The following is a 57,671-nucleotide window of genomic DNA, read 5'->3' as shown; positions in this document are numbered from 1 at the left end:
CGGACCTTGGGCCAAACGTCGTGTGTAATCAGTAGATAAGTCAGATTAAATTTTAAAACAACCATGATAAAAATCGCTGACAATACACTTATAATATATACGACGTATTTTTTGCGGTAAATAAAGTGAGGCATTAAAACCAAAATATTAAGATAACACAATGCCATGTGAATTGGAAATCCGAGTAAAGTGGTTTTTAATGAATAAACATAATCATTAAAATAGCTTCCCCAGCGGAATGTATTGAATACAAAATACGTTAGCCAAAAGTAAACATGATAACGTATGGGTAAACTATAAGGTTTTTTTGAGTTGAAAATCATAATCGTAGAATAGAATGTCGTTTGTTACTATTTTTTGATGTTTAGAGCTGTTTAAATGTCGTCCGTCTAAAAATATTTTGGTAAAAGTTGAATTTATCTAAATTTAAAGTTAAATTAATATTGTTTTGATATGAGGAAAATTACTCTGCTTTCTCTGACGGTAATTTTAACTGCAAGTTGCAAAATAAATGTAGATAAAAATCAACATAAACAAAGTTTTGCAACAAATTATGTAGATCCTTTCATAGGTACTGGCGGGCACGGACATACATATCCGGGTGCAACAGTTCCGTTTGGGATGCTGCAAGTGAGTCCAGATAATGGGGTTTCTAGCTGGGACTGGTGCTCGGGCTATCATTATTCTGACTCGATAGTTTCTGGATTTAGTCATTTACATTTAAGCGGGACAGGAATCGGTGATTTGGCAGACATTTTATTTATGCCGACAAACAAAAAGTTAGACTTAACCGCCAAAGCCGCTTCACGCGATTTCTTACCGTATAAATCAAAATATAATCATGTTAACGAAAAAGCAATACCGGGTTATTACCAAGTTTTTCTTGAAGATCCTAAAATCAATGTAGAATTAACTTCTACGCAAAGAACCGCATACCATAAGTATACCTATAATAATAACGATACGCAATCTGTTGTTGTTGATTTAGGTTTTGCCATTAACTGGGACAAAGCGGTAAAAACTGCCATTACAGTTGAAGACCAAAATACCATTAGCGGTTACCGTTACAGTACGGGTTGGGCAAAAAATCAGAAAGTGTTTTTTGTAGCCAAGTTTTCTAAACCCATTACAGAATCTATTATTACTGTTGATAAGAAAGTAGTTTCAGGTTCAAATGCTGAAGGTGAAAACACTGCTCTGCAATTATTCTTCGATGGCAAAAACTCTAAAGAATTAGGCGTTAAAGTGGCGCTTTCTTCTGTAAGTATCGCTAATGCGAAAGACAATTTAGACGCTGAAAGTCAGAATTTTGAGAAAGCAAAATCTGATGCGACTCTAGATTGGAATAAAGCTTTAAGTAAAATTACAGTTGAAACTCCAGTTGATTCTTTAAAAACCATTTTCTATACCGCTTTATATCATGCTCAAGTTGCGCCGGTAACATATAGCGATAAAAACGGGCAATTTAGAAGAGAAGATGATAAAATTATTACTGCTAAAGATTATACCGCTTACTCTACATTATCTCTTTGGGATACATTTAGAGCAGAAAACCCATTGCTGACGTTGTTAGAACCTACAAAAGTTTCCGATTTAGTTAATTCGATGTTAGCGTATTATGAAACCAAAAAGATACTTCCAGTTTGGACATTATACGCTAATGAAACTAATACGATGACAGGATATCATTCGATTCCAGTTGTTGTAGATGCTTATATGAAAGGCATTAAAGGTTTTGATGCTGAAAAAGCTTTTGAAGCCATGAAAGCAACGATGATGCAGGACGAACGCGGCTTGAATTTCTACAAAAAATACGGTTACATTCCTTATAATTTATTAGACGAATCGGTTACCATTACTTTAGAATATGCTTACGACGATTGGTGTGTGGCTCAAATGGCGAAAGCTTTAGGAAAACAAGCTGATTATGAGCTTTTCTCGAAACGTGCAAAAGCTTACGAATATTTATTTGATGCCAAATCTGGTTTCATGAGAGGAAAATCGGAAGATGGAAAATCTTGGAACGAACCTTTCGATCCAAAACATTCCAATCACAGAGAACATACCGATTATACCGAAGGAAATGCTTGGCAACACAGCTGGTTTGTACCTCATAATGTAGATGATTTTATTAAGCTTCATGGAGGAAACGATATTTTTACAAAACGTTTAGAACAATTATTTACAGAGAGTTCTGAGATTACAGGAAATAATGTTTCTGCAGATATTTCTGGTTTGATCGGACAATATGCACATGGTAATGAGCCAAGTCACCATATTGCTTACATGTTTAATCATGCAGGTCAGCCTTGGAGAACGCAATATTGGGTTCGTCATATTTTAGATACTCAATACAATACGACAGCAAATGGTCTAAGCGGAAATGAAGACTGCGGACAAATGTCGGCTTGGTATGTATTCAGCTCAATGGGATTATATCCAATGAATCCAGCTTCTGGTGAATACGAAATTGGAAGTCCGATTTTCGAAAAATCAACTTTAAATCTTCCAAATGGAAAAACTTTTGTAATTGAAGCAGAAAATGTTTCAAACAAAAACTTCTATATCCAATCGGTTACTTTAAACGGAAAAGCATTTAATAAAACTGCAATTTCTCACCAAGAAATGCTAAAAGGCGGTGTACTTCATTTTGTAATGGGAGCGCAGCCAAACAAAAACTGGGGTCTGAACTAACTAATTCAAAATAAATAATTTAATGAATATAATAGACGTATCAATCATTTTAATCTATATCGTACTGTCGGTCGGTATCGGAATCTGGATTTCAAGAAAAGCATCAAAAGGTCTTGACGATTATTTCCTTGGCGGAAAATCAATCAAATGGTATTTTTTAGGATTGAGCAATGGCTCAGGAATGTTTGATGTTTCGGGAACTTCCTGGATGATTGGAGTTTTATTTCTATATGGTGTAAAAAGCTTCATGTTTATGTGGCTTTGGCCAATTTGGAATCAGATTTTTGTGATGATGTTCCTCGCGGTCTGGATTAGAAGATCGAAAGTAATGACAGGTTCTGAATGGATTTTAACTCGTTTTGGAAGCGATAAAGCAGGAAAAGCATCACATATTATTGTGGCTATTTTTGCCATCATTTCTACAATTGGTTTTATCGCTTATTTCTTCGTTGGAATCGGAAAATTTGTAACCATCATTCTTCCTTGGGATTTGACAGTTCACATGAATGGTGGAGTTTTCTTAACTTCAGAACAAGCTTATGCGTTGTTAATCATTTTCTTAACTACCATTTATACGGTTAAAGGAGGGATGTTTTCTGTTGTAGCGACAGAGGTTGTACAATATATTATTATGATTGTTGCGGGAGTTTTAATCGCCGGTTATGCATTCATTAATTATACTGATATTCAGATCAATTCGGTAATTACGCCAGAATGGAAAAATGTTTTCTTCGGATGGGAATTTGAAACGCAATGGAGTGATAAATTCGAAACGTTCAACCGATTAATTGATACGGAAGGTTATAAAATGTTTGGTGCTTTTATCGGGATGACACTTTTCAAAGGTTTCTTTGCGAGTGTTGCAGGGCCAACTCCAAGTTACGATTTACAAAGAGTTCTTTCTACAAAATCGGTAAAAGAAGCAGCTTACATGAGTGGTTTTACCAACTTGATTTTATTCATTCCTAGATATTTATTGATTACAGGAATTGTAGTTATTGCTTTAGTGAATTTAGCTCCAGAATTAAACGCAAACGTAAATTTAACGGGCGCAGATTTAGAATTATTGATGCCTAAAGTGGTCAATCTTTATATCCCCGTTGGTATTAAAGGAATTCTTCTTGCAGGTTTATTAGCGGCTTTCATGTCTGGATTCTCCGCTTTTGTAAATGCAGGGCCAGCATATATTGTAAATGATATTTATAAAAAATATTTTAAACCAGTTGCTTCAAATCAGCACTATATTAAAGTAAGTCAGATTTCTTCTTTCTTGGTTGTTGGTCTTGGAGTTTTCATGGGGTTCTTCGCAGATTCGATCAACTCTTTAACGCTTTGGATTACAAGTGCTTTATACGGTGGTTACGTAGCAGCCAACTTCTTAAAATGGATTTGGTGGCGTTTTAACGGATGGGGTTATTTCTGGGGAATGGTCGGCGGATTAATTGCCGCTTCTCTTCAATTCGTTTTGGATCAAAACAAAGGAAATCTAGCAGCAGGAACATTCTTGCATGATCTTTCGCAAGTGCCATCGATTTATTTATTCCCATTAATTTTTGGAATGTCAATTTTAGGTTGTCTTTTGGGAACTTATTTAAGTAAACCAACTGATATCGAAGTTTTAAAATCTTTCTATTCAAACGTAAGACCTTGGGGATTCTGGGGCCAGTTTACAAACAATTAAAAGCGGAAGATCAATCTTTCCAAAAAAATAATGATTTCTATTTAGATATGATGAATTGTGTAATTGGTATTATCTGGCAGTCAAGTATGATTCTGCTTCCAATTTACTTCATCATCAGGGATTATCCAAAAGCAGCAGTGGCATTGGTGGTTTTCTTAGTGACGACTACAGTGTTGAAGTTTACTTGGTTGGATTGAGTTAGGAAGATTGAAGAATAAAGAGTATAGAATAAAGAGTATAGAATCAAGATTTTAGAGGAAAATATTTTGATTCGATAAAAATTTAAACACATAGAAACATAGATTTTTTTGACTTTTAAAAAGAGTGTAGAAAGAAACTAGTTTCTCACACATAGCTGAATGATAACGTTGAAGTCAACTTTGTCAAAGTTTCAAGCTTTGACAAAGTTTTTTAACCACGCAGTTTGTCATTTCGAGGAACGAGAAATCACACTCGAAATCGACAAAGATTGGTAATATAGATTGCGGAGTTTCTAGTGTGATTTCTCGTTCCTCGAAATGACAAAACGAAGCTTTAGAATAAAAGAATAAAAAACTAATAAATAAAAAAAACAAAAAATGAGTACTATTCCTTGGCAAGACAGACCCGAAAACAGTAAAGATGTAATGTGGAGATATTCTGAGAATCCAATTATCGACAGATATTCGATTCCTTCATCAAACAGTATATTCAATAGTGCAGTTGTACCTTTTGGAGACGGATATGCTGGGGTTTTCAGATGTGATAATAAAGCAGTTCAGATGAATATTTTTGCTGGTTTCAGTAAAGATGGTATCAATTGGGACATCAACCACGAACCAATTGAGATGAAATCTGGAAATACAGAAATGATCGAATCTGCTTATAAATACGATCCTCGAGTGGTTTGGATCGAAGATCGTTACTGGATTACTTGGTGTAACGGTTACAACGGACCAACAATTGGTATTGGTTATACTTTCGATTTTAAAGAATTTTTCCAATGCGAAAATGCCTTTTTACCATTCAACAGAAACGGAGTTTTATTCCCACAAAAAATCAACGGAAAATACGCGATGTTAAGCCGTCCAAGTGATAACGGACACACGCCATTCGGAGATATCTGGATCAGCTACAGCCCAGATATGAAATATTGGGGAGAACACAGATTGGTTATGAAACCGAGTCAGTTTGAAAAAAGCGCTTGGCAATGTACAAAAGTAGGTGCAGGGCCAATTCCAATCTTTACAGAAGAAGGATGGTTAATGATTTACCACGGAGTTATCAATACTTGCAACGGTTTCCGTTATGCAATGGGTTCAGCACTTTTAGATGTTGATTCGCCAGACCAAGTAAAATACAGAACACAACCTTATTTATTAGGGCCAGCAGAGACTTATGAAATGGTTGGAGACGTTCCGAATGTAGTATTCCCTTGCGCTGCTTTACACGATGTAGAAGAAGATAAATTAGCAGTTTATTACGGTGCGGCAGATACACATGTTGCAATCGCTTTCGGAAAATTAAGTGAAGTAATTCAGTTTACAAAAGATAATAGTTTATAATATAAAGATGCATAGTAGAAGTAAATTATTGTCCCTTGCCGTTTTTTTTGTTGGATTGATGGGTTATTCGCAGTCTGAAAAAGAGGTTACACCCAAAAGTTATATTGCGTATAAGACTTCAAAAGAAATTGTTATTGACGGAGACGGGGCAGATAAAGACTGGGAAAAAGCAGCTTGGACAGCACCTTTTGTCGACATAGAAGGCGTTGAAAAACCAAAATACAATACTCAGGTCAAAATGCTTTGGGACGATAATTACTACTATATCCTGGCAAAAATGGAAGAGCCTCACGTTTGGGCAAATCTAAGACAACGCGATACGATTATTTTTTATAATAATGATTTTGAGGTTTTTATTGATCCAGATAATGATACTCACAATTATTATGAATTAGAAATAAATGCGTTAAACACGGCTTGGGATTTATTTATTAATAAACCTTACAGAGAAAAAAATACAGTTTTAAACGATTGGAATATTACAGGTTTAAAATCGGCTGTAAAGATTGACGGAACTTTAAATAATGCTTCAGATATTGATAAAGGCTGGACATTAGAAATTGCCATTCCGTGGTCGGTTTATAAAACATCTTATTTCGACGATATTGTTCCGAAAGATAAATTTTGGAAAGTCAATTTTTCTAGGGTGAATTGGCAGCATTCAGTTATCGACGGAAAATACGAACGCAAAAAAGATTCAGAAGGAAAGTTTCTCCCAGAATACAATTGGGTTTGGTCGCCTATGGGAGTGATAAATATGCATGAGCCCGAAAAATGGGCTTATGTATACTTCTCTTCAAAAGAAATAGGAGGACAGGATACTTTTACGATTCCACAGGAAGAAAAAGTAAAATGGGAACTATATACGTTGTATCGCGCTCAAAAAAGATATTTCGAAAAGAATAAATCTTGGGCAAAATCACTGCAAAGTATCAGTAAAAAAAATATAGTGGTTGACGGAAAGACTTTAAAGCCAATTTTAGAAAATCATTCATCAGGATTTAATATCTTGGTAAAAAGTCCTTTTTCAAACAAAACCTTAATAATTAAAGAAGATGGTAAAATTATTACGAACGAGTAAGTTGCAGAAACTATCAAAAGTTTTAGTATTAGCGCTTTCGCTGAGTTTATTCTCTTGCGGACAAAAAGAAACCAAAGATCAGGAAAACGGTAAATTCACTTTTGGTGTTTGGACCACTGCTGACGCTAAAAAATCGGATGCAGATTATTCGAAAGAATTTAAAAAATACAAAGACGGCGGAATCGATGAAGTTTTAATCAACACGCAAACCGATCCAAAACTATTAGCAAGATTAGTTCCGCTTGCAAAAAAAGAAGGACTAAAAGTGCACGCTTGGATTATGGCAATGAACCGTCCAAACGATTCAATTGCTTTACAGCACCCAGATTGGTATCAAGTAAGCAAAGAGGGAAAATCTTGCTTTGATAATCGTCCGTATGTAGACTATTACCAATGGCTTTGCCCAACTAAAGAAGAGTCTAGAAATCACGTTTTAGGTTTGGTTGAAGGTTTAGCTAAAGTTGAAGGAATCGAAAGTGTACATTTAGACTACATTCGTTTCCCGGATATTTTCTTGCCAATCAGTTTATTGCCAAAATATAACTTGGTGCAAGATGTAGAATTACCACAATTTGATTTCTGTTATTGTGATGCTTGCGTAAGCAAATTCGAAAAAGAACATCATAAAAACCCAAAAAAGAGCCACAATACGTCAATTGATATGGAGTGGAAAAACTTTAGATTAAATGCAGTAAAAGCAGTGGTTGACGATGCGTATAAAATTGCTCATAAACACAATAAAAAATTAACGGCAGCAGTATTTCCTTATCCAGAAATGGCAGATCATATGGTACGCCAGCGTTGGGATAAATGGAATATTGATGAAGTATATCCAATGATTTATCATAGTTTTTATGATGAAGAAATTGACTGGGTAGGTTATGCAACCAAACAAGGTGTAGCCGATTTAGAAGGAAAGCCAACGAAAGTAAATACAGGAATTTATATTCCAGGTTTAAAATCGGATGCAGAATTGAAAGAAGCAATTTTAGAAGCTAAGAAAAATGGCGCAACAGGAGTTTCATTTTTTGACGGAAATGCTTTATCAGAAAGTAATTTAAAAACAATTAAGTCAGTAAAAGCGTCGTTGTAGTCGATTTTTCTGGGATTAAAAATTATTACTGATTAATTTAGCAACATCAAGAACAATTAGTTTCTGAAAGTTGAATTAAAACCAAAAAGACATGTCAAATAGAAGAGATTTTATTAAGAAAACAACTTTAGGCACCTTAGCCATTAGTTCTGTTTTGGGCGTAAGCGGATTTGCTGCAAATCACGAAAATGAACCAGAAGCTGAATCAAAAGAAAAAAAACAGACCAAACCGATCATCATCTCGACATGGAATCATGGTTTGCCTGCAAATAAAGAATCTTGGAAAAATTTAAAAGAAGGAAAATCAGCTTTAGATGCTATCGAAGCTGGAATGAAAATACCTGAAGCAGATCCGAATGTCCGCAGTGTGGGTTACGGAGGATATCCGGATCGCGAGGGGAAAGTGACTCTTGATGCGTGTATTATGGATCATAATAGCAATTGCGGATCTGTTTGTTTTCTTCAAGGAATTAAACACCCCATTTCTGTTGCGAAAAGGGTATTACAAAACACGCCACACGTAATGTTAGCAGGGCAAGGAGCATTGCAATTTGCCTTGTCTGAAGGTTTTAAAGAAGAAAATTTATTGACTCCAGAATCTGAAAAAGATTGGAAAAAATGGCTGGAAGATTCAAAATACAAGCCAGTTATTAATATAGAAAATCACGATACCATAAGTATGCTAATGTTAGACCAAGATGGCAATCTTTCTGGCGGATGTACCACAAGTGGTGCTGCTTGGAAGATGCACGGACGCGTCGGTGACTCCCCAATAATCGGCGCGGGTCTTTTCTTGGATAACGAAGTGGGAGCTGCAGCGGCTACTGGTTTGGGTGAAGCGGTTATTAGAACTGCCGGAAGCGCCATGGTTGTCGAATTAATGCGTCAGGGTAAATCGCCTTACGATGCTTGTAAAGAAATCACAGAACGTATTTACAACAAACATAAAAACCACAAAGACATGGAATACCTGCAAGTTGGTTTTATTGCTTTGAATAAAAACGGAGAATACGCAGGTTACAGCTTAAGATCAGGATTTAATTACGCTGTTTCTGATGACGCAAAAGGCCACAGAATGGAAGATGCGAAATTTAAAATGTCTTGGGATAAGTAATTATCACGTTTTAAACTTTGTCAAAGTTTCAAACTTTGACAAAGTTTAATGACACAGTTTTGTCATCCTGAGGAACGAAGGATCACACAAGTAATTCGCCAAAGATGTACACGCAATATTGTCATTCCGAGGAACGAGGAATCTCCGCAACAAGCTCGACAAAGATTGGTGAGTTTCTGTGAGGAGTCTCTAGTGTGATTTGCTTCGCCGATTCGCTATCGCTCGGGTCTCCTTTCAGTCGAAATGACAAACAAAAACTAAAAAACTATATCTCTAAAAGTAGCTTTATAAGTAACTTTTAAAGAAACCAAAAAACAAAGAATGAAAAAATTACTATTCCTATTAACCCTAATCACTTCAATTTTCTCGGCTCATGCGCAGAAAGTTTATACGGAAAATGATATTCATATCATTCCAAAACCGACTCAGACTTTTATTAAAACAGGAGTTTTTGAATTTACAAAAGATACAAAGTTTGTAATAAACGGTGATTTCCAAAAAGACGCTGCAAATGCTTTGGCATCAAAATTTGAGACCGCTGCAGGATGGAAACCAGAAGTTACGACAAAAGCTCCTGCGAGTAATTATGTTTTATTAAAAACAGATCCGAACTTAAAAAACGAAGCTTACGTTTTGGATGTAAATCCGACTAACATTGTTATTACTGCAAAAGGGAATAATGGATTCTTATATGCTTTAGAAAGTGTTAGACAATTGCTTCCTGAAGCCATCGAAAGCAAATTTGCGATTACTTCTGCAAAATGGCAGATTCCAAGCTTGACCATTAATGATGAGCCTCGTTTTAAATGGAGAGGTTTAATGCTGGATTTATCACGTCATTTCTTCGATAAAAATTATGTTTTAGCCACAATCGATCGTTTGGCAGCCCATAAAATGAATGTTCTGCACATGCACTTGGTTGATGATCAGGGTTGGAGAATTGAAATTAAAAAATATCCAAAACTAACAGAGGTTGGTGCTTGGAGAGTCGATCAGGAAAATGTTTCTTGGAATGCCAGATTAACGACAAATCCTGATGAAAAAGGAACTTACGGCGGATTTTTTACGCAAGAGGAATTAAAAGAAATCGTAAAATATGCTGCGACAAAAGGAGTTGAAGTAATTCCAGAAATCGAAATGCCGGCTCACGTAAGCAGCGCCATTGCAGCTTATCCAGAATTGGCTTGTTTCAATCAGAGAATTGGCGTTCCGTCAGGCGGAGTTTGGCCTTTGACGGATATTTATTGTGCTGGAAAAGAAACTACGTTCGAATTTTTGCAAAATGTAATCGATGAAGTAATTACTATTTTCCCTTCAAAATACATTCATATTGGTGGAGACGAAGCAACTAAAACCAATTGGGCAAAATGTCCGCACTGCCAAAAAAGAATCAAAGACGAGCGTTTGAAAAGTGTTGACGAATTACAAAGCTACTTTGTAAAACGTATGGAAAAATACATCAATTCTAAAGGTAAAAAAGTAATTGGCTGGGATGAAATTTTAGAAGGCGGTTTAGCTCCAGATGCGACAGTAATGAGCTGGAGAGGAATGAAAGGCGGAATTGAAGCAGCAGATCAAGGTCATGACGTAATTATGACACCAGAAACGCCTTGTTATTTCAACTTTTACCAAGTTCATCAAAACGAAGAACCATTAGCTTTTGATGCTTATAATCCGTTAAGCGAAGTATACAAATTTGATCCTGTAGTTGCAACAATGACACCACAGGAAGCTGCACACGTTTTAGGAGGACAAGCCAATTTATGGGCAGAGCATATTGCGGGACCAAAAGATTCTGAATATATGATTTTTCCAAGATTAGCAGCTTTGTCTGAAACCTTATGGAGTCCGAAAGAGAAACGCAATTGGAATGATTTTACATCAAGATTGTTTTCAATGTTCAAACGTTACGATTATCAAGGATTGAATTATGCGAAAAGCGCGTATTTGGTAACCGCTTCTTCAACAGCAGATTTGGCCAATAAACAAATCAAAGTGGAATTGAAAAATGAGTTCCCAAATCCAGATATCCGCTATGTTTTAGGAAACCAAAGCATCGATCATCATGCTATAAAATACACAACTCCAATTGAAATTGCAGCAACTACTGTTTTAAAAGCTTCTTTATTTCAAGATGAAAAACCAGTTGGAAAAACATTTACGGATACGATTGTTTTCCATAAAGGATTTGCGAAAAAAGTGAAATACTTAACGCCTTTCAACCAGAGTTATAAAGGAGATGCTAATACAATGGTAAATGCCATTCGCGGAAGTAAAAATTTCCATGACGGACAATGGCAGGCTTGGCTGGTTAATGATATGGAATTGGTAATAGATCTTGAAAAAGTAGAAAGTATTGAGCAAGTATCAGTTGGAGCTTTAGAAAGTCAAGGCGCTGGAGTTAATTTTCCAATTCAAGTAAAAGTGTTGATTTCTACAGACGGAATTAAATATACGCAAGTGGGGAAAACAATGCGTCCGTATGCGGTAAATCCAGTTCCGGAATTGAAAGATTTTAAAATTAATTTCCAGAAACAAAATGCACGTTTTGTAAAAGTAATTGGAGGCAACTTAAAGAAAAGTCCAAAAGGAGAAAGCTCTTGGTTGTTTGTGGATGAAATTTTGGTGAATTAAAAATTTTTAAACACATAGAAACATAGTTTTTATTGAAACTTGGTAAAAGAGTTTAGAAAGAAATTAGTTTCTAACACATAGCTTAACGTGAAATGCTTGTTAAGTTTATAAATGTATAATCTGAAAAAGAATGAATAAGATATTATTTAAGCTCGGAGTATTATTGATTTGCTTGATGCCGTTTTTTACTATGGCACAAAGCAAAGGATTTTCTATATCTAATGGAGAATTTAAACAAGATGGGAAAATTATAAAAATACATTCGGGAGAAATGCACTACGAGCGTATTCCTAAAGAGTATTGGAGACATAGGCTGCAAATGATTAAAGCTATGGGATTGAATACCGTGGCAACCTATGTGTTTTGGAATTATCACGAAATTGAGCCAGGTGTATGGGATTTTAAAACAGGAAATAAAAATTTAGCAGAATTTGTACGTCTTGCTAAAAGTGAAGGATTGTATGTGATTCTTAGACCAGGTCCGTATGCCTGCGGTGAATGGGAATTTGGAGGATATCCTTGGTGGTTACAAAACAATCCAGATTTAGTAATTCGTACCAATAACAAAGCATTTTTAGAAGCTTGCAAAACGTATCTAGAACATTTGTATGCAGAGGTAAAAGGACTTTTTGCTAACCAAGGAGCAACTATTATTATGGTTCAGGCTGAAAATGAATTTGGCTCTTATGTTTCTCAAAGAACCGATATTAGTGTTGAGGATCATAAAGCATACAAAACTGCAATTTACAATATGCTTAAAGAAACGGGGTTTCCAGAGCCTTTTTTTACTTCTGACGGTACTTGGCTGTTTGAAGGCGGTGCTGTTGAAGGCGTGCTTCCAACTGCAAATGGAGAATCTAATATAGAAAATTTAAAGAAACAGGTTGATAAATACCATAAAGGACAAGGTCCTTACATGGTAGCAGAGTTTTATTCTGGATGGCTGGATCATTGGGCAGAACCATTTATTAAAATTGGATCTGAAGAGATTGCAAGTCAAACTAAAAAGTACCTTGATGCAGGTGTTTCTTTTAATTATTATATGGTGCACGGTGGTACTAATTTTGGATTTACCTCTGGAGCAAATTATAATGAAGAAAGTGATATTCAGCCGGATATTACAAGCTATGATTATGATGCTCCTATTAGCGAAGCGGGTTGGGCAACACCAAAATTTATGGCTATTCGTGAAGTAATGCAAAAGTATTCTAAAACGAAATTAGCACCGATTCCAGAGAAAATACCAGTTACAAAATATCCTAATCAGCCTGTGAAATCGAGTATGGATGTTTTAAGCTGGATCAAAAAAGAAAAAGCAGTCGTAAATGATCAACCTTTAACATTTGAAAAGTTAGGTCAGGGAAATGGATATGTTTTGTATCGAAAAAGATTTACGCAACCAATTTCTTCTGGCAAATTAAAGATTGAGGGATTGAGAGACTTTGCTACAGTTTATGTAAACGGAGTTAAGGTGGGTGAATTGAATAGAGTTTTCAAAAATTACGAGTTGACAATTTCTATTCCTTTTAACGGTATTTTAGAAATTCTAGTTGAAAATATGGGACGTATTAATTACGGAGCAGAAATAGTGCATAATACGAAAGGAATTATTTCTCCAGTATTCATTAATGAATATGAAATTAGTGGTGGATGGGAAATGTATAAAATGCCAATGAATGAAGTGCCAGCTATTAAAAATGAAACGATAAAGCCAGGACGTCCAGTTTTATATGAATCTGTTGTGAACATCAATAAACCAGCTGATACTTTTCTTGATATGTCTGCTTGGGGAAAAGGAATTGTATTTGTTAACGGCCACAATCTTGGTCGCTACTGGAAAGTACGACCACAGCAAACGCTTTATGTACCAGGATGCTGGTTGAAAGCAGGCGAGAATAAGTTTGTTGTATTGGAACAACTTAATGAAAACACCCAAAAAGAATTAACTTTTACAGATCAACCGATACTGGATAAATTAAATTAAGATTACCTATTAAACCAGAAAAACAAAGAATAATAAATTATAAATTAGATTAAAGATGAAAAAAGGAATATTCATAATCGCCCTTTTATTTTCAGCTCAGATATTCGCTCAGGCGATTTATGAAGATGAAAGATACGTACCAGAAACTGATCCGTTGGTTTTGAAAAACTTAGACGAATGGCAAGGCAAAAAATTTGGTTTGCTAATGCACTGGGGAACTTACAGCCAATGGGGAATTGTAGAATCTTGGTCTATCTGCCCTGAAGATTACGGATGGTGTGAACGTAAAAAAGGAAGTAATCCGTCTAATTATAATGATTATATTAAAGATTACGAAGGTTTAAGAAAAACGTTTAATCCTGTAAAATTTGATCCTGCAAAATGGGCTAAAGCGGCTAAATATGCTGGAATGAAATACATGGTTTTCACTACAAAACACCATGACGGATTCAATATGTATGATACTAAATATTCTGATTACAAGATTACTAGTAAAGATGTTCCTTTTCATACTAACCCTAAAGCTGATGTTTTAAAAGAGATTTTCAACTCTTTTAGAGGCGAAGGTATTTCAACTGGAGCGTATTTCTCTAAACCAGACTGGCATAACGAAAACTACTGGGATCCTTATTTTCCTCCATTCGACAGAAACGTAAATTACGATCCGTCTTTATACCCTGAAAAATGGCAAAAATATGTTGATTTCACGCACAACCAAATCTTAGAAATCTTAACCAACTACGGTAAAGTTGATATCTTATGGTTAGATGGAGGATGGGTTAGAAAAAGAGACCAAGTAAACATAAAAGAAAACTACGACGAGAAATTTACTGAAAACGAATCTAAAAACGGTTTCATCAAACACAGAGTGGTAGATCAAGATCCAAAAATGGATGAATTGGTTGTAAAAGCGCGTCAAAAACAACCAGGTTTAATTGTAGTAGACAGAGCAGTTCACGGTAAAAACCAAAACTACTTAACTCCAGAAGGACGTGTTCCTGCTAAAACGTTGCCTTATCCTTGGGAATCTTGTATTCCTGCAGGCGGTGGATGGTCTTATTCTCCAGGTGCTGAATACATGACTGGAAGACAAGGAATTCATATGTTAATTGATATTGTAGCTAAAGGTGGAAACTTATTATTGAACATTGCTCCAAGTCCAGAAGGAGAATGGGATAAAGGGGCTTACGATTTATTGCAAGCGTACGGAGATTGGATGAAAGTAAACAGCACAGCGATTTACAATACAAAACCGATCGAGCCTTATAAAGAAGAAAACATTTGTTTTACACAAAATAAAGTGGGTAATGTGTTCGCATTTTATTTAGCTAAAGACGGAGAGGATAAAATTCCTGCTGCAGTTACTGTAAAATCGATCAGTCCTAAAAAGGGAACTAAGATTACAATGTTAGGTTCTAAAACTTCTTTAAAATCGAACCAAAGAAGGAAACGGATTTAAAGTAATTATTCCGGAAAGTTTAAGAAACAATCTTCCTGCAAAAGAAGCTTGGACTTTAAAAATTGAAGCGATCAACAGATAAGAGCGAAGCCTATGGTTTTAAATATTAAAAATAAATTTGAAACAGCATGTATTTTATACATGCTGTTTTTTAGCATTACGATTTTTGCGCAGGAACCTGCCGATTTCGTGAATCCGTTTATTGGGACTTCCAATTATGGTGCTGCTTTTCCGGGCCAATTGCACCGCGCGGAATGGCAAGTATTAGCCCGTTTAATGTGGCTGGAGTTAAAAATACACCGATGGAAAAAGATAGTCAATGGCTTTCGAATCCGTATGTGAATGAGAATACTTTTTTGACAGGATTTAGTCAAGTGAATTTAAGCGGAGTTGGCTGTCCAGATTTGGGTGTTATTTTATTGATGCCAACAACTGGAAATGTAGAAATCGATCATTTAAAATACGGTTCAACGTATTCTAATGAAGTTGCCAAAGCAGCGTATTATAGTGTAAACATCGACAAATATAAAGTTAAAGGAGAATTTACCACTTCAAAACGAGTGGGCGTGAGCAGATTCACTTTCCCGAAAGGGCAATCTAATATTTTATTAAATCTTGGTTTAGGATTAACAAACGAAGAAGGAGCAATGATAAAAGTGGTTTCTTCGACAGAAATTGAAGGAATGCGTTATGTTGGTTCGTTTTGTTACAATAGTCCAGAAGATGCTTATCCGGTTTATTTTGTGGCTCAATTTTCTAAACCTGCCCATAAATTTGGAGTTTGGAAAAAACCTGCAAAATACGACGGCGTTGAAGCGCAATGGATGGGGTACAACGGAAAAGCAAGAATAATGGAAAATACCATTAAAACCGTAGTAGGTGATAGTATTGGAAGTTATTTTACGTATAAATTCGACAAACAAGAAACGGTTGAAGTGAAGATTGGAATTTCGTATGTAAGTATCGAAAATGCCCGTGAAAACTTAGCAAAAGAAGTTGGTAACAGATCTTTTGATGCAATTTACAAAGAAACCTACAACGAATGGAACGAAGAATTGTCTAAAATTTTGGTTGAAGGCGGTACCAAAGATGACAATACGATTTTCTACACAGCTTTGTATCACACTTTAATTCATCCGAATATTTTAAATGATATTAACGGACAATATCCCGTAATCAAAAGAAGTAAAATTGCTAAAACCGATGACACCCGTTATACCGTATTTTCTTTATGGGATACGTACCGAAATGTACATCCATTGATGTCTTTGGTTTATCCAAAACAGCAATCTGATATGGTAAAAAGTATGTTGACTATGTTTGATGAAAACGGCTGGTTACCCAAATGGGAACTGAATTCGACTGAAACTTTTACCATGGTTGGAGACCCTGCAAGTATTGTAATTACAGATACTTATATGAGAGGAGTTCGTGATTATGACGTTAATAAAGCCTATTATGCGATGTTGAAAGGGGCAGATAATATTGAAAATAATCCGCTTCGTCCTGGATTGAAAGATTATATCAAAAAAGGATATTTAACAACTGATAATAAAGGCCCAGTTTCTACAACTCAGGAATACAATATTTCAGATTATTCTATTTCGCTTATGGCCAACGAGTTCGGGGACAAAGACAATGTAAAACGCTTTAAAGAACGTTCATTATCCTACAGAAAATTATTCGATAAAAACTTAAATCTGCTTCGTCCAAGAACGGCTGACGGAAAATGGTACGAACCTTTTGATCCTGCTTCTGGAGCTAATTTTGAAGAAAATGTTGGTTTTATCGAAGGAAATGCTTGGCAGTATGCTTTTATGGTTCCGCATGACATTATCGGATTAAAGAAATTAATGGGTGGTGATCAAGCTTTTTCGGCGCAATTGCAGAAAATCTTTGATATCAAGCAATTTGATATGGCAAACGAACCAGATATTGCTAATCCTTATTTATTCAATTATGTGAAAGGTGAAGAATATAAAACTCAGGAAATGGTAAAGAAATTGGTTCGCGAATATTTCAAAAATGAACCAAAAGGATTACCAGGAAATGACGATACAGGCACAATGTCGGCTTGGTTGGTGTATTCGATGATGGGAATTTACCCAATATCTCCAGGAGACCCAATTTACACCATTACAACACCAATGTTTCATAGAGTGACGATCAAATTAGATCCAAGCTATTATAAAAAAGAAAGCATCGTAATTGAAAGACAAGAAAATAATGGCGGGAAAATCAATTCGATTGAGATAAACGGAAAAACACGTAACAGCTTCTTTATTTCACATGATGATTTTGTGAATGGAACAAAGCTTAAAGTGATTCAAAACTAAACACACACACACAACAACTATGTTACAATTAAGAATGAGGAAAACGGCCATTATTTTTGTAATGGCTGTTGGTTTTTTTAACCAGACCAACGCCCAGAAAAAGTATCCGTATCAGGATGCCAAATTACCAGTAGAAGAGAGAGTACAAGATTTGCTAAGCCGTATGACACTTGAAGAAAAAGTGCGTCAGATGGATATGTATAGAGGAGATTTTTTTAAAGATAAAGAAGATTTTGCTAAAGCTAAATCGGCAGAAAAAATCGGGAAATTAGGAATTGGAGCGATTCATGATCTTTATCCGCGTTCAGCGAAAATGATTAATGATCTTCAAACCAATGTAATCAAAGGAAACCGTTGGGGAATTCCAGCGTTGATTATGTGTGAAATGCTTCACGGTTATTTAGACGAAGGAAGTACCGCTTTCCCAATGAACATAGGACTTGGAGCAACTTGGGATGTTGCTGTGATGGACAAAGTGGGTAAAGTAATTGGTATGGAAGCCAGAGCACATGGAGTTCATTTTGGTTTTGGACCAAACTTAGATTTAGGGCGCGAACCACGCTGGGGACGTGTTGCTGAAACTTTTGGTGAAGATGCTTTCTTGAACAGCGAAATTGGTTTGGCTTTCATTAAAGGATTGCAAGGAGACGATTTAAAGTCAGATCGTTCTATTATTGCAGAACCTAAACACTTTGCCGTTCATGGTATTCCGCAAGCGGGAGGAAATTCTTCGCCAATTTTGGTGGGAGAGCGTTCAGCAAGAGAAGATCATTTGCCATCTTTCCAAAAAGCATTTACAAAAGGCGGTGCTTTAGGAACAATGTGTGCATATTCTGAATTGGACGGAATTCCTTGTGCTGCCAATCACTGGTTATTGACAGATGTTTTAAGAAAAGAATGGGGTTTTAAAGGAATTGTAGTTTCAGATTTAGGAGCTATTAAATACATTCAAACTACGCATAAAGTGGCCGATTCTCCAAAAGACGCTATTAGAGAAGCGGTTTCTTCTGGCGTTGATATGCAGTTTTATGATTTTAGCAATGAATTTTGGCAAAACACCATTATCGAATTGGTAAATGAAAAGAAACTGACAACTGAAAATATCGACCGTGCGGCGGGAGGCGTTTTGCGTTTGAAATTCTTATTAGGATTATTTGAAAATCCATATACAGACAAAAACTTGATTAAAGAGCGTTTTCATACTAAAGAAAACCAAGCTGTTGCTTTAGAAGCGGCTCACAAGTCAATGGTTTTATTGAAAAACGAAAACAATATTTTACCGTTAAGTAAAAATCTTAAAAACATTGCAGTTATCGGACCAAATGCAAATGCTTCGAGACTTGGAGGTTATTCTCCTAAAAATAGTGTTGGAGTAACTGTTTTTGAAGGTGTTCAGCAAGTAATGGGAAAAACGGCTAATGTTGTTTATGAAGAAGGTGTTCCATTAATTGTAAAAGGACAAATTATTCCATCTAAATATTTATTTACTCCCGACGAATCTCAAAACGGATTAAAAGGAGAATATTTCAATAACAGAAATCTGGAAGGAACACCAGCTTTAACTCGTATTGATAGCCAATTAGAGTTTGACTGGCCTTGGGCACCTGGTGATGGTGTGAATGTAGATGATTTTTCTATCAGATGGACAGGATTTTTAAAATCGGATCAAGCATTGGACGGTTGGTTAGGTTTAAGTTCTGATGACGGAATTAGAATGTATATCGATGACCAATTGGTAATCGACAACTGGACAAAAGGAGCGACAAGCATGGTTACAGTTCCAAAAAATATCGAAAAAGGTAAAAAATACAAGGTCCGCATTGAAATGTGGGAAGGAGGCTGGGGAGCCAGAGCTCATTTCCGTTGGAATTTAGAAAAAGTAAACTTACAGCCGGCAATTGAAGCCGCTAAGAAAGCAGATGTTGCGATTGTAGTTTTAGGAGAATCTAACGAATTGGTTGAAGAAAACAGAGACGTTGCTTCTTTAGACTTATTCGGAATCCAGCAGCAATTGATTGAAGAGATCCAAAAAACAGGAACTCCAGTGGTTTGTGTGTTATTAAACGGCCGCCCGCTTTCTACAAACTGGATTGCTGAAAATATTCCAGCAGTTTTGGAAGGATGGTTTCCAGGTGAGTTTGGAGGAAGAGCTGTAGCCGATGTTTTATTTGGAGATTACAATCCAGGAGGAAGATTGCCAATCACGGTTCCGAAATCAGTAGGGCAGTTACCTATATATTATAATCAAAAACCATCTGCAATACATAAATATGTAGCAGAAAGCGAACATCCTTTATATTCGTTTGGTTACGGATTAAGTTACACGAAGTTTGAATATTCGAATTTGAAGATCAGTTCGAACGAAATTAAACCAAACGGAGAATTAAAAGTTTCAGTTGATGTGAAAAACGTTGGAAATTTGGATGGAGATGAAGTTGTTCAATTATATGTAAATGATGTTTATAGTTCTGTGACAACTCCAGAGAAAACTTTAAGAGGTTTTAAGAGATTAAATGTTAAAAAAGGAGAAACTAAAAATGTAGAATTTACACTTACTAAAGATGAGTTGGGTCTGTATAACAGGCAGTTACAGTTTGTTGTAGAGCCTGGAGACTTCGAAGTAATGGTTGGCGGAAACTCATCGGATCTTCTAAAAACCAAATTCAAGGTTTCGAACTAAAAAGTGTTAAATACCGAATAATTTTAAACGATTTTTAGTTAAAAAAATGAATACAACTAAAAAAGGTCAAAATCTATTAGATTAATAGATTTTGGCCTTTTTTATAAGGCAGAGTAGGATTACAAATGAAAACGTTTTCTTTCAATTTTGAACCAAACATTCACCAACACCTGCGAAAAAATGTCATTTGTCGAAATTATATATTGTTAACAGAATGTATTCTTAAATTTAACATGTTATTAACTCTAAAAAAACAACTAATATGATTAAAAGCGTACTAAAATTACTGTTTGTCATATGCCTTTTTGGGTTCCAAGGCCTACAAGCGCAGACAACAGTAAAAGGAACGATAACAGATGCTCAAAGCGGAATTCCAATTCCTGGAGCAAATATTATTGTTAAAGGAACTAAAACAAGTGCTTCAACAGATTTTGATGGTAAATACAGCATTAGCGTTCCAAATCAATCAGCAGTTTTAGTTTTTACTTATGTAGGATCTTCTACAAAAGAAGTTGCTGTTGGATCACAAACTACAATTAACGTATCATTAGGTCCAGATACGCAGCAATTAGGAGAGGTAGTCGTTACAGCTCTTGGTATTAAAAGAGAGAAAAAAGCAATTACTTATTCTGCACAAAACGTTTCTGTAGACGAACTTTCTGAAGCTAGATCATTAAACGTTGCCAACTCACTTTCTGGTAAAGTTGCAGGTCTTAACTTCTCTACAACTTCAAATGGTGTAGGTTCTTCTTCTAGAATTACTTTAAGAGGTAACAGATCTCTTAACGGAAACAATCAGCCTCTTTATGTAGTAGATGGTGTGCCAATTTCTAACGGAACAACTAATACAAACCCTGATATTGATACAGGAGGAACTACTCAGCCTGATGGTATCTCTAACATTAACCCAGAAGATATTGCTTCGATGACTGTTTTGAAAGGGCCATCTGCAGCAGCTCTTTACGGATTTAGAGCATCAAATGGTGTAATCGTAATTACAACTAAATCTGGAAAATCTGGAAAAACTTCAGTTTCGTTATCATCTAACTTTATGGCTTCTTCTGCTTATAACTTGATGAATTTACAAAACGAGTACGGACAAGGTACAAATGGAAATTATGTTTCTAACTCAAGCTCAAGCTGGGGTGCACCTTTAGACGGACGTCAGGTATCTGCTTGGCAGTTGGTTCGTAATCCAAATTATGCGGGACCAGCTACACAAAGCTATTCTCCACAGAAAAACAACGTTATTGATTTCTACAAAACAGGATATAACTTAGCAAACACTTTGACTGTTACAGCTGGTAACGAAAAAGCGCAAGGATATTTCTCTTATACTAACACACGTGCTGAAGGTATTGTTGGAGGAAACCAATTGGACAGACACAATCTTAACTTAAGATTGACTAGTAAAATTACAGACAAATTAACTTTAGATGCAAAAACAAACTACATCGTTCAAGATATCGATAACTTATTGAGAACTGGTGAAGAGTCTATTGGAACATCTGCTTATTTATTACCTCGTAGTATCGCTTACAACGACTATAAAGATTTCGAATATATCGATGCTGCAGGACAAAGACAAGTAAACTATTTCCTTGATGAAACTGGAGCTCCAGGTGGAAACCCATTCTGGTCCGCTTTGAGAGATGACGCTCGTACAGATAAAAGAAATAGATTTATTGGTTTAGCTTCTCTTAAATATGAGTTTACAAAAACTTTAAGTTTACAAGGTAGAGCTGGTTTAGACCAAATGACAAACAAAAACGTAAGAAACAGATATGCAACTGCAGCTTTCAACAGCAATATGGGTTCATACAGCGAATCTTATGAAACAGTAAGCGAATTAAACATTGATGCTTTACTTTCTTACAATGAAAAATTCGGAGATTTCTCTATCGGTCTTAATGCTGGTGCGAGTTCATTGCAACAAAATAGTTCAGCTTTAAATTCAGGTGGTGTATTAAGTAAAAGAAACTTCTTCGCATTATCAAACGTGCAAACAGTTCAATCTACTTCTACAGCTTCTGAGAAAAGAATTAACTCTGTTTACGGATTTGGTCAAATTGGTTTCAGAAACTACTTATTCTTAGATTTAACAGCTAGAAATGACTGGTCTTCTACTTTACCAGAAGATTATTTCTACCCATCTTTCGGACTTTCTGCTGTTCTTTCTGATATGTTTACATTGCCAGAAGTAATTAGTTTTGCAAAATTAAGAGCTTCTTATGCTCAAGTGGGTAACGATACAGATCCTTATCAAACACAACAAAGATTCTCTTACATTGGTGGTAATGGTGGTATGTTATACGGACAAAACACAAAAGCAAATCCAAACTTGAAACCGGAGATTTCTTCTTCTAATGAGTTTGGTGCTGATATTAGATTTTTCAACAACCGTTTAGGTTTAGATTTCACATACTTTAAAACGTTAACAAACAACCAAATTTTCTACATCAACACTCCTGAGCCTTCTGGATATTCTAGAGCAATCGTAAACGGTGGAGATATTGAAAATAAAGGTTTTGAGTTCACGCTTAGTGCAACGCCAATTCAAACACAAAACTTCTCTTGGGATATTACAGCAAACTACGCTTCTTATAAGTCAAAAGTAAAATCTATCTTTGAAGGACGTGATGAATTAGTAATCGGTGAAGGACGTTTAGTAAGAAGTAAAGTAGTTAAAGGTGGAGAATATGGTGATTTATACATCAAAGGTTTCCAAAGAAATGAAGCTGGAGAAATTTTAGTAAACAGCGCTGGTATTCCATTAGCAACAAATGGTTTTGATGTTCGCGCTGGTAACTTTAACCCAGATTGGACTGCAGGTTTCAAAAATAACTTCAAATACAAAGATTTCTCTTTAAGCTTCTTAGTTGACTTTAGAATCGGTGGTGAAGTTATTTCATACACTCAAGCTAGACAAGCTGGTTTAGGGGTAAGTGATATTACTTTGGCAGGAAGAAATGGCGGAATCATTGTTGATGGTGTTATAGATAACGGAAACGGAACTTATACTCCAAACACAACAAGCATCAATGCTGAACAATACTGGACAGCAATCGGTCAAAGAACTCCAATTGCAGAGCCATTCGTTTATGATGCTACAAACATCAGATTAAGAGAGCTTGTTTTTGGTTATTCAATGCCAAAACGTTTATTAGGTAACTCAGGATTTACAAGCATCGATTTCTCATTAGTAGGTAGAAACTTGTTCTTCTTCTTAAACAAAGCTAAGTACTTTGATCCAGAAGCAGGAGCGGGTACAGGTAACTTACAAGGTATAGAATCTTTCAACATTCCATCAACGAGAGATTATGGAGTGAATGTTAAATTTGGATTTTAATTAAAAAAGAGACATCATGAAATATAGTTTTAAAATAAAAACATTAGGAGTTGCATTAATGGCAGTTTCTATTTTATCAAGCTGCACTGGCGATTTTGATGAAATAAACAAAGATCCTAATTCATTAACTGAAGATCAGTTAGATGCTACATTAGCTGGTCCTGCATTTGCATCGGCATTATACGCAGGTATACACAATGGTTCTTACTCATCTCCAGGAGTAGATGATCAAGGTACTTGGGGTATTGCTACAGGTATTTTATCTTCAACTTTTATTCACTACTTAAACTGTGGATATGGAACGGAAAGAAATGCTTTCGTTAATGGATACGAAGGTAGAGGATGGACAAGATTTTACACCGTAGCGGCTCCAGCTTTATCAAATGCTATTAAAGCATCTGAAGGAAATGCAGAAGCTACTGCAATCTTAAAAATCTGGAAAGTTTTCATGTACAACCAAATGGTTGATGCTTACGGACCAATTCCTTATACTGAAGCTGGTAATGGAAAAGATAAAGTTCCTTACGACAGCGTAGAATTTATTTATGCAGATTTCTTTAAACTATTAGATGAAGCAAATGCAACATTAGCTTCAACTTCTGTAACTTCGGTTGCCTCTCTTGCCCCAAATGATAGAGTTTATTCAGGAAGTGTTGACAAATGGAGAATCTTCGGAAACAGTATGAGATTACGTTTGGCCTTAAGAATTTCGGATAAAGAACCTGCAAATGCAAAAACTCAAGCTGAAGCTGCAGTAGCTGCTGGAGTGATGCAAACCAATGATCAAAGCGCTTTCTTTAAAGCAAGTAACATTACTCCAAACAATTTAAATATGATTGTAAACAGCTGGGGTTATGTAATGACATCTTCTATGGAAAGTATCTTAGTAGGGTACAAAGATCCACGTTTAGCTAAATGGTTTGCGCCAATTGCTTCAGGAGTGTATAGAGGAAATCCAGTTGGAGGTTTAGAAGATCAATTCGGAACTACTGAATTCTCTAAATTCAACAATAATGTTTTAGGAAATGGTTCTAATAACACACTTAGCGAAACTAAAAACATTGAAATCTTCATGGCTTCTGAAAACTATTTAAGTAGAGCAGAAGGAGCTTTAAATGGATGGAACATGGGCGGAGATGCTAAAACTTTGTATGAAACAGGTATTAGATTATCGCTTGCGCAATGGGGAATTACAGAAGCAGCTGACGTTAACGCTTATATTGCAGGAACAACATTGCCAACATTGCCAAACATTTTGACAGTATATCCAACTTTAGATTTACAAGATATTCCAGTTAAATTGCCAGTGGCTTGGTCTGCATCTACTGCTGATCAAAGAACTCAAATTGCAGTTCAGAAATACTTAGCAATTTTCCCAGAATCTTGGGAAGCTTGGGCAGATTTACGTAGAAGCGATGCTAAAGTAATCTATCCAGTATTAAACACTGATAACCCAGATGCTGGAGTTGGTAAATCTTTAATGAAAAGAATTATTTACACTACAAATGAGTACTCATCAAACAAAGCGGCTGTAGATGACGGAGTTTCTAAATTAGGAAGTGCCAGATTCTGGTGGAACAAGACTTTGGTGGGACACAAAATAATTAATTTGGTAAAGTAAAAGATCAAAAGATTTGTTACTTGAGCAGAAGGAGAGGTAACTCTCCTTTTGTTTTATATATAAACCACTGAATTTTTGCCCCAGCTTTAATTCGTTACATACAATTATAATCTATATCAAAATAAAATGATTTTAAAGAAAAAATATGCTGTAGCAGTTCTATTGGCTTTATTTCTTTTTTCTAATGGAATAAAAGCACAACTGAAAGCAGTAAATATTGAAAGCAGTTATATTGCAGATCCGCCTGTTACCACAAACAGCCATGCCTCAACTTTGGTCGAATACAAACCCAATGAGATTTTAGCCGCTTGGTTTGGTGGAAAATATGAAGGAGCAAAAGATGTCGGAATTTATATTTCGGCTTATAAAGACAAAAAATGGTCTACACCAAAAGAACTGATTCAGCCCTTAATTAAAAACGGAGACACACTACCATGTTGGAATCCGGTTTTGTTTAAAAGCAAAAGCGAGAATTTGTATTTGTTTTATAAAATTGGAAAAAATCCGAGAGAATGGTTTGGCGCTATGATTGTTTCGAAAGATAACGGAACAACCTGGGGAGAACCAAAATATCTTCCAGACGGAATTTTAGGTCCAATTCGAAATAAACCAATAGAAACTACTCCAGGCGTAATTTTATGCGGAAGCAGTACAGAAAGTGTAGGCACTGACGAATGGCGCGTGCATGTTGAGGAATATACTGAAGCAACAGATTCTTGGAAAAAAATAGCCGTAGAAAACAATCAAAACTTTGATATCATTCAGCCAACATTTTTAATTCATAGTAAGAGTGATATTCAGATGCTGTCTCGTAGCAAACACAATAAAGTAGTTTCGAGCTGGTCAGGAGACAACGGAAAAAGTTGGATTAGAACCAATACTATAAATGTCATCAATTCCAATTCTGGTATTGATGCTTTAACAGTAGACAAAAACACGTTTTTATTGGTAAATAATCCGCTTCCAATTGGAAAAGACTGGTTTAACGGAAGAAATATTTTAGACGTAGAATATTCTAAAGACGGTTTAAGGTGGACTAAATTATTCGATCTCGAAAAACAAGAAAAAGGAGAATTCAGCTATCCAGCCATAATCCAAACCACAGACAAAAAAATACACGTTTTGTATACTTATGATCGAAAATATATTAAACATACTTCTTTTGATTTATAATCTTTGAGTTGATAGTACACGGATGAGACGGCGAATCTGTGTCATCCGCGTTCCATTCTATAGACAACTAATTATGAAAAAACTCTTTATTGCAATTCTTTTCTTTTGCTACACTTTTGTGAATGCACAAAAGGCGGAAACCTTTTACAAACATGATAAATATCTTTCATCTGATAAATTGGAAGGTCGTTTTGTGGGAACTAAAGGAAATAACGATGCAGCTGCATATATCAAAAAATATTTTAAGAAATATGGTTTACAGCAATTCAATGATAATTATTATCAGCCTTTCAAAGTATTTGTCAAAGAAGGAATCAATAAAATGAAATCGGATAGTGTGGCTACGCAAAATGTTGTGGGTTACATTGAAGGCTCAGATCCTAATTTGAAAAACGAATACATTGTAATCGGTGCCCATTACGATCACTGGGGTTGGGGCGGACAAGGTTCTGGAAGTAAAAAGAAAGAAGCTTTTGCCATTCATAACGGAGCAGATGATAATGCCTCTGGAGTATCAGCTTTGCTGTGCATTTTAGAAGAAATTTCAAAACAAAAAGTAAAACCTAAACGAAGCATTATTTTTATTTCGTTTAGCGGAGAAGAAGAAGGATTATTGGGTTCAAAATATTTTGTCAATCATCTTCCCGTTTTAAAAGAAGCTGTAAAAGTGATGCTCAATATGGATATGGTTGGAAGATTGAACGATAAAAAAGAGCTTTATATGGGAGGAGCAGGAACTTTTCCGAACGGAGTAGAATTAATGAAAAAACTGCAAGAAAATAGTGGCTTAAATCCAGTTATACATGCAGGCGACGTTGGTGGTTCAGATCATGTTTCTTTCTACAAAGAATCCATTTCGGCGGTTGGTTTTCATACAGGTGGACATCCGCAATATCACACGCCTGAAGACGATATTGAACTGATTAATTCAGATGGAGGCGCACTGGTTGCTCAATATATTTATAATGCCCTTGTACAAATTGCCAATTACGAAGAAGCTTTGGTTTTTATCAAACAGAATTAAATCGTTGAACGAAATTAATTATTTCGTCAACTGATTAGATTTGATCTGTTTATATCTGCTTTAATCTTTTAAATCTGCGTGAAAAAAATCTACGCGCAAGAAGTATTTCACTCAGATTTAAAAGATTTTCGCAGATTAAATTAGATTTTACTTATGGAATAAATTAATCCGACTAGTGAAATTAATGCCTGTTCAATTTCACAAAACAAGTTAAGTTAATTAGTTTTTGTTTTTTCGAAAAGACGGTGTCTATTACATATTATAGACGCCGTCTTTCATTTTAAAAGCCCATGAAGCCATGGCATCAATTACAGGGAGCAGGCCAGTTCCTGCACTGCTTAATTTATAAGTTACAAATGGCGGTACAACAGGTTTTGCTTCGCGAATAACCAATCCGTCAGCTTCTAATTGTTTTAAGTGCTGAATAAGCATTTTTTCTGTTACAGCTGGAATAGCTCTTTTCAATTCGCTGTAACGTTTATCTCCGGTTGATAAATGATATAAAATAATAGGTTTCCAGTAGCCTCCAATTTTCTCCATAACAAAAGTTACAGGACATTTTTCTAAGGCATACTGCTTGTTTTCCTGAATAGTAGACGATTCTTTAATTGCTGTCATGATACATACTTTAGGGTAAGTACTTGTATAAAAGTAAGTGCAAAGATACCTTTGTCCTGTTAAATAAAAAAACATTTTAAGATGAAAATTATAATTTCAGGTTCATTAGGAAACATAGGAAAGCCTTTAGCGGCGCAATTGGTAAAATCAGGGCATGATGTAACGGTTATTAGCAGTACTGCAGATCGTAAAGACGCCATCGAAAATTTAGGAGCAAAAGCCGCAATCGGATCGGTTAGCGATGCTGATTTTCTTTCTAAAACTTTTACTGGTGCAGATGCTCTTTTTGCCATGACACCTCCAAATATGGGTGGAGTTAATATCATTAAAAACACTACAGATGCTGGTGCCGCTTTCGCGAAAGCAATTCAGGAAACCCAAATTAAAAGAGTAGTGATGTTAAGCAGCATTGGAGCCGATTTGCCAACAGGAAACGGACCAATTGCAGGCTTATATAATATTGAAAAGATTTACGAGAAATTAGACGCTTCTATCACGTTTTTAAGAGCGGGATATTTCTACCTTAATTTCTTTAATGATATTCCGATGATAAAAGGAGCGGGGATAATGGGAGCCAATTTTCCAGCATCAAACCGTATTCCGTTAGTGCATCCGGAGGATATTGCAGCTGCTGCGGCAGAAGAATTGCAGAAAACTCAAGAAGGTAAAAACATTCGTTATATTATTAGTGATGTAAAAACGCCTTCTGAAATTGTAAAAGCTTTTGGATCTGCAATTGATAAACCAGAACTTCCTTGGATAGAATTTACAGACGAGCAATATTTTGGCGGAATGACACAAGCTGGAGTTCCAGAAGAAATGGCAGGTTTATACACCGAAATGGGAACTGGATTACGAAACGAAACCATCGCAGCAGATTTCTTAAACAATGATGGAAATGCAACAGGTAAAATCAAATTAGAAGAATTTGCTAAAGAATTTGCTTCAAAATTCTAATTATAAATTGTTGATTAAAACTTTTAAACACATAGAAACATAGTTCTGCAAGCTTTAAAAAAGGCGTTTTACTTAATTTAAAAGCACATAGCTATGTGTTAAAGCTTGCTTTTTTATAATCTTAAACAGAAGCAATAAAAATCTATGTTTCTATGTGTTTAAATATGATACAATCCAACTGTTCACAATCTATTTAAAAAAAACATTCCGCTTACTATAAATAGAAGCGGAATGTTCGATTAAAAAAAAACTCAAGTGATGGATTTTCCACAAACTGTTTTCACAGTCGTATATTTTTAGAATACCCCAATGTAGTGGTTTCCTGGTTTGTTGATCAATTTAGCACCTTTAGTAACTTTTCCTGAAGGAATATCAATTACATAAATGTTACCATCTTTTCCAACTGGTGTTACTGCGATATAGAAGCTGTTTCCATCCACAACAAAACCTTGGTATTGTCCAAAATCTAAGTCAGCGTCGTAGTCAATGCCTTCTACTTTTTGAGCAGTTCTTGCATTCAAATCTAATCTCGCTACATAACCTTGATTAGTGCCTTCAAAAGTATATACCGCATAAGCGATTCCGTTTCCAACATATCTCCAAGCATCAATATAGCTTCCTTTTACTCCTAAAGCGTTATCTAAGCTAAATACATAATTATCGTCATATTGATTGTTTTGATTGATTTTTAAGATATAAGAACCTTTTTGTGTATCTCTTTGCGTAGCTTGGTAAATGTTTCCGTCAGTAGCCACAAAGCTGTTGAAACTTCTGTAACCGCTAGTATCTCCAAATCCAACTTTTGAAGTAATTACCACAGGATTTTCTAAAGAAGGATAATCAACCACAACAGATTTAGATCCTAAACGTTCAAACGTACTTTCGTTTTTTGATGGATCAGCAGTGTTCGTTTTACGCATCCAAGTTCCAATGATTAATTTGTTTCCTGCTTTGTTCAATGTTGGAGCATCTAAACGGAAAATATGGTGTCCTTGTGCTTCTTCTTCAGCAGTCAATGGAATATCGTATTGTTTGTAAGCAGAAATTAGAGTCTGTTTCATGTCTAAAGACAAAACAGTAGCTTTTCCTCTTGTGTTTTTGTATGACTTGTCTTCGTTTACATTAACAATTGGAGTCGCCACATTTACCGCAACACCGGTTTTGTCACCATCAAAAAGTTTTACCCATCTTGGAGATGTACCAGCATATTGAGAAATATTCACTTTCGCATCAGATACTGCAAAATTGTTTCCTCCATTTACTTTGTACGTCATAAATTCACCTCCATTAGCACCTGTGTAAGTGATATTGAAAAGCGTGCTTCCATCTACAGAAGATTGCAGACGAGCTGTTCTGCTAGATTGTACAGGAGAACCGTTATCGTAAACGTTTACAGAAAAGTTAGGATCAATTGCGTTTTCTTTGCTAATCGCGTAAACTTTTGTACCACCGTTTCCGTCACCTGGATCTGTTTGCATTACTGCTCCTGCAACCGTAATCCAACGTCCTTCTGTAACCGGATTAACAGGTTCTGAATTTTTATTATCGTCGCTACTGCAAGCCGTAGTTAATGCAAATGCACTAACTAGTAAGCTAGATGTAAATAATTTAAATGTGTTTTTTTTCATCTTTATTGCATTTAAAAATTAGTTATTAATTGAGTGATTAAAATTTATTTAAGGTATAGTTGAGTTTTAGATAAAAGGCTCTTCCTGGTTTTTGGCCGCAAAATTGTCATAAACCTGTTCATCAAATACATTTCTCGCATCAAAACTTACGGTGAATTGCTTGTTCGGAAAAACATAGCTCAAACCTAAATCTTGAGGAAACTGCGCCGTAGTTCTATCGGTTTCAAGCCAAGAAGTATAAAACGGAGCTACATAACCGCAGTAGTAATACAGATTAAGCTCTGATTTGCTCTGAATTATATTTCTAAAGTTGTACTGAAGATTCGCATTTAAATTAAAGAAAGGCTCATTAGGAAGCTGTTTGTTGTAATTTGGTAGAATGTTTCCGTTTTTATCGTATTTATCTTTAAACAGCGCATTGAATTTGGAAAGATTCATCCCTGCAAAAAAGCGATTATTATAAGAATATTGGAAAGAAGCTTCAAAACCAACAGACTGTGCTTTTCCTAAATTGACAAACGGAGAAGCTTGAATGGCTTCATTTACACGGTCACTAATCTGACGGACAATTTTATCTTCGGTATTTCTCCAAAAAGCATTTCCTGAAACGGTAAGCTTATGATTATTCATTTCGTAAGGACCAAATCGCAAGCCAGCATTAAAATTATTGCTCTGTTCAGGTTTTAGACCCGAATTACTGATGATGTTTTCTCCAGGATTACCAAATATTTCATTTTCTGAAGGAAGTCTAATTGCTTTTTCAGCAGAAGCCATAGCCATTACTTTTGGTAGAATAGAGTAAGAAGCGGCAATTCCGTAACCATTATAATTTGTTCTTTTAGAAGTAACAACTTCTCTTACCACACTTTGGCCATTTTCAGTCACAACTTGCGGATCTCTCTGTTCATTTTTCAAGTTATAATTTTTGAAAAAAAGATTCGCTCTCAGTCGAGATTCAAATGCTGTCATTTCGTAAGCAAATGAAGAAACCGTTTTGGCTAAATCTCTAGTAACGATGAAATTGCGAGTGATTTCTGGTTGCATTTCATCAAGATCATTTCTGTCAAGAATGTAAGTCATAACATTGACAAGCACTTTATGATTTTCGGTAATCGAATAACTTAAACCCGCTCGAGTATTAAAAATATTCGATTTCATATGATTGATAGTTGGTGCGCCCTGTTGTGCTCCAGTATTCGTTAAAATAGGCTGACCGTAAAGACCAAGCGCTTTTTCGCCATTCCAATTGTAATTCCATTTTACAGTATCGTTGATTACGTCATTTCTATGGCTGTAAACAGAAATAAGAGAGAAATCAAGGTTCTTAATTAAAAAGTCCTTTTTGTTGTAAGTCACACTAAAAACATTCGCAGCAGATTCGCTAAAACGTCCTTTATAAGGTTTAGTCATATATTGCCCATGCTGAATCTGATTGTAATCTTGGGAACCATTGTAGCTAATAAGAAGATTGTCTGCCCAATCTACATTGGTAAAACCAGCTTCTAATCTTCCTCCAAAAGATCGGTACATGCTTTCAAATCGCTTGGCGCGAATGTATTCGTAACGTCCGTTTGGCGCTATGTTGTAAACCCATTTTCCCCAAACTTCATAATCATTGTCAGAGTAATTTTGAAAAGCATTTGCCTTTACTGTGAATCCGTTTTTATCTCTAAAAGAAGCATTAACATTAGATTGAACGGTATTAAAAGAACCGTAAGAAACAGAAGCATTCAAACTGTTTTTGGCACCTTTTTTCAAAACGACATTAATGGCACCTCCAAGTGAATCATCTGCTAAATAAGCTGGAACGACTCCTTTAAAAACCTCAATTCTTTCGATCAAAGCAGGCGGAATGCTATTTAAACTAAAAGAGGCACCATAAGTCTGAATAGGAACTCCGTCAATAAAAATTCTGATGGCATTTCCAGACATTCCGTTAATATTGTAAGTAACAGCAGAACCTAAACCACCATTTTGTCTAATTCTAACGCCGCCCGAACGGTCTAATAAATCATTAGTTTGCAAGTTTCTTTTCGCAGCTTCTTGCGTTTCAATCACGTTAACCGCAAAGCCTTTTTCTATAATGTCTTTTTTGAAGGTTTTTTTCTCAATTTTTACTTCTTTAAGCGCTTTCGGATCTGTTATTTTTTCTAATGCAATATTGACCTGGTGCAACGGACGATTAACAGAGATATTTATTGTTTTCGGTTTAGCTTCCATAGAAGAAATTTCCAAGTTGTAGCTTCCGTAAGCCAAACCTTTTATTTCGAACTGACCGTCATTATCAACTACAACAAACTTTTTCGTTCCTGCAATTTGAACCGAAGCGCCAAAAGCAGTTTCGTTATTAGCAAAGTAGATTTTTCCAGTAATTTTTCCGGTTTGTGACCAAGCTGAAATGGTAAATAAAAATAGAAGTAAAATTGTTCTCATATTGAGTCTGCAAATAAAAGTGCTGCAAACTTATGTGATAATTTAAATTTAATCTAAATAAAGCAATTAGAAGATTATTAGAATTGAGCGAGGGGTTCTAATGTTATTTTAATGTTGTTTTTGAGTTATGGGTTATGAGTTATGAGTTGTGAGTTATGAGTTGTGAGTTGTGAGTTGTGAGTTGTGAGTTGTGAGATGTGAATACGAAATTCGTGTTTTGTCCTCCTGAGCGAAGTCGAAGGATATGCGCAAAGTGAATGTTTTAATCTCGCAAAGTCGCGAAGTCGCAAAGTTTGAATTAAAAAAACTTAAAAGAACAGGAAATAAAACTTCGCGTCTTGGCGACTTTGCGAGATTATTTCACCCCAATTATCAATACTATACTTTGCGTATATTCTCCGACTTCGCTCAGAAAGACAAGTAAATTCATGAAAAACTTTGCGACTTCGCGACTTTGCGAGATTATTTCATTTCAATTGTTAAAAATACACTTTTCGTATATCCTTCGACTTCGCTCAGAAAGACAAGTAAATTCATGAAAAACTTTGCGACTTCGCGACTTTGCGAGATTATTTCATTTCAATTATCAATACTATGCTTTGCGTATATCCTTCGACTTCGCTCAGGAAGACAATCGAATTATCATTTCATATCTCACATTTGACGTTTCACCATTTACAATTTATAAGAGAAGTTTTTAGACTTAATAACTTTCCCTTTATCAGTAATCATTACACAACTATAATCAGGGAATTTTTGAAGTAAAAGCAAGCCTTCTTTTTGGCCTAAAACCATCATTGAAGTGCTTAATCCGTTTGCGGTTTCTGCGTTCGGACCAAAAACAGTTACACTGCATAAACCCGTTGCAGGATAACCCGTTGCAGGATTTATGATATGAGAATAACGTTTTCCGTTAAAAACAACAAACTTTTCATAACTACCAGAAGTCGTTACAGCACCTTCTTTAAGCGGAATTGCGGACAAAATCTTTTCAGGCATAAACGGATTTGTAATTCCGATTTTCCAATCTTTTCCGTTGGGTTGTTTTCCCCAAGTGCTCATATCTCCAGAACCGTTTATAATTCCGGCTTGGACACCTTTTGCAATCATCATAGCGCGGCATTTATCGGTTGCATAACCTTCGCCTAAAGCGCCAAAACCAATTTTCATTCCTTTTAATTTCAAGAAAATAGTCGATGCTGTGCTGTCTAAAATGATGTTTTTATAACCCACTTTTTCCACCGATTTTTTTATGGCTTCCGCCGAAGGCATTTCGGTCATCGAACCATCAAATTTCCAAATGCGATCTAAAGCAGCAAAACTAACATCAAATCCGCCATTGGTAATTTCAGAAAGTTTAATCGCTCTTTGTGCTAATTCGAAAACTTCGCGATCCACTTTTATAGGTTTTATTCCAGCATTCTGATTGACTTCAGAAACTTGAGAAGTGGGTTTCCAATCGGAGATTAGATTTTCAATTCTTGTAATTTCTGCAATAACTTCATCTATATTTTTTTCTGCAGAAAGAGAATCTTTATCTACTATAGAAATGTCAAAACGTCCGCCCATTAAAAGCGTCGTTCTTTTTCGTAATACTTGCGAATGTACATGTAAACAGCAAGCAATTACAAAAAGCAATGAAATTTTATATGACATTAATTTATTCATGAAAATGTATTTAAAGAATTCTAAAAAGCTCCAGAGGAGCAAAATATTTATAGAAACAGATTTGTTACCTATCAATAAAGCTCCAGCGGAGCGATATCTCTAGATTATGTATGTCGTCCCTCTGGGGCTTTAGCTGTATGCGGATAAAATTAAATCTATAAATATATCATCCCTCTGGGATTTGTTTTAAAATTAGGAATTAAGAATCAAAAATCAACAATCTAAAATCTAAAATCTAAAATCTAAAATCTAAAATCTAAAATTACTTCTAATAACAATCCGTTAAAAATTGTTTGTTGGCTTTGTATTCTTCCAGTGTTTTTAATCCTTTTGTTATACACAATTCACTTAAAATAGCTTCGATATCTTTCTGCATGGCAAGCGAACCGCAGATCATAACGACACCACCTTTTTTGAATAAATTCGTAAAGAACGATGAATCTCTTTTAATCAAATCCATTACATAGATATGCTCGGCTTCACGAGATAGCGCCACATGAAAATTATCCAGATGCTCTTTTTGCATCATTATGTTAGCAAACTTTTTATAAGCCATTAAAGTTGGCGTTTCCATCCTAAATCCGCTATACAAATGAAGTTCCTGTTTTGCTTTGTTTTGTTCGATCATTCCTAAGAAAGGAGCAATTCCTGTTCCGTTAGAAATAAAAGCCACCTTTTGCGCTTTCTTTGGAAGATGAAAAGCAGGATTTTTTACAATTTGTGCTTTTATTACATTTCCTGGCTCCAGAGCATTTAGAAAGCCAGAACCCAATCCGTTTGGATGCAATTTTACAACGAGCTGAATATTTCCAGAATGGTTCCCAATAGAGTAGAGGCGTTCTCTAGAATCGTTGGCCGGATAAATTGCCAATAAATCGCCTGAACTAAATTTAGCTCTTGCATTTGCTCTTAAAGTCAGAATAAAAGTATGTTCCGTTTCAGAAATTGGTGTTTTATCCAAAACCATTAATTTTTGCAGACCTTTTGGAACATGGTTGTATAATGATGGAGTGGTAGCCAAGGAAATTCCCGTTTTTTCACTCCATAATTTCACCCATTCTACAAACTCAACAGCCGATTTATCATTTACAGTCTGCAAATCTAAGTAGCGATCAGCCCATTTTTGTTTTTCTAAAAGCTGGTCAATTTCAATGGCAAATTGGCAAAAATCGGGATATGATTTTGAACCAAAACCAACCACAGAGAAATGAATATTCTGGTCTTGATTTTGTCTTTCTAATATAGTTTTGAATTGAGTTGCATTAGAAGGGGCATCTCCCAAACCATGAGTTGAAGTAAAAACAATAATGTGTTCCGCCTTCGGATAAGCCGAAAATTTATTTAATTCGCTAACAAAAACTTTTTGTCCATGATTGATTAATTGTTTCTGAATTGAATTGGCAAATCGGAACGAACTTCCATTCTCTGAACCAACCAAAAGGATAAAAGTACTTTCGCTAGCTTTAAATTTATTTTTAATTCGGCTAGATCTTCTTTTTAAAGTAATGGCAAAACCAGAATAAATAAAGAATAAAATATTGATGCACGCTATTGCTAAAATTATAGCCCAGATTCCGTTAATTCTTCCAGTATGAAGATCTAAACTTAATGCCGCAAATTGAGTTCGCATTGGCGAAAGCTTTTCAGAAATTACAGCTCCTGTAACTTGATTTACTTCAACCTCTTTGTCTTTCAATTCGATAATATAATATTCTTCAGGATCATCAGTAAAAGGAAATTCAATTTTCTTTACATCAGATAATAAAGTAGTATTGAAAATTGAAGTTGTTTTGGCTTTGTCTGAAAGTTCTGTTTTTACGGGTTTTGTTTTTTCTTCGCCCATAAAAAAGTTGAATCTTTCTAATGATAAATACGTTCCGGTAAGTGAAATAATCAAAATCGGAATTAAAGCCAATCTTCCTAAAAGCACATGATAATATTGTGCAAAATATTCTTTGATTATTTTAGAAAAGAAATTTCGGATGCCACGCTGTCTTTTTAAAACTAGCACGAAACCTGAAATTGATATTAGAAGTAAACAAAAAGAAATTACACCCACAAAAAATCGTCCTACCTCATGAAGAAATAGCGAACGGTGCAAACTCGTAATCCAATTTATGAATTCGGTTTTCTTTGCAGGAGTTCCGAGTGTTTTTCCCGTTTTTGGATCAATGTATGCTTTAACGTCATTTCCATCTGCATCAATTGCCTGAAGTGTTACAAACTGATTGTAATCTACACTCAATTCTGTAATTTCTGGATACACTTTCTTTAAAATTGGCAACGTTTCGCCCAAAGTTATTTTATTAAAATCCTCTGCTTTGTACGGAAGTGTTTTTTCCTGAACCGCATCGACAGCCAGAATGATTCCAGTTACCGAAGCCAAAAGCAAAAAAATAGAAGAAAATAAGGCTAAAGCCAAGTGCGCGTAACGCCAAAAAGAAAGAGTCATTGAGTTATTCTATTATAAAACGTTTAAAGCTTTGTCAAGGTTAAAAACGATGACAAAGCTCAGATTTTAATTCTAAGCACAAAAATAAAATTTGTACTCATTATAAGGTTAAAAAATAATGTGCTAAAGATTATATTTTGTTTAACCTTACATATTTGATGTAACCTTTACCGTCTGTTTTTTCAGCTAGACCTTCAGTTGTTAGCGGAATTTCAAGATCGCTTACATAGTATTTCTGGTCTTCAACAGCCGACTCAAAACGAAGTTTATAGCCTTTATTGATTTTAGAATTTTCGATTTCGATTGTCGTAACACTGCGGTCTCCGCCAGTTACAGAAGCGCCAGTTTTAGCGCTGATATCGTCATTTTTTTGAGTATGGAATTTATTCCATTCTTTTAATGATTTGTACCATTTTTTATCATCGCCCATTACATAAAGTGTCTTTTCGTACTCACCAGCCGAATTAACAAGAGAAACAACGATATAAGCACCTTCTCCCATATAGTTATTCATTTGAAGCATGATTTTGTATTTGCTTGATTGCGCTTGAGATTGGAAAGAAACTAAAAAGATAAAAGCGCTGGTAAGAGCAATTTTTAATATTGATTTCATGAAAATAAGTTATGAATTATGAGTTTTAAGTTATGAGTTATTGGTTATGAGTTATTGGTTATTAGTTATTCGTTTTGAGTTATGAATTGTAGACTTAGATTTTTAACTCATAACTCATAATTCATAACTCCTAACTTTTTAAAAGCTATTTTAAAAACTCAACTGAGATATTATTTTTTGTTAGCAGATCATTTTCTTTTGCTAAAGCATAAGCCGTTTCGTCAAACTCTGTGCTAATGTCTTTTTTAGCTCCTGCTGAAACTAAATATTTTAAAATAGAATCATCTTTAGAAGTCATTGCTGCTCTATGTAAAGCCGTTAAGCCATCTTTATTTTTAGCGTTGATATCTACTTTTAAATCAGTGATTTTTTTAAGAAGAGAAACATCATTTTTAGTAATCGCTATATGATATAAAGTGTTTCCATCTTTTTGAGGAGTTGCAAGGTTTAATCCTTTGTCCTGAAGTAATTTGGCTTTAGCATCAAAAGGATCCGTGGCCGCTTTTTCTCTTCCTGCAGGGCGATACGATTGCACTAAATAAACACCTAAATTATTTCCATCTTTGTCTTTTACATTTACATCTGCACCTTTAGTCAAAAGTAAATTTACAGCATCTGGAGTTCCGTTTCTAACAGCAAAAGTCAAAGCTGATTCTCCTTTTAAATTTTGTGCATTTATGTTTTTAGCTTTCGGAAGAAACAATTCTAAAACAGCAGTTTCTCTAGCTCCAGATGCTACCATAATGGGTGTATTTCCTTCTTTATCGGCGATGTTTGCATCAACACCTTTTCCTAAGAAATATTGAATGATTTCTTTCTGATTTGGTTTTCCAGCCAAAAAGTGCAATACATTTTGTCCCGCTTTATTTTGAGAAGTCGCTTTAATTTTTACTTCTTCAACCAAATATTTATAAGTTTCAAGAGTATTAGTTTCTCTACGGCTTCCTTGCGCAGCAAATAAAAGTGCATTGCTAGTTGGTTTAATGCCTTTTTCTAAAAGTTTTTTCAAAAGAGCAATATTACCAGATCTAGCAGCATATGTAAAAGCAGTGTTTCCGTCATTGTCTACATCTTTTAAAGACATTCCTTTTGTAGAAAAGTATTCAACAGCTTTTAGATCTTTATCAGAAGCAATGGCTAAAAGCAAAAGATTTGCGCCATTCGCATATTTTTTTGTCGGATTAAGTCCAGCTTTAAAGAAAGCGTCGTACATCGCAGCATCTGACTGACCGTTTGAAGCGGCAAAATCAGCAGGAGCAGTTCCGTGGCTGTCTTCAAAATTTACATCAGAACCTTTACCAATTAAATATTGAACCAATTCAGTATTTCCTCTGTATGCGGCCCAGTGTAGGTAGATACGATTATCGTGCGTTAATTTTGTGATTGAATTTCCAGGCTGCTCCACTAAAAACTTGATAGTTGCAAAGGGAGCATCATTATTAATGGCCAACGTTGTAACATCAAATGCGTTTGCATTAGCTTCAGCAGGATTATTTCCTTTAGCGATTTCTGCCTGAACCGTTTCAACAGTCGGTGAGGTTTTCCAGAAAGCGGCATCTAGCAACGCGTTTTTTTGCTGAGCACTCACAAAGAAAGTAACAGCAAATGCAAAAGAAACGAAAAGATTCTTTTTCATATTTCGATAATTTATGGTTATTGAATTGTACAAGATTAAATTTATTTTTTGGGAATTATTTATTCTATTTAGAATAAATAAAAATAAAAGCAAATGTAAAAATTAATATTCTTAAACCAAGAATAATTTGCTGTAAAAGGGGAATTTGATGCTATTTTTCTAAAAATTAAGAATCCCTTAAGTAAATTTTAATTTTGTTTTAATTCGGTCTCTTTTTATAAGAAGAAAAAATGCTTTCAAGATGGTTTTTCAACTTTATAGAGGTAATAAGTTTGAAAGCTAGGATTTGCACTACTAATTCATTTCTGAGATGTTGATTTTACTAGAATATTTTGCACTTTTAATATTTATTTTACTGTAAATATTTGTAATAAAGTATATTATGATTTTTTATAGCGTCTCTATTATTTAGAATTATTATTAATAAACAGCGTTTTTTTAATTTGAAATTCGATTTGAAATTTCCCTTTTTTCAAATCGGATGTTGATAACTGTTTTGATTTTTGACATTAAAAAGCACTTTTTTTCATGTTAATAACTCAGCATTATTTTTAGGGAAACTGCTAGCTCATTGTAGATTAGAGAGCAATATTTTCGTGTTGATAAAATTTGCTTCATCCTGCTTTTTAGAAGTTTTAAAACTGTTGATAATTGAGCAGATTTTTAACATCTAAAAGTAGACAAAAGAATAACTGTGGGCTAAATTTGTAAATATAGAAATCACGCTAATACCTCCCCAAAATAAGCGCTCGCATTTCTGTTTCAAAATAGTCACTTAAAACTCTATATATATGTCAATTTTTGATAAAAGAATCAATTATAAACCTTTTGAATATCCTGAGGTTCTGCAATTTACCGAAGCTATTAATAAAGCTTATTGGGTACACACTGAAGTAGATTTTACTGCCGACACGCAAGACTTTCATGCACATTTGGATTTGGCAGAAAAAACAGCAATTAAAAATAGTTTATTGGCTATTGCACAAATTGAGGTAGCTGTAAAAAGTTTTTGGGGTAATATATACGAGCATTTTCCAAAACCAGAATTTAACGGATTGGGAACTACTTTTGCAGAATGCGAATTTAGACATTCTGAAGCCTATTCTCGTTTGTTGGAAGTTTTAGGATATAATGATGAATTTGAAAGGCTATTGGATGTGCCTGTAATTCGCAGACGTGTAGATTATCTTTCGAATGTACTGAAAGACACGAAGTCTCAGGACAATAGAAAGTACATGGTGTCACTGATTTTGTTCAGTATTTTAATTGAAAACGTTTCTCTTTTCAGCCAATTTGCCATTTTATTGTCATTCACGAGATTCAAAGGATATATGAAAAATGTGAGCAATATTATTGCTTGGACCGTCTATCGATGAGCAAATTCACGCTAATGGCGGAATTTATATCATTAACAAAATTCGTGAAGAGTTCCCAGAATATTTCGATGCAGAGACTTTAGAATTAATTAGAGAAACAGTTAAAGAATCAATTTCTGTTGAAGCAGATATTTTAGATTGGATTTTTGAAAACGGAGCGATAGAAACAATCAACAAAGAAGATTTGGTAAACTTCATGAAATTTAGAATTGATGAAAGTTTGAAACAAATCAATATCGAAACTATTTTTAATGTTTCTCCAGAAGAATATTCAAAAATGACTTGGTTTGAAGAAGAAGTTTTTGCAAACAGTTTAGATGATTTCTTTGCGAAACGTCCAGTAGAATATACAAAACACGACAAGAGCATCACAGCAAACGATCTTTTCTAATACAAGCCTATAATACATATGAATACGATAGACACAAACCCAGCAAATAACAATTTTGAGCCGCAAAACGATAGTAAAATGTGGTGGAAAAATTCTGAAAGTGAACAGATTTTAAATCGCGGTTATCTTTTAAAAGGAGAAACTGTAGAAGGAGCAATCGATAGAATTTGTACTGCCGCAGCTAGAAGGCTTTACAAACCAGAATTGAAAGAATCTTTCATGGAAATGATCGAAAGAGGTTGGATGAGTATCAGTTCGCCAGTTTGGGCAAATATGGGAACAGAAAGAGGTTTGCCAATTTCTTGTTTTAATGTGCATGTTCCAGATAAAATTGAAGGAATTACACATAAGCTTGGAGAAGTAATCATGCAGACTAAAATCGGAGGTGGAACTTCTGGTTATTTTGGTGAATTGCGTGAACGCGGAAGTGCTGTAACTGATAACGGAAAGAGTAGTGGAGCAGTAAGTTTCATGAAGCTTTTTGATACCGCTATGGATACTATTTCGCAAGGCGGAGTTCGTCGTGGTGCATTTGCAGCTTATTTGGATGTAGATCATCCAGATATCGAAGAGTTCTTGAAAATTAAAAGTATTGGAAACCCAATTCAGAACTTGTTTACAGGGATCTGTGTGCCAGATTACTGGATGCAAGAAATGATTGATGGTGATGCAGAAAAAAGACAAATTTGGGCAAAAGTATTAGAAAGCCGTCAGCAAAAAGGGTTGCCTTATATTTTCTTTAGTGACAACGTAAATAAAAATAAACCACAAGTTTATAAAGATCAGAATTTAAGAATCAATGCCAGTAATTTGTGCAGTGAGATTATGCTTCCGTCAACTCATGATGAATCATTTATCTGCTGTCTTTCTTCTATGAACTTAGAGTTGTATGAAGAATGGAAAGATACTGAGGCAGTAAAATTAGCGATCTTTTTCTTAGATGCTGTTTTACAGGAATTCATCGAAAAAACAGAAGGAAACTATTATCTTTCTGCAGCTAATAAATTTGCTAAAAGACACCGTGCATTAGGTTTAGGAGTTTTAGGATGGCATTCTTATTTACAGAAAAATATGATTCCGTTTGAAGGAATGGAAGCTAAAATGAAAACTACAGAAATTTTCAAACATATTAGCGATAAAGCCGATAAAGCAAGTCAAGAATTGGCTAGAATTTACGGTGAGCCAGAATTGTTAAAAGGTTACGGAAGACGTAATACAACCACAATGGCAATTGCACCAACGACTTCATCTTCTGCAATTTTAGGACAAACTTCGCCTGGAATTGAACCTTTTAGCAGTAATTATTATAAAGCTGGATTAAGCAAAGGTAATTTCATGCGTAAAAATAAATACCTTAAAAAACTGTTGGAAGAAAAAGGTCTGGATAACGAAGAAGTTTGGAGAGGAATTATGCTAAACGGAGGAAGTGTTCAGCATATGGAACAATTGACTCAGCAGGAAAAAGATGTTTTCAAAACATTCAAAGAAATCAGCCAGTTAGAAATTGTGCAGCAAGCTGGAATTCGCCAGAAATTTGTTGATCAAGGACAGAGTTTAAATCTTAATATTCCAGCAGAATTGGCTATTAAAGATGTAAACCGCTTAATGATAGAAGCTTGGCAGCAAGGAGTTAAAAGTTTGTACTACCAAAGAAGCCAAAGTGTTTCTAAAGAATTAGTAACAAGTCTTGTTTCTTGCAGCAGTTGTGAATCATAAAAATCATAAAGCCGGATCTTTTAGATTCGGTTTTTTTATTCTGAATTTTTAGAGCAAATATTCGCTAAGATTTACTCGCAAGAAACGCAAATGGTTTTACGTAGATTTTAAAAGATTTCAGATGATTAAGATAGACATGAATTGCCTCCAGCTTTAGCTGGAGGTTTTTTGTTTTAAATTGTAAAAGGCTTTAGCCAAATTCAAAGTTTGGCTAAAGCCTTCTTGCTCTCCTTTTTTACCTCCAGCTAAAGCTGGAGGCAATTCATATTTAAAAAATAATTCAATTAAATTCGTGAATTGCTTCACCTGTTCGCTATCGCTCGGGTCATGGCTAAAAAAAACTTAGAGTCTTAGCGTCTTAGTGGCTAAAAATAACTCTAAACTTTCGACTTCAGCCGACTCAAAGTTTCTTGAGAAATATTAATATAAGAAGCAACAATTTTGTTCGGCAATCTTTTTACAATTGCAGGATTAATTTTCAAAAGCTGATGGTATCTTTCCAAAGCATCCATAGTGGTAAAGGACATTAAACGATTGGCATTATTTACATACGCTTTCTCCAAATAATTGCTGTAAAATGTTCTCCATTCTGGAATAATTTTCATTAAATGATTAAAATCCTCGTGTGAAATACTTAATAGTTCAGATTTTTCAATAACCTGAATGTTTTCAGTCGCGGGCATTTTGGTAATAAAACTTACCAAAGCGGTAGCAAACTGATTTTCAAAAGCAATATATCGTGTAACGTCTTTTCCTTCTTCATTTATAAAAAAGATTCTTAAACAGCCTTTTGCAACAAAAAAAGTTTCATGACTAATTTGACCTTGAGCTAACAAGATTTCATTTTTTCCTTTTTTTATAAGTTTGAAATAAGAGAGAATGGTTTCTAGATCTTCATCAGAAATAGTAATGCTTTTTCTAATGGAATTGCTAAGCTGTTCGTATATCATTTAATTATAATCTCTAACGAATTTGCGGTAATGAATAATATCTTCAATAGATAAAACCACCAAATCGTGTTCTTGCGCAAAGCTAATGATTTTGTCTAGTTTAGCCATGCTTCCATCTTCGTTCATCAATTCGCAGAGAACGGCTTCAGGCTGCAGACCTGCTAGTTTCATTAAATCGACACTTCCTTCGGTGTGGCCGTTTCTTCCTATAACGCCATTATCGTTTGCTCTAAGCGGAAAAATATGTCCAGGCTTTGCTAAATGCTCTGGTTTTGCATTTATTGCAATCGCTGTTTTTATAGTGGTAATTCGATCTTTTGCCGAAACTCCAGTTGTCACTCCGTTTTTTGCTTCAATAGTTATAGTAAAAGGGGTTTGAAAACTGCTGGTATTTTCTTTTACCATGTAGGGGAGTTCTAATTCGTTTGCTTTTTCGTTAGTTAAACAAAGACAGACAATACCGCTGCATTCGCGAATCATTAATGCCATATCCTGAACGTTCATATGATGTGCAGAAAAGATAAGATCGCCTTCGTTTTCACGGTTTTCATCGTCGGTTACCAAAACGCCTTTTCCGCTTTTAAGCTGTTGTAAAGCGTTTTCAACACGTTCTTTACTCGAAATTCCAAATTGCACTAACGGACTTAATTCTGTACTGATCATACTTTTTTTTTAGAAGTAATAAGAAACAAATCTAAAGCACCTTAAAACCAAAAACTTTGATGTAAGTCAATAAATGGATGTTCTATTTTTTTAATGCTAATTTAATTTAGTTGTCATAAAATCTTAATTTAGCATCAAATTTTACAATCCAAAATTTAATAAATACCACCTCAAATGGAGAATATTACCGTAATTATAATGCTGCTTTTTGGCGTTGCATTTCTCAGTCTTGTCAGTAAAAGATATAATTTCCCAATTCCGATTGTTTTGGTTTTATGTGGTGTTATTATTAGTATTGTTCCGGGACTTCCTGTTATTGCTTTGAGTCCAGAAATAGTGTTTATTATATTTTTACCGCCTCTTTTGTATCACGCTGCTTGGCATACAAGCTGGTCTGACTTTAAGCAATCCATACGTCCGATAACTTTTGCCGCTGTTGGTTTGGTTTTTTTTACGACAGGATTAGTGGCTGTTTTTGCACATTGGCTTATAGATGATATGTCTTGGCCGTTAGCTTTTTTGCTTGGGGCAATTGTTTCGCCTCCCGATGCGGTTTCTGCAACAGCCATTACAAAAGGTTTAGGGCTTAATCCGAGATTAATTGCTATTCTAGAAGGAGAAAGTTTAGTAAACGATGCTAGTGGTCTTGTGGCGTACAAATATGCGCTTACGGCAATCACAGCAGGGAATTTTGTTTTATGGCAGGCAGGATTAAATTTTGTTTTAATGTCGGTTTTGGGTATTGCAATAGGTTTAGCTGTTGGTTATATAATGTTCTATATCCACAAAAGATTTGTTTGTGATGATATTATCGAGGTAACACTAACATTATTAACTCCATTTGCTTCTTATCTTCTTGCGGAGCATTTTGAAGGTTCGGGAGTTTTGGCTGTGGTAACAACAGGTCTTTTTTTGGCAGCGAGGTCAGGAACCATTTTTTCTCACGAAAGTCGAATTATGACGAATACGATTTGGGATGTGCTGAATAATATTCTAAACGGTTTGATATTTATTTTAATCGGACTTCAATTACGACAGATTATTGAAGGAATCAGTAATTATTCGGGAAATTCGTTATTTATCTGGGGAGCGGTTATAAGTATCGTAGTGATTTTGGTTCGTTTCTTATGGGTTATTCCAGCAACGATGATTCCAAGAATGATCAGTAAAAAGATTCGGGAGAAAGAACAATTTGATTACCGAAATATGATCATTTTTGGCTGGTCTGGAATGCGTGGTGTGGTGTCTATGGCTGCAGCGCTGGCACTTCCTTTAATGTTGAATAAAACAGAAGAATTTCCGCTTCGAAATTTAATTATCTATCTAGTTTTCTGCGTTATACTTTCTACTTTGGTAATACAAGGCCTTACGCTTCCGTGGCTTATCAAAAAATTGAAAATTGAAAGATACTCGATATTAGCAGAAGAGTATAATATTAGAAATGTAATTGTTTCAGAAACTATCGCCCATATTGAAGATAATTTCTCCTTGCTGAATGATGAATTGCTTCATAATATTAAAAGTAAATATGAGGTAAAATTCAACCGTCTGCAAAAGACCGAACTTCCTGCCAATTTCTTCGGAAATGGAAAGCTTCTTGGAGGCGAAATCTTTAATGATTTTACTAAAATTCAAATCGATCTTCTGAATGTAGAACGTGCAAAATTAGAATCGATGCATAAATTAGGTTCTGTAAACGAAGAAATTTTTCGTAAAATAGAAAAAGAACTCGATTTGGAAGAAACGCGTTTATGGATGGAAATGTACGAGGAAAATTAATTTTTTTTAAAATTCCAAAGTTTTAAAAATCCCAAATTCCAAAAAGAGAAATAGATCTAGCTTTGTCAAAGTTTTAAACTTTGACAAAGCTTTTTCTTCTCATTTCACCATCAAATAACTCCCATTTTCTGCATTAAAAATGTTGCGCTTTTGTTCTTGCAGATTCCATTTCGGAGTTTATAATCGAAGTGAAGATCGTTGTTTTGAATTTCAACTTCGAAACATTGATTGGTTAAAATTTCAGGATATTCATTCGTAGTCAGACAAACTTCAATATCGTGCGTTGCGATGGCACCGATTGCTTTTTTAGAAATTATTTTCTTCACGACTTCGATTGTTCCGTTTCTTTTATCGTCGGAATTTGTACCTCTTAAAATCTCATCTAATAAAACAAAAGCAGGCTGATTTTCAAGCGCATCCATGATCTGTTTTAAACGTTTGATTTCAGCAAAAAAGTAAGATTCAGAATCGGATAAAGAATCGGACAATCGCATTGAAACTAATACTGGAAGTGGATGAATCTTAGCTTCTGATGCACAAACAACAGAGCCAATTCCGCCAAGTACCATATTGATTCCCAAGCTTCTTAAAAACGTACTTTTTCCTGACATGTTAGATCCAGTTAGAATCACAAAAGATTGCGGGAAAAATTGGGTGTCATTACCAACTCTTGTAGCTGGATTAAGGAGCGGATGACTCAGGTTTTTAAATTCGATTTTATACTCAGAATTGATTTCAGGGAAAACGAAATCTTCATTGTTGTAAGCCAAATTTGCCAGACTGTTTAATGCTTCAATTTCGCCAATAATAGAAATCCAATGATTCATTTCAGAAGCATAATCTTCTTTCCATTTTAAAAGCGCTCTTAAAACATGTATATTGAATAAAAATGTTCCATTAAACAAAGTCGCTGTCACAAAGTTATTTATCGTATCCATTCTCGAAAACAACTCTGAAAGCTGTTTCAAATGCTGACTTGCTTTGGCATTCTTAAAATTAAGCTGTTCTTGTAAACGAATTAGTTTTTTAGATTGGAAAGATTCGCGTTCAATTTTTTCAATCAATAAACCATATTGCTTTATGATGTTAGTGACATTATCTGCTTTTGCTATTTCCGATTGAATTCTCTTTACAGCTCTTCCTAAAACGATCAAATTGGCAATAAAAATATAAGTCAAATAAGAAAGTATAATGGTTTTTGATGTAATAAAATACGCAGTCAGGAATCCAAAAAATGTTATTGGAAGAATAAATGATAATGCAACTAAAACTTTAGGTAATGAATTATTTGTAAAAGAAGTCCAATGCTTTATCGCTTCATAAGATTGTTTAGAATCTTGACTAATGATGGCCAAAGCCTGAAATTCCTGTCTCCAATCGATTTTACTTTTTAATTCGTTTATAGCTTCTTGATTTTCTAAAATTTCATTTTCAGGAAGTGTATGAAGTAAGAGTTCAGCAAGTGTTTTTTTTCCGATAAAAGAAGCTGTTCTGTTTAGATTTTGGAATAACGAATGTTCTCCAAAAATATCCAAATCGTAAGCATACGGATGATGGTAATCGATAAATTCAACTCCATTTTCGAAAGAAGTTTTTTCTCTTTTCAAAAAAGAAATTTCATTCTGATTAATTTTTAAAAGTGTTTCTGCAAGCAATCTTTGAAAAGATACTCGAGAATGTATTTTCATTAAAAAAATAAAACCAGCAAAAGATAAAACAGCTAGAATAACATAAAGTATTTCGTTTGTTTTAATGTAATAAAACATAAAAAACAAAAAAAGAAAAATACTTAATAACCTCAAAAGGCTTATGCTGTTGTATTTTTTGTTGGTTTTATTATAGAGTTCTGAGTATTTTGCAACGTTTTCTGGATATGCTTTCATTCTATTATTTTGGTTGAAATACAAATATAGCTTTTAAGTTACAAAATCATCAAGGATTGAAACTAATCTTCGTGCATTACCAAAATCGGAATAGTTACTTCTTTGGCTATTTTTTTTGAAAAACTGGAGTCAAATATACTTTCAAAGAAAGAGCGTTTATGTGTTATTGTGGTTAGAACATCAATGTCTTTGTAAAGAATAAAATCAAGAATCGTTTCTTTGACATCATCACTTGGTAAAACTAAAAATTCCACATTTTCTTCAGCAAAATCTCTTTCCCATTCTTTTCGGGTTTCCTCTGTAACATCGGAATTAGAGGTTTTAACGTATAAACTCTTTACTTTAGCACCGGTTTTTTTAGCGATTTTCAGGATTTTTTTAAGTTCTTTTTTATCTTTTTCACGGTAGCGTGTCGTAAAGCCAATCGTTTTTACCTTTTTGTATTTGGCATCGATAGGAACGCATAAAACAGGAACTTCAACTCCAGAAATCACAGATTCGGTATTAGATCCCGTGAAAAATTTAGTCCAGTCAGAAGCGCTGTTAGTTCCCATAATTACAAAATCGACTTGGTCTTCTTCGACTGCGTTTTTAAGATTATAAATAAGATCACCATCCATTAAACGGTGTTTGATTACAATATCTTCTAAATTACGTTTGGCAGCAATAGTTCTTAGTTTTGGAATTTCATCCTTAAACATTTCAAATTTTGCTAGCTCGATTGAACTGTATATAGAAGCATAATTCTCTGGAAAGAATTGGCTGTCGTAAACAGGTATCTCGAATGTATGAAGTAAGATTAATTCGGCGTTTACAACTTTAGCAAATTCTAAAGCATGAACAAATGCATTGGTAGCAGCGTCAGAGAAATCGGTTGGAAATAGTATCTTTTTCATAGTATTTAAGATTAAGGTTTGTCTCTCAAATTTACTCATTCTGCATAGAAATTAACCTGACATTTATCAGTATTTTAACACTTAATGATTTATTAATATGGATTATTGCGAAGATTTCTTGTTGGATTGAGGACAAGTTTGTACCGAAAAGAAATTAAGCCTTTTTTTATACCTTTGCAGCATGATAAATCAAGATTCTATAGTTGCTTTGGCTACGCCTTCGGGAGCTGGAGCTATCGCCATAATTCGTATTTCTGGAGCTGAAGCTATTACAATTGGTAATTCGGTTTTTAAATCTATTAAAAACAAAGATTTGACCAAACAGAAAACGCATACACTCCATTTAGGGCATATTGTAGATGGAAGCAAAACGCTAGACGAAGTTTTGGTTTCGGTATTTAAAGCTGCCGAACTCTTACACTGGCGAAGATACTATCGAAATTTCGTGCCACGGATCAACTTACATTCAGCAGCAGATTATTCAATTATTGCTTCGAAATGGCTGTAGAATGGCAGATGCAGGTGAATTTACGTTAAGAGCTTTTTTAAACGGAAAATTAGATTTATCGCAGGCAGAAGCGGTGGCCGATTTGATTTCGTCAGATAACGAAGCTTCTCACCAAATCGCAATGCAGCAAATGCGTGGTGGTTTTAGTAATGAAATTGCGAAACTTCGAGAAGAGCTTTTAAATTTTGCTTCTTTAATTGAATTGGAATTGGATTTTGCAGAAGAGGATGTAGAGTTTGCTGACAGAACGCAGTTTCATGAATTATTAAACCGAATCGAATTTGTTTTAAAACGTTTAATTGATTCGTTTGCTGTTGGGAATGTCATTAAAAACGGAATTCCGGTTGCAATTGTAGGTGAACCAAATGTTGGTAAATCGACGCTATTGAATGCTTTGTTGAATGAAGAAAGAGCAATTGTTTCGGACATTGCTGGAACAACTCGTGACACCATTGAAGACGAATTGGTAATTGGTGGTATCGGATTTAGATTTATTGATACCGCTGGAATTCGTGATACTAAAGATGTTGTAGAAAGTATTGGAATCAAGAAAACATTCGAAAAAATAGATCAAGCGCAAGTTGTGATTTATTTATTTGACGGATTGAAATTTCAGGCTTCAAGTTCTGAATTCGTAAATGAGATTGAGCAGATTAAGAATAAATATCCGCTGAAGCCTTTGCTTATTGTGGTAAACAAAAAAGATATTTTGTCTGCTGATGAAGTAGCCAATATTACCAATCAGTTAGAAAACTTAAATGCAAAACTTTTATTGATTTCTGCAAAAGAAAAGATAGGAGTAGAGGATTTAAAGAATGAATTGTTATCTTTTGTTAATACAGGAGCACTTCGCAATAACGAAACAATTGTTACGAATACAAGACATTATGATTCGTTATTAAAAGCTTTAGATGAAATTCAAAAAGTAAAATTCGGTTTAGAATCTGGACTTTCAAGTGATCTTATGGCGCTTGATATTCGTGAAGCTTTATACCAATTTGGGCTTATTACAGGTCAGGTCTCTAATGACGAATTGCTAGGGAATATCTTTGCTAATTTTTGCATCGGCAAATAAAGAGAGCAAAAAAATACAAAATAAAAATAATAAAAAGAGCTAAAATGTTGGTAATTAACATTTTAGCTCTTTTTTTATTGAGATGTTTTTTGGAATATTTAGGTGTTGTTTTGCTAAAATTTGTACCTTATTTGTACCTCGAATTTCGAGGTACAAATTTTTGTACCTCAAAAGACAAATTATGGCACTCAATGACACATAGTGGCGCATAAACGCACCTTGCGGCACTTCATGGCACAGAAGAACGGACAAAGTAGGACACATAACGTAAAAACGTAAGAAAATTATGAGTTCAAACATTCGAATTAACAAAATCTGCGAATTTTGCGGTAATGATTTTATCGCGCAGACAATTAAAACCCGCTTCTGCTCCCAGAAATGCGGGAGTAAGAGCTACAAGGCCAGAAAAAGAGATATGACCAATGATGTCCCGGAAGAGACATCTGAAGGCATGAGAAGCTATGATTTAGAGGTGCTGAAAAAGCAGGATTTTTTTACCGTAATGCAGTGCTGCGAGATTTTTGGAATCAGCAGAACGAACCATCTTCAGAATGATTGCCAGAAATGATTTAGATATTGTGAAGCTTGGAAGAATGACCCTGATATCAAAAGAGAGCATAAGCAGTTTATTCGCTGTTCAGAAACCTGCAGCTGAAGATGATGAAAACAAGACAATTGATTTCGATCTGGATGGCTGCTACACCATTGCCCAGGCACAGGCAGCTTATAATATTAGCCAGAGCGGCTTGTATCTTATTATGAAAAAGTATGATATAAAGAAAATTACTTCAGGTAAATATACATACGTGCAGAAAAAGGATTTAGATGTTTATTTAAAAGGTATTGATCATGAGTAAAAGTATTATCACACTAAGAAAGAAAACCATTTCTCAGGGAAGAATGTCCCTCTATTTAGATTTCTATCCTCCCGTGTGGGATTCAAAAGCAAATGACTATACCAGACGCGAGTTTTTGAAGCTCTATATCTATCAGAAACCGGCAGATCAGCATCAGAAGCTGTCCAATTCTGAAAATCTGCATACGGCAGAACTGATTCGGGCAAGAAGACAGAATGAAATCAATAAATCGGAGATTTATTCTGCGTTTGAAAAAGAACAGTTGCGAATACAAGCAATTGGAAAAGAATCTTTTCTAGAATATTACAAAAATTTAGGGCACAAGAAAATCGGAAAAAATCTATGTATTTGGAATTCAGCTTTTATTCATTTTGAAACTTTTTTGAAGGGAAAAGATCTGTTATTTAATGAGGTTACAGTGGCTCTAATTGAAGATTATAGGGATTATCTTCTGAAAGCCAAGAGTTTGAGGAAGAATAAAAAGACACTTTCACGCAATACTGCTCTGTCTTATTATAATAAGATTAAAACTACTTTGAAAGCGGCCTATAGAGAGGATAAGCTTAAAACAGATATCAATGCAAAAATAGGATCGATAAAGGAAATGGAATCCCAGCGGAATTTTATGACTCTGGAAGAAACCCGAAGGCTGTTTGCAGCGCCCTGCCCCAAATTGATTGTAAGAAGAATTTCTATGTTTTCTGTTCTTACAGGTGTAAGATATTCTGATATTGCCAAGCTGACCTGGTCTGAACTGCACTATATTGAGGGCGATGGCCACTATATCATTTTCAGGCAGAAGAAAACAGAAGGTACGGCATCCATACCGATCTCCGATGAAGCTTTCGAACTGCTTGGCAAGAGACGGGGAGAAAATGAGAAGGTGTTTAAAGGGTTGAACAAGTGGGATGTTGATCGCGCGCTTCCTGTATGGGTGGCATTATCAGGCATCAATAAGCATATCACTTTCCACTGCTTTAGGCACACTTATGCAACATTGCAGCTGACTGCAGGAACTGATATTTTCACCATTTCAAAAATGCTCGGGCATAAGAGCGTTAAAACAACCCAGATATATGCTAAAGTAATTGACGGTAAGAAGAGAGAAGCGGCAAATAGAATTACTTTGGAATAATTAAAGTTTGCAGCCAATTTCGGCTAATACAAAAACGTCTCATTTTTAATGGGATGTTTTTGTTATTAGTACATTATATTACTAAACGGTGTGTTTAAAGAGAAAATCTGCTGCAGGTTTGAGCAAATTTCTTGATGTCAGACCCTGCTTTCTCATCAGCTTTGGCGGAAACAGTTTTAGGCTGTATCTTTTTATCGGAAGTCCTCGTACTCGGCGTATAATTCCTTTTATTTGTGCTGTACATATTAATAAATGTATTTTTATTCTAAATCACTAATTTCGGTATCCCTGCTGCTGGAATTTTCTGCTGTAGGATTAGCTGAAATATTCTCCTTAATTGATTTTTCATCCCAGTCTCCCCAGTCTCCGTTATAAAATTTGATGTAAATCAATTCATTGTTCTCGCCGCTGAGAAGTCTGCTTTTGCTGGCTGGGCAATCATGAATTTCTTTTTTTTCTGCTGCATTTTTCATCGCGTTTTTAGTTTTATAATCCATTCAAAATTAAAAATAACACTAAAGAAAACTTTACGGAAATCAAATCGATTTATTGCTGGATTTCATTTCAAAAGTTTCGGGTTCTTCTTCATTTTCCTGCGGCTCTGCCGGATTTTCCTCCGGCTGCTCTTCATCCCAGCGGTTTTTGAACCGCTCCGGCTGAAAATAACCTGTAAGATCATCCTTAAGTATGCGGTATCCGGAGGTATTGACACTGATAGCTTTCCTAATATTTGTACAGCCCTTTTTTAAGAATTCGTCAAAATTTAAGAGCAGCTGCTCTTCATAAGTAGGCGCTTGTTGTGCTGTCTTAAGGTAAAGATCGAATTTCATATCTGTCGGTTTAGAGTTAAAAATGTTCTTTGGTGAAAATACAAAGCTCAAAGTTAGTACGGTTGCTGGCAGTTTTGTTATATAATTTGGGCGTGGCCTTGCTGAATTACAACTTCGTCTTACTGGAAGGGCTGCTGTAAGTTTTGTAAGAATGCTCGGGAATGCTGTAAGTGATAATGGCATATAAAATTTAATTTAGAGAGCCGTATTGCTTCGGCAGAACTAAAAAATATAAGGCTATGGATTTAACTCAGACACACGGCATTAATCTCAGCATAAACAGCAGTGATTACCATTTGCAAATTTTGCCATGGGTAACGCTTTTGGACGTTCTCCGGGAAAAAATCGGTTTGACAGGAACTAAGAAAGGATGTGATCATGGGCAGTGCGGAGCGTGTACGGTATTGGTGGACGGAAAAAGAATATTGAGCTGCCTTACGCTCGCAGTTATGAAAGACGGTTCTGCTATAACCACAATAGAAGGCATTGCCGATGGTGAAAAACTCCATCCGATCCAGCAGGCATTCATAAACCATGATGCATTTCAGTGCGGCTACTGCACGCCAGGCCAAATCTGCAGCGCTATTGGGATGCTGCAGGAAGGAAAAGCAAGAACCAGGGAAGAGGTACAAGAGCTCATGAGCGGCAATCTATGCAGATGCGGTGCCAGCAGAGGAATTGTAAATGCAGTAATGCAGGTGATGGAAGGAGGCAGCAGTGAATAATTTCTCCTATATTAAAGTTTCAGATACCCAGCAGGCTATTGCAGAGCTTAACGGGGATATCCGCAATAAAGCAGTGGCAGGCGGTACGAATATTAATGATCTTCTGAAATACTTCGTAACCAAAGCCGATAAACTGGTAGATATTAATCCGATTCAGGAAAGCAATTCAATAATAAGGCTTGATGACGGCGGAGTAAGACTAGGCGCCCTTCATACCAATGCAGATACCGCATATGACCCCCTAATTGAGGAACGCTATCCTTTACTGTCAAAAGCTATTCTGGCAGGCGCTTCTGCCCAGATTAGAAATATGGCTACCAATGGAGGCAATCTGATGCAGCGTACGAGATGCTATTATTTTTATGATATTAATACGCCCTGCAATAAAAGAGATCCAGGTTCTGGGTGTTCTGCCATTTCAGGTCATAACAGAATCCATGCTATTTTGGGACAAAGCGAAAATTGTATTGCTGTTTTTCCTTCCGATATGTGCGTGGCTTTAGCAGCTTTAAATGCAGAAGTCAATATCAGCGGTCCTAATGGAGAAAGAAAATTGCCGTTTGCTAATTTTCATCGTCTTCCAGGCGAAACGCCTCATCTCGACAACAATCTCATCCATGGCGAGGTAATTACCAGTATAGATCTTCCTGCTGAAGGATTTGCGAAAAACTATTCTTATTTAAAGCTTCGCGACAGAAGTTCGTATTCTTTTGCACTGGTTTCTGTAGCATCGGCTTTTGAATTGGAAGAAGGAAGTATAAAAGATGCCCGAATTGCATTGGGAGGTGTAGCGCACAAACCATGGAGAGTTTTGGAGGCTGAAGATTTTTTAAAACAAAAGGAGCCAACTCGCGAAAATTTTTCCCAAGCGGCACAAATAATCCTTAAAGGGGCTTTTGGTTATGAACATAATAACTTTAAAATTCAACTGGCGAACAGAGCAATTATCCGAAACTGCATCATGGCATTAAATCCAGAATCACAGCGTCCCGGCGCAAAACCCTCACGCTGATTTACGGTAAATTAAAACTTTAAAAAAATGACAAAATTACCCTCAATAGGAAAATCGATCAGCAGACTGGAAGGCCGTTTAAAAGTTACAGGAACTGCGAAGTATGCAGGAGAATATGAAGCTTCTGAACTCCTTTATGGTTATGTGGTAAACAGCACGATTACAAGAGGTAAAATCAAGATTATTGACACGACAGATGCAAAAGCACTGGAAGGCGTGATTGAAATCTTCACTCATGAAAACAGGCCTTCAACTGCGTGGTTTGATTTGCAATATGCAGATATGGATGCTCCGCCTGGAACGGTTTTCAAACCTTTAAAAGATAATACAATTAAATACAACGGTCAGCCCATTGCATTGGTTGTAGCAGAAACTTTTGAAATGGCACGTTATGCTGCCACTCAGATTAAACTGGCTTATGTTGAAGAAAAATTCGAAACTGACTTAGAATCTAATATCGATAAAGCTAGAACGCCAAAAAAAGGAATGGCTTCTATGCTGAAACCTCCGCCGCCTAAACCGACAGGGGATTTCGAGAAAGCCTACGAAAGCTCTTTTGTGCAGAGTTCGGGAGAATTCAAACATGGTACGGAACATCATAATCCGATGGAAATGTTTGCCACAACTGTGATTTATGAAGGTAAAAACAGACTTAAAATTTATGATAAAACCCAAGGGACTGTTAATTCTCAAATGTACGTGGCAAACGTTTTTGGATTAAAAATGAAAAACGTTCAGGTGATTGCACCTTTTGTCGGCGGTGCTTTTGGATCTGGACTACGTCCGCAGTACCAGCTTTTTATGGCCGTTATGGCGTCACTTGCCTTAAAACGAAATGTCCGCGTTACTTTAGACAGGGCGCAGATGTTCACTTTTGGGCACAGGCCGCCGACAGTCCAGTACACGAAATTTGGAGCTGATGAAACAGGGAAATTAAACGCCGTATATCACAAGGCAATAGGAGAAACTTCGCAGTTTGAAGATTATACAGAAATTGTGGTAAACTGGGCTGGCATGCTATATCCTGCTGAAAATACGCTACTCGAGCATAGACTCGTTCCGTTGGATGTTTATTCTCCGCTGGATATGCGCGCTCCTGGGGGAAGCACCGGCATGCATGCCGTTGAGGCTACGATGGATGATCTGGCCTATAAGCTGAACATTGACCCTGTTGAATTTCGTCTTATTAATTACGCTGAAAAAGATAAAAGCTCTGGGAAAGAATACTCCAGTAAAGAACTAAGAAAATGTTATCTGCAGGGTGCGGCAAAATTTGGATGGGAGAAAAGAAGTCCCGAGCCCCGAAGCATGAAGCGAGGAAATAAACTGGTCGGATACGGAATGGCGACTGGCATCTGGGATGCCAACAGAATTCTGCCGCGCCCAAGCGATTATGACAAGTGACGGGAAGGTTGAAATTAAAAGTGCTGTTACTGATATTGGAACAGGAACAATGACTGTCATGACTCAGATTGCTTCAGATGAATTGGGGCTTCCGTTAGAAGATATTACTTTTTCCTTTGCCGACAGCAGCATGCCATTTGCACCGATACAGGGCGGTTCGTTTACTACCGCCACAGTAGGGTCAGCTGTTCAGGCAGCCTGTAGGGCACTAAATAAAGAATTATTTAAAAAAGCTAAAAGAGATAAGAACTCTGGTCTTGGTGCTGCCTCGTTTGAGGATGTTGTTTTCAGCGACGGCTTTGTGTTTTTGAAAAATAGTGCAGAAGTGAAATACAGCGTGCAGGAAATTTTTGCTGCCAACGGCGGAAAAGAAATTAAGACAACCAATAGTTCAATGCCTAATCCGCTTACATACGGAAAAAAGGTGAAACTCGTTCACAGTGCTGTTTTTGTTGAGGTGGAAGTAGATGAGGAACTGGGGATTATTGAAGTCACCAGAGCAGTTACAGCCGTTGCAGCTGGTAAGATTATTAATCCTAAAACAGCAGAGAGCCAGATTTTAGGAGGAATGATCTGGGGCGTAAGTAAAGCCCTGCATGAAGAAACAATACTGGATAATCAGTTTGGAAAATATATGAATCCCAATCTGGCAGAATATCACATTCCTGTTCACGCAGATATTCATGATCTGGATGTTATTTTTGTAGAAGAAGAGGATGATTTTGTAAACGCTTTAGGCGTGAAAGGGGTTGGAGAGATTGGAGTAGTAGGAATGCCTCCTGCAATTGCAAATGCGATTTTTCATGCAACAGGAAAACGGATTAATGACCTGCCGATTCATTTTGACAAGCTTTTATAAATAACGGAATTATGAAGATGTCTTTAGCAATAAAAAAACTCAGCAGTTTGTACTGTTGAGGTTTTTTTATACGTAATAAATCTATAGCTTTTTTTCGATTACGGATTCCCTTCACCACCGCTCGAACCGTATATCTGGCC

The 57,671-nt window shown here is 35.5% G+C and carries 37 protein-coding genes and 5 pseudogenes (2 of these 42 cut by a window edge); 27 read left to right on the top strand and 15 right to left on the bottom strand.

The genetic code is table 11. The features are described 5' to 3' along the window. Positions 1-323, bottom strand: a pseudogene (locus tag ACPWTF_RS01825) (sensor histidine kinase); it reaches 735 nt to the left of the window's first position. Between the two features lie 130 nt (positions 324-453). Between ACPWTF_RS01825 and ACPWTF_RS01820 the strand changes: the two are divergent. From ACPWTF_RS01820 to ACPWTF_RS01750, 15 genes and pseudogenes are all read left to right on the top strand, one after another. Then, the gene (locus ACPWTF_RS01820; protein ID WP_427874146.1) at positions 454-2,694 is read left to right on the top strand and encodes a GH92 family glycosyl hydrolase; all 2,241 of its coding nucleotides are present in this window, start codon (positions 454-456) and stop codon (positions 2,692-2,694) included. Positions 2,695-2,716: 22 nt separating this feature from the next. Then, positions 2,717-4,572, top strand: a pseudogene (locus ACPWTF_RS01815) (sodium:solute symporter family protein). A 381-nt stretch (positions 4,573-4,953) separates the two neighbouring features. Beyond that, positions 4,954-5,919, top strand: coding sequence for a glycoside hydrolase family 130 protein (locus ACPWTF_RS01810; protein ID WP_427874145.1), 966 nt, complete (start codon positions 4,954-4,956; stop codon positions 5,917-5,919). Positions 5,920-5,926: 7 nt separating this feature from the next. After that, the gene (locus ACPWTF_RS01805; RefSeq protein ID WP_427874144.1) at positions 5,927-7,000 is read left to right on the top strand and encodes a carbohydrate-binding family 9-like protein; all 1,074 of its coding nucleotides are present in this window, start codon (positions 5,927-5,929) and stop codon (positions 6,998-7,000) included. Next, the gene (locus ACPWTF_RS01800) at positions 6,975-8,093 is read left to right on the top strand and encodes a putative glycoside hydrolase (protein ID WP_427874143.1); all 1,119 of its coding nucleotides are present in this window, start codon (positions 6,975-6,977) and stop codon (positions 8,091-8,093) included. Before ACPWTF_RS01805 ends, ACPWTF_RS01800 begins: the two co-directional genes overlap by 26 nt. A 91-nt stretch (positions 8,094-8,184) precedes the next feature. Further along, the gene (locus ACPWTF_RS01795; protein WP_250836314.1) at positions 8,185-9,207 is read left to right on the top strand and encodes an isoaspartyl peptidase/L-asparaginase family protein; all 1,023 of its coding nucleotides are present in this window, start codon (positions 8,185-8,187) and stop codon (positions 9,205-9,207) included. Positions 9,208-9,528: 321 nt separating this feature from the next. Further along, positions 9,529-11,841 (top strand): beta-N-acetylhexosaminidase, encoded by a 2,313-nt coding sequence (locus ACPWTF_RS01790; RefSeq protein ID WP_427874142.1) that lies wholly within the window; start codon positions 9,529-9,531, stop codon positions 11,839-11,841. Positions 11,842-11,971: 130 nt separating this feature from the next. Further along, the gene (locus ACPWTF_RS01785) at positions 11,972-13,825 is read left to right on the top strand and encodes a beta-galactosidase (RefSeq protein ID WP_427874141.1); all 1,854 of its coding nucleotides are present in this window, start codon (positions 11,972-11,974) and stop codon (positions 13,823-13,825) included. Between the two features lie 55 nt (positions 13,826-13,880). Continuing rightward, entirely contained in the window at positions 13,881-15,284 is a 1,404-nt protein-coding gene (locus ACPWTF_RS01780) for an alpha-L-fucosidase (RefSeq protein ID WP_427874140.1), read from the top strand. Between the two features lie 93 nt (positions 15,285-15,377). Then, positions 15,378-17,620, top strand: a pseudogene (locus ACPWTF_RS01775) (GH92 family glycosyl hydrolase). A 19-nt stretch (positions 17,621-17,639) separates the two neighbouring features. After that, positions 17,640-20,300 (top strand): glycoside hydrolase family 3 N-terminal domain-containing protein, encoded by a 2,661-nt coding sequence (locus ACPWTF_RS01770; protein WP_427874139.1) that lies wholly within the window; start codon positions 17,640-17,642, stop codon positions 20,298-20,300. Between the two features lie 262 nt (positions 20,301-20,562). Beyond that, positions 20,563-23,649 (top strand): SusC/RagA family TonB-linked outer membrane protein, encoded by a 3,087-nt coding sequence (locus tag ACPWTF_RS01765; protein ID WP_427874138.1) that lies wholly within the window; start codon positions 20,563-20,565, stop codon positions 23,647-23,649. 16 nt (positions 23,650-23,665) lie between these two features. Further along, positions 23,666-25,270, top strand: a complete 1,605-nt coding sequence (locus ACPWTF_RS01760; RefSeq protein ID WP_427874137.1) for a SusD/RagB family nutrient-binding outer membrane lipoprotein — start codon at positions 23,666-23,668, stop codon at positions 25,268-25,270. Positions 25,271-25,396: 126 nt separating this feature from the next. Next, on the top strand, positions 25,397-26,443 hold the full coding sequence (locus ACPWTF_RS01755) for a sialidase family protein (RefSeq protein ID WP_427874136.1): 1,047 nt from the start codon (positions 25,397-25,399) through the stop codon (positions 26,441-26,443). A gap of 73 nt (positions 26,444-26,516) precedes the next feature. After that, positions 26,517-27,467 (top strand): M20/M25/M40 family metallo-hydrolase, encoded by a 951-nt coding sequence (locus tag ACPWTF_RS01750; protein WP_427874135.1) that lies wholly within the window; start codon positions 26,517-26,519, stop codon positions 27,465-27,467. Positions 27,468-27,719: 252 nt separating this feature from the next. Here the strand turns inward: ACPWTF_RS01750 and ACPWTF_RS01745 are convergent, their stop codons facing one another. Beyond that, entirely contained in the window at positions 27,720-28,085 is a 366-nt protein-coding gene (locus ACPWTF_RS01745; RefSeq protein ID WP_095930384.1) for a winged helix-turn-helix transcriptional regulator, read from the bottom strand. Positions 28,086-28,166: 81 nt separating this feature from the next. On the opposite strand from ACPWTF_RS01745, the gene ACPWTF_RS01740 reads away from it, so the two are divergent. Next, entirely contained in the window at positions 28,167-29,042 is an 876-nt protein-coding gene (locus tag ACPWTF_RS01740; protein ID WP_427874134.1) for an NAD(P)H-binding protein, read from the top strand. Between the two features lie 296 nt (positions 29,043-29,338). Here the strand turns inward: ACPWTF_RS01740 and ACPWTF_RS01735 are convergent, their stop codons facing one another. The 6 genes from ACPWTF_RS01735 to ACPWTF_RS01710 all read right to left on the bottom strand — a co-directional run bounded on the left by ACPWTF_RS01735 (position 29,339) and on the right by ACPWTF_RS01710 (position 39,472). Then, positions 29,339-30,670, bottom strand: coding sequence for a hypothetical protein (locus tag ACPWTF_RS01735; protein ID WP_427874133.1), 1,332 nt, complete (start codon positions 30,668-30,670; stop codon positions 29,339-29,341). Positions 30,671-30,736: 66 nt separating this feature from the next. Next, on the bottom strand, positions 30,737-33,103 hold the full coding sequence (locus ACPWTF_RS01730) for a TonB-dependent receptor (RefSeq protein WP_427874132.1): 2,367 nt from the start codon (positions 33,101-33,103) through the stop codon (positions 30,737-30,739). 675 nt (positions 33,104-33,778) lie between these two features. Further along, complete coding sequence (locus ACPWTF_RS01725) at positions 33,779-34,771, bottom strand: FAD:protein FMN transferase (RefSeq protein WP_427874131.1); 993 nt, start codon at positions 34,769-34,771, stop codon at positions 33,779-33,781. Positions 34,772-35,039: 268 nt separating this feature from the next. After that, positions 35,040-37,223 (bottom strand): PepSY domain-containing protein, encoded by a 2,184-nt coding sequence (locus ACPWTF_RS01720; protein ID WP_427874130.1) that lies wholly within the window; start codon positions 37,221-37,223, stop codon positions 35,040-35,042. 130 nt (positions 37,224-37,353) lie between these two features. Then, positions 37,354-37,836 (bottom strand): DUF2271 domain-containing protein, encoded by a 483-nt coding sequence (locus ACPWTF_RS01715; protein ID WP_320493853.1) that lies wholly within the window; start codon positions 37,834-37,836, stop codon positions 37,354-37,356. A gap of 145 nt (positions 37,837-37,981) precedes the next feature. Then, positions 37,982-39,472, bottom strand: coding sequence for an ankyrin repeat domain-containing protein (locus tag ACPWTF_RS01710; protein ID WP_427874129.1), 1,491 nt, complete (start codon positions 39,470-39,472; stop codon positions 37,982-37,984). 791 nt (positions 39,473-40,263) lie between these two features. On the opposite strand from ACPWTF_RS01710, the pseudogene ACPWTF_RS01705 reads away from it, so the two are divergent. Further along, positions 40,264-41,239: pseudogene (locus ACPWTF_RS01705) on the top strand (ribonucleotide-diphosphate reductase subunit beta). Positions 41,240-41,257: 18 nt separating this feature from the next. Continuing rightward, a complete protein-coding gene (locus ACPWTF_RS01700; RefSeq protein ID WP_095930393.1) occupies positions 41,258-42,955 on the top strand; it encodes a ribonucleoside-diphosphate reductase subunit alpha in 1,698 nt (565 codons plus the stop codon). A gap of 377 nt (positions 42,956-43,332) precedes the next feature. Here the strand turns inward: ACPWTF_RS01700 and ACPWTF_RS01695 are convergent, their stop codons facing one another. Both ACPWTF_RS01695 and ribB read right to left on the bottom strand, forming a co-directional pair. Continuing rightward, positions 43,333-43,905, bottom strand: coding sequence for a Crp/Fnr family transcriptional regulator (locus ACPWTF_RS01695; protein ID WP_427874128.1), 573 nt, complete (start codon positions 43,903-43,905; stop codon positions 43,333-43,335). Beyond that, positions 43,906-44,568, bottom strand: a complete 663-nt coding sequence (gene ribB / locus ACPWTF_RS01690; protein WP_427874127.1) for a 3,4-dihydroxy-2-butanone-4-phosphate synthase — start codon at positions 44,566-44,568, stop codon at positions 43,906-43,908. Positions 44,569-44,742: 174 nt separating this feature from the next. Here ribB and ACPWTF_RS01685 point away from each other — a divergent pair, with 174 nt between their 5' ends. Then, on the top strand, positions 44,743-46,347 hold the full coding sequence (locus tag ACPWTF_RS01685) for a Na+/H+ antiporter (RefSeq protein ID WP_427874126.1): 1,605 nt from the start codon (positions 44,743-44,745) through the stop codon (positions 46,345-46,347). Between the two features lie 110 nt (positions 46,348-46,457). On the opposite strand, the gene ACPWTF_RS01680 is transcribed toward ACPWTF_RS01685, so the two are convergent. Next, complete coding sequence (locus ACPWTF_RS01680) at positions 46,458-48,230, bottom strand: MutS-related protein (RefSeq protein ID WP_427874125.1); 1,773 nt, start codon at positions 48,228-48,230, stop codon at positions 46,458-46,460. Positions 48,231-48,292: 62 nt separating this feature from the next. Further along, positions 48,293-49,126 carry a universal stress protein gene (locus ACPWTF_RS01675; RefSeq protein WP_427874124.1) on the bottom strand — a complete coding sequence of 278 codons (834 nt, stop codon included), beginning with the start codon at positions 49,124-49,126 and terminating at the stop codon, positions 48,293-48,295. A 181-nt stretch (positions 49,127-49,307) separates the two neighbouring features. Between ACPWTF_RS01675 and mnmE the strand changes: the two are divergent. From mnmE to ACPWTF_RS01655, 4 genes and pseudogenes are all read left to right on the top strand, one after another. Next, positions 49,308-50,709 (top strand): annotated as a pseudogene (gene mnmE, locus ACPWTF_RS01670) (tRNA uridine-5-carboxymethylaminomethyl(34) synthesis GTPase MnmE). 286 nt (positions 50,710-50,995) lie between these two features. Next, positions 50,996-51,277: a hypothetical protein gene (locus ACPWTF_RS01665; protein ID WP_427874123.1), complete on the top strand. Its 282-nt coding sequence runs from the start codon at positions 50,996-50,998 to the stop codon at positions 51,275-51,277. Then, positions 51,261-51,566 carry a hypothetical protein gene (locus tag ACPWTF_RS01660; protein ID WP_427874122.1) on the top strand — a complete coding sequence of 102 codons (306 nt, stop codon included), beginning with the start codon at positions 51,261-51,263 and terminating at the stop codon, positions 51,564-51,566. The genes ACPWTF_RS01665 and ACPWTF_RS01660 overlap by 17 nt, the downstream gene beginning before the upstream one ends. Further along, positions 51,559-52,701 (top strand): site-specific integrase, encoded by a 1,143-nt coding sequence (locus tag ACPWTF_RS01655; protein WP_427874121.1) that lies wholly within the window; start codon positions 51,559-51,561, stop codon positions 52,699-52,701. The genes ACPWTF_RS01660 and ACPWTF_RS01655 overlap by 8 nt, the downstream gene beginning before the upstream one ends. 260 nt (positions 52,702-52,961) lie before the next feature. Here the strand turns inward: ACPWTF_RS01655 and ACPWTF_RS01650 are convergent, their stop codons facing one another. Further along, positions 52,962-53,174 (bottom strand): hypothetical protein, encoded by a 213-nt coding sequence (locus ACPWTF_RS01650; RefSeq protein WP_379799460.1) that lies wholly within the window; start codon positions 53,172-53,174, stop codon positions 52,962-52,964. Between the two features lie 63 nt (positions 53,175-53,237). Continuing rightward, positions 53,238-53,714 (bottom strand): hypothetical protein, encoded by a 477-nt coding sequence (locus ACPWTF_RS01645; RefSeq protein WP_427874120.1) that lies wholly within the window; start codon positions 53,712-53,714, stop codon positions 53,238-53,240. Between the two features lie 56 nt (positions 53,715-53,770). Here ACPWTF_RS01645 and ACPWTF_RS01640 point away from each other — a divergent pair, with 56 nt between their 5' ends. From ACPWTF_RS01640 to ACPWTF_RS01625, 4 genes are read left to right on the top strand one after another with little or no spacing between them, the layout of a single operon-like run. Next, positions 53,771-54,256: a (2Fe-2S)-binding protein gene (locus ACPWTF_RS01640; RefSeq protein ID WP_379799464.1), complete on the top strand. Its 486-nt coding sequence runs from the start codon at positions 53,771-53,773 to the stop codon at positions 54,254-54,256. Continuing rightward, positions 54,249-55,268 carry an FAD binding domain-containing protein gene (locus tag ACPWTF_RS01635; RefSeq protein ID WP_427874119.1) on the top strand — a complete coding sequence of 340 codons (1,020 nt, stop codon included), beginning with the start codon at positions 54,249-54,251 and terminating at the stop codon, positions 55,266-55,268. Before ACPWTF_RS01640 ends, ACPWTF_RS01635 begins: the two co-directional genes overlap by 8 nt. Positions 55,269-55,295: 27 nt before the next feature. After that, a complete protein-coding gene (locus ACPWTF_RS01630) occupies positions 55,296-56,672 on the top strand; it encodes a xanthine dehydrogenase family protein molybdopterin-binding subunit (protein ID WP_427874118.1) in 1,377 nt (458 codons plus the stop codon). After that, complete coding sequence (locus tag ACPWTF_RS01625) at positions 56,629-57,531, top strand: xanthine dehydrogenase family protein molybdopterin-binding subunit (protein WP_427874117.1); 903 nt, start codon at positions 56,629-56,631, stop codon at positions 57,529-57,531. Before ACPWTF_RS01630 ends, ACPWTF_RS01625 begins: the two co-directional genes overlap by 44 nt. Positions 57,532-57,629: 98 nt before the next feature. Here the strand turns inward: ACPWTF_RS01625 and ACPWTF_RS01620 are convergent, their stop codons facing one another. Then, a protein-coding gene (locus ACPWTF_RS01620; RefSeq protein ID WP_427874116.1) for an SDR family oxidoreductase crosses the window boundary here: on the bottom strand, positions 57,630-57,671 show its end. The gene runs 165 nt beyond the window's last position; only the last 42 of its 207 coding nucleotides appear in the window; the start codon falls outside the window, past its right edge; the stop codon is at positions 57,630-57,632.

This window comes from Flavobacterium sp. MMS24-S5 (assembly GCF_050320125.1).
Taxonomy (GTDB): domain Bacteria; phylum Bacteroidota; class Bacteroidia; order Flavobacteriales; family Flavobacteriaceae; genus Flavobacterium; species Flavobacterium tyrosinilyticum.
Note: the sequence above shows the minus strand (reverse complement) of the source record. Positions and strands in the feature narration are given on the sequence as shown.

Bases quoted from the DNA above. Each gene is read 5' to 3' on its own strand.
- ACPWTF_RS01785 (WP_427874141.1), top strand. From the start codon at position 11,972: ATGAATAAGATATTATTTAAGCTCGGAGTATTATTGATTTGCTTGATG.
- ACPWTF_RS01795 (WP_250836314.1), top strand. From the start codon at position 8,185: ATGTCAAATAGAAGAGATTTTATTAAGAAAACAACTTTAGGCACCTTA.
- ACPWTF_RS01820 (WP_427874146.1), top strand. From the start codon at position 454: ATGAGGAAAATTACTCTGCTTTCTCTGACGGTAATTTTAACTGCAAGT.
- ACPWTF_RS01695 (WP_427874128.1), bottom strand. From the start codon at position 43,905: ATGATATACGAACAGCTTAGCAATTCCATTAGAAAAAGCATTACTATT.
- ACPWTF_RS01700 (WP_095930393.1), top strand. From the start codon at position 41,258: ATGAATACGATAGACACAAACCCAGCAAATAACAATTTTGAGCCGCAA.
- ACPWTF_RS01715 (WP_320493853.1), bottom strand. From the start codon at position 37,836: ATGAAATCAATATTAAAAATTGCTCTTACCAGCGCTTTTATCTTTTTA.
- ACPWTF_RS01800 (WP_427874143.1), top strand. From the start codon at position 6,975: ATGGTAAAATTATTACGAACGAGTAAGTTGCAGAAACTATCAAAAGTT.
- ACPWTF_RS01735 (WP_427874133.1), bottom strand. From the start codon at position 30,670: ATGAAAAAAAACACATTTAAATTATTTACATCTAGCTTACTAGTTAGT.
- ACPWTF_RS01780 (WP_427874140.1), top strand. From the start codon at position 13,881: ATGAAAAAAGGAATATTCATAATCGCCCTTTTATTTTCAGCTCAGATA.
- ACPWTF_RS01640 (WP_379799464.1), top strand. From the start codon at position 53,771: ATGGATTTAACTCAGACACACGGCATTAATCTCAGCATAAACAGCAGT.
- ACPWTF_RS01680 (WP_427874125.1), bottom strand. From the start codon at position 48,230: ATGAAAGCATATCCAGAAAACGTTGCAAAATACTCAGAACTCTATAAT.
- ribB (WP_427874127.1), bottom strand. From the start codon at position 44,568: ATGATCAGTACAGAATTAAGTCCGTTAGTGCAATTTGGAATTTCGAGT.
- ACPWTF_RS01790 (WP_427874142.1), top strand. From the start codon at position 9,529: ATGAAAAAATTACTATTCCTATTAACCCTAATCACTTCAATTTTCTCG.
- ACPWTF_RS01745 (WP_095930384.1), bottom strand. From the start codon at position 28,085: ATGACAGCAATTAAAGAATCGTCTACTATTCAGGAAAACAAGCAGTAT.
- ACPWTF_RS01630 (WP_427874118.1), top strand. From the start codon at position 55,296: ATGACAAAATTACCCTCAATAGGAAAATCGATCAGCAGACTGGAAGGC.
- ACPWTF_RS01685 (WP_427874126.1), top strand. From the start codon at position 44,743: ATGGAGAATATTACCGTAATTATAATGCTGCTTTTTGGCGTTGCATTT.
- ACPWTF_RS01645 (WP_427874120.1), bottom strand. From the start codon at position 53,714: ATGCCATTATCACTTACAGCATTCCCGAGCATTCTTACAAAACTTACA.
- ACPWTF_RS01625 (WP_427874117.1), top strand. From the start codon at position 56,629: ATGCCAACAGAATTCTGCCGCGCCCAAGCGATTATGACAAGTGACGGG.
- ACPWTF_RS01730 (WP_427874132.1), bottom strand. From the start codon at position 33,103: ATGAGAACAATTTTACTTCTATTTTTATTTACCATTTCAGCTTGGTCA.
- ACPWTF_RS01805 (WP_427874144.1), top strand. From the start codon at position 5,927: ATGCATAGTAGAAGTAAATTATTGTCCCTTGCCGTTTTTTTTGTTGGA.
- ACPWTF_RS01760 (WP_427874137.1), top strand. From the start codon at position 23,666: ATGAAATATAGTTTTAAAATAAAAACATTAGGAGTTGCATTAATGGCA.
- ACPWTF_RS01725 (WP_427874131.1), bottom strand. From the start codon at position 34,771: ATGAATAAATTAATGTCATATAAAATTTCATTGCTTTTTGTAATTGCT.
- ACPWTF_RS01675 (WP_427874124.1), bottom strand. From the start codon at position 49,126: ATGAAAAAGATACTATTTCCAACCGATTTCTCTGACGCTGCTACCAAT.
- ACPWTF_RS01810 (WP_427874145.1), top strand. From the start codon at position 4,954: ATGAGTACTATTCCTTGGCAAGACAGACCCGAAAACAGTAAAGATGTA.
- ACPWTF_RS01765 (WP_427874138.1), top strand. From the start codon at position 20,563: ATGATTAAAAGCGTACTAAAATTACTGTTTGTCATATGCCTTTTTGGG.
- ACPWTF_RS01755 (WP_427874136.1), top strand. From the start codon at position 25,397: ATGATTTTAAAGAAAAAATATGCTGTAGCAGTTCTATTGGCTTTATTT.
- ACPWTF_RS01750 (WP_427874135.1), top strand. From the start codon at position 26,517: ATGAAAAAACTCTTTATTGCAATTCTTTTCTTTTGCTACACTTTTGTG.
- ACPWTF_RS01740 (WP_427874134.1), top strand. From the start codon at position 28,167: ATGAAAATTATAATTTCAGGTTCATTAGGAAACATAGGAAAGCCTTTA.
- ACPWTF_RS01655 (WP_427874121.1), top strand. From the start codon at position 51,559: ATGAGTAAAAGTATTATCACACTAAGAAAGAAAACCATTTCTCAGGGA.
- ACPWTF_RS01770 (WP_427874139.1), top strand. From the start codon at position 17,640: ATGTTACAATTAAGAATGAGGAAAACGGCCATTATTTTTGTAATGGCT.
- ACPWTF_RS01720 (WP_427874130.1), bottom strand. From the start codon at position 37,223: ATGACTCTTTCTTTTTGGCGTTACGCGCACTTGGCTTTAGCCTTATTT.
- ACPWTF_RS01665 (WP_427874123.1), top strand. From the start codon at position 50,996: ATGAGTTCAAACATTCGAATTAACAAAATCTGCGAATTTTGCGGTAAT.
- ACPWTF_RS01710 (WP_427874129.1), bottom strand. From the start codon at position 39,472: ATGAAAAAGAATCTTTTCGTTTCTTTTGCATTTGCTGTTACTTTCTTT.
- ACPWTF_RS01650 (WP_379799460.1), bottom strand. From the start codon at position 53,174: ATGAAAAATGCAGCAGAAAAAAAAGAAATTCATGATTGCCCAGCCAGC.
- ACPWTF_RS01660 (WP_427874122.1), top strand. From the start codon at position 51,261: ATGATTGCCAGAAATGATTTAGATATTGTGAAGCTTGGAAGAATGACC.